Genomic DNA, 57,433 nt, shown 5'->3' with positions numbered 1-57,433 from the left:
CTCACGTCCGTGGTATGTTCCGTCGATAAATTTCTTGCAGTTCCCTATCAGGATGTTGAGCCATTTGAATGTTACATGTGCTTGTTCGTCTTTGGATAGAGTGAACCAGTGCGCTAGTCCAAGGTCTCGAGCACATACCCCGTAACTTGGGTTACCATCACTTATCAGCTTGGTATCGGAATCTAAACGTCTCACAAAAACATCTTTGAATGATTTAGCAGTGGTATCTTTGATTACTTCCATGAAGCAATGAGTAGGAGCACCATTGCTAATCGACACTCCAATTAGGACATTGGTTTGTTTTGTTCCCTTTCCTCTTCTGCCTTCGCCATGGCTCTCACCACCTAAAAAGAACTCATCTACCTGGACGTTTCCTCCAAGTTTATATAAACCATTTCGGTCAGCCATTGCTTTTCGTAGCTTATTTAGCATCAACCAGCCAGTCGAATAAGATACTTGAACGAATTTAGCAATGGTAGTAGCCGAAAGACCACGCTTGTCGTTGGACAATAGATAGATAGCGGAGAACCACTTGGATAAAGAGATATGGCTTCGATGGAAGATGGTTCCGGAGGTAACGCTAGTTTGACGGTGACAAGATTTACATTGAAAAAGTGGAGCTCGAGATGCTGCATTTCTTCGATGGTTTGGCCTGATTAAGGTAAACTGGTCAGAGTCACACTTTGGGCATCTAAATCCCTCTTTCCACCGCAATTTGATCAAATGATCTTCACATGCTTCCTCTGAAGCGAAGCGTACCATAAAGCCTGAGATATCCACCATGCCTCCTTTATCGAACATCTGTTCTACTAAAGATTAGCTCCAATCTGGTCTCGGTGGAGGCGAAACTTACGAAACTTGATAAGTATGTATTAAATTGCCAATCTTCAGTGCGCAGTGAGAATTTTTAGGGCTAAATTATAAGACAAGTGGACTAAGACACAACTTAAGAAGGTAAAGATGCTTGTAACCACCATGAATGATCTGCCTGGATACGAGATCGATGAGGTACTGGGAGAGGTATTTGGTCTGACAGTCCGTTCGCGAAATATTGGTTCACAATTTGGAGCTGGTCTCAAATCAATCGTGGGTGGAGAATTGAAGGGACTCACCAAAAATCTTACCGAAAGCAGAAACGAAGCCATGTCGCGTATGATTGAGGAAGCCGAGGCCAAAGGCGGCAACGCAGTAATTGCATTCCGCTTTGACACCTGTGAAATGGCAAACATGGGAACTGAAATCTGTGCATATGGAACGTCGGTACGAGTTCGCGCCATTTGAAACTTTTAATTCAGAAATAGTCTTTTGCGGAGAGATGGCAAACGGAGCCACCTAGCTCGGCATAAAGCAATTATCAATAAAAATAAGCACTTAAGTCAAGCCATTGCCCAATGGCACACCACGAGGCACGATATTTACGAGCATTGCTACCCAATCGACAATTGGCGATCATTGGAGTGCGCAAAAAGCTTCACTTTTCGGCACACTCCAATGATCTGGGACCACGGGCTCTTACAAGGAACTGGTACTAATTGACAAAACAGCCCTTTGGATTTTGCTTAGAATTGTTGATATAAAAACAACCCGATCCAAAAATCACATTAATTTTGGACCAGTCAATCGAGACCCACGACAGTAGGCTTAAGACCGCTTCATCAACCGCTACGCCTATGGCAAAGCCAATAGTCGGTCTATAACACCATCAAGCGTTGAAGTCTCAACATGAGGCTGAGTAAAGGCCCTGGGCCACGGTCTTTCTGTTCTATTCACCCAACCGGTAACAAGACCAGCCCGCGAAGCACCATTGAGATCCCAAGGATGTGCCGCAACCATGGCGAGTCGCCCCGCTTCAACTCCTACCTCCCTGCTAGCAAAGTGGTATGCCTCTGGCCGTGGCTTCCAGTAACCTACCGAGTCGACCGAGAGCACGTGGGTGACGAGATGGGAGAGGCTCGCCCGCTCGATCAGGCCAGCCGTAACCGAAGCGCTTCCGTTGGTAAGAGCAACTACGGGGATATTGGCTTGGACCAATCGTCTAAAGGCTGGCCCTACGTCAGCGTGAGCCGGTAACTCCCTAAAGGCGTCGAGCAGGCCGGCAGCCACATCCGTGGGAGGATTGCGACCAAATGAGGCGAAGACCTCATCTAAGGCAATCTCAACCAGAGATACGAAGGCTGACGCGTCCCCAGCAGCAGCGAGTGCGAAACCATCACGCAACACGACCGCGAACCACCAATCAAGAGCATAAGAAGGTAGACCCATCGCCTCAAAATTAGGACGGAGCGCGGACAGGTCGAACAGGGTTTCGTTGACATCGAAGACTACGACCGATGGTCGTTGTGCAGGCGCGCTCACGATATACCGAATCGACTGAGGAGAGTCCTATTCATAGCCTCAGCTTCCCGCAGTGTCGCGACGATGTCCTTGGTGCCAATCCTCTTGGGCGCCAACCACTCCCTCTTCGATCCCGAATGCGCGTAGCTGTGGCGTCTCGCGCAGTGACCGCTTCAGCTCTGCAAAACCACCAAAACGTGCAAGTGCAACAACGTGGTCCCATAGCTCCGCGGCTTCATTAGGGTTCATAAGTCGGCTAATAACCGGGCCAAAAAATGCAGGACCCTCAGGAGGCTCAAAATGCAGAATCGGAGTGCCTACATCCCGACCGGTCAAGGCTAGCGCTCGATCGGTCTCTTCTTGGATCTCAGGGTCAAAGGTGGTGTCAAACACCGCACTCGCCAGCCCAACGCGAAGTCCGAGTCCTTCGAGGATCGGCGCCGCAAAACCCTCCGGGTCTCGATGCAGGTCAGCCTGACGACCGGGGGGCGAATCGAAGATCTCCGCCCCATAGGCCGCGTACAGTGATCCAATCGCTTCACTCCCATATTCCTTGCGAACTGCTGCGGCGACTCGTAACAACTCTAGACCAGCTGAGTGGCCTCGCTCATAGCCAGCTGGAAAATGGCTCGCGTAGTCGATCTTGGCATTCACGAGACGCAACGAGATGAACTTCCACTCAACGCTATAATCGCGTTGCCCCGAAACCTCGCGAACCCATTTGCTCGTCATCCACGCGAATGGACAAACAGGGTCAAAATAAAAGTCAAGTTCTGCCATTATGCTTCTCCTCTAAGTAAGTGGCCCTCTTCAACTAAGAACTGGGCGGCCCCGACCAAATCTTCAACATAAGGTCGGAAATAGAACATTGAATTGATCAAAGACAAATGGATGATATCATCCCCTCGAATCAAGAACACGCCGGCCTAGCCGACGAGTTCTTGATTCGAGATCCTTATTGCTGGGCTCATAGTGCTTTCAGAGCAGCGATAACTTCATCGGGCTCGGCGCGCTTGGTATAGTCAGCGTCCGCGTAGCGCCATGCAATGGTCCCGTCAGTACGGAGAACATAGGTTGCCGGCAGAGGCAGCTGGAAAGTATCGTCACCGTTGGCTTTAGGAAGATCGAGGCCGAAACCGGCATAGACCTCTCGCAAATCCTCGGAGAGTGTGAAGACAAGCCCGTAGGAATCGGCGACACGGTTGCCCTCATCGGAGAGGACCGGAAAAGCGAGCTCAAGTTTTTCCGCCGTCGACAACGAATTGTCCGGGGTCTGAGGCGATATCGCCACTAAAGTACCGTTTGCTGCAGTAATCTCAGGTAGCTTGGCCTGCAACGCTCTCAACTCAGTTGAGCAATATGGACACCAACCACCCCGATAGAAGGCAAGCACCACCGGACCCTTCGCAAGAAGGGAAGATAGCTCTACTTTAGATCCATTAGCATCCGCCAGGCTAAAGTCAGGAGCTATAGCACCCACCCCAAGGCTTGATCCCACGATTCCCGAGGCGGCCACATCTGCCGTTGCCCGGTCCATCACTGCTAGTTTCTCGGTGGGAATCCTTGCCCTGCCTGCTTGGTTCTGCGCCTTAAGCTGCTCCGCAAGACTTATAGTCATATTGTCTCCCCTGTTGTTGATCTGTGTTCACACACGTCGATCCATCGTACAGACGAAAAAACAGACCGATCTGTCTATTTATTTCCTCAAGATAAGATTAAAAAGATGGTTGTAAAAATATTAAGCGCTCACGATCGGCTTCTCGATGTTGCTAGCCGCCTTTTCTACGCCGAAGGCATTCATGCAATCGGAGTCGACCGGGTCATCGCCGAAGCCGGCGTCGCCAAAGCCACCCTGTACGCCCACTTCGCAAGCAAGGACGAACTCGTCGCTGCCTACCTCGCCCGCCGAAGCCTCGCTTGGACCACTGCAGTGAGCGAGCGAGTAGATCGATTCCGAATGAAGCCATCTTCCTCCTCCACCCCGATGGTGATCGCGGCCTTCGATCTCCTCGCCGATCGAGCCGCAAGCCCTGGTTACCGCGGATGCCCATTCATCAACGCAGCTGCAGAGTTCCCTCATCAAGGTCCAGTCGCCGAGCAGGTCGCTGCCCATCGTCAACGTGTCAGAGAGACCTTCTCCGAACTCATTGGTGAAACCAACCGGGACCCCGGTCTCCTTGCCATGATCGTTTCCTTATACGACGGCGCTATGGCTGCCGCATACCTTGACCACGACGCCACCGTCGTGGGTCATGCCCGCCGGGGTGCCCTCGAACTCCTACATCGCCATGGTGGCTCCCAACCTTAATCGACCACCGCAACTCTAGGCTGAGACCCAATTGTAGACATGCGAATAAAGACATGCAAAGCTTCAAGCTACTAGAAAACCGCCAGCCAAAGACATTGGCGATCTATCCTTCATGGCCTAAATGTAATGATGAGATTCATCATCCCTGGACTACGAACGCTATTAGATTTTCACTGTCCGGTGTTACAATTTCCCATAGGGCCGAGAAGGCTGAGGCGGCTTGCCCTCCCCTAGCGGAAAGAGACTGCGATCGCGTTGGTTGCATTCTCCACGTAAGAGCATTGTTTAATTTATACGGTATTTTTTATCGTTGGAGGTGGGTCACTTTAGTTCCATTGTTTACGATTCTCAATTTCCAGCAGCCCGACACAGCAAATCTCACGCAGAAATCGTGCGCCTTCACAGAGCTCTCGCACTGTACCGTCCAATAGCGGGCCTTAGAGGTTACGCCAAACGCGTTTCGTTTCTGGCCCACGGTTAACCGCCATGGACCAAACCAGCCCACTTGGAGAGGAAGTGCGAGAAGGTGACTACCTCCCGAGAGGCAAAGTTAACCCAGACGCTAGTAGAACTAGCAGATACACTAATGGTAGGATTCGACTTCGTCGAGCTGTTGACTGTCTTGGCACATCGTTGTGTCGATGTTATCGAAGTCGCAGCTGCTGGGCTAATGCAAATGGTCCCGACCGTACCCTAAGGATGATGGCGTCCTAATCGGAATCCATTCACTGTTGGAGCTGCAGTCAGAGGAAGGTACCCGCCTAGACTGCCTTTGAACTGCTTTACCGGTCGTAAACCAGGACTGGCACTCACCGGCAAGCGGTGGCCCCAATTCTCGAACCAAGCTCTTAATGCCGGTTGCCTCCGTGCACGCGTTGCCAATGCGACTCAGAGGCACCGTCATCGGCGTTCTGACCCTTTTAAATGCGGAACCTGCGAGTTTAAGGAGAGCCAAGGTTTGTATCCGCAGCACATGACCTGGCAGGCGTTGGAAGGCAAGTACTACTCACTAACAGCACTCTTTAGAGAATCATTGCCAATCTCCCACTTTCTATGCTAAAATAAATATGGAAGGTGGCCCAGACCCTGCTTCCTTCGACCCAGCCAACGGCTAGGCACGTCGAAGTGGAGGCAAAATGGATTCAGCATCAAAGTCTTTCCCAAGAGCGTAAGTGAGGGTGCCAATGCGACCCCTCCCAAAAGGCTAACTTTTCCAAGCAATGGTCTCAGATCTTGTGCGGCCAGTATCATCCTTCACCGCCGACCTACCTGACCCACAATAGATCGACACGCTCGGTCTCAAAACTCAACGTCAATCCCTCAAACCCATATCTAAGGAGCACGCTTTGAGCACCAAAAACAAAATCAAAAACAAGGTTCAGCAGTTGATCGGCAAAGTAAAGGCAAAGATCGGTAAAATCACCGGTAACAGAAGCCTACAGGCGCATGGAAAGTCCCAACAGGCGCGAGCCAACCTCAAACGAATAGCCGAAAAGGCAAAAGATGTCTTCAAGACCTGACCAAGTTGATGATTGCACCCTAAGGTCAAATCCTTTCATTCAAAGAAGAAAGGAGGACGAGTCGTGATCCGCAGACTAATTGGCATTGCAATTTTAATTATCCTGATCTTATTCATCGTTTCGTTAGTTCATTAACGTTTTGAATGACCTTTCCCCAGCCACGACAAAAGACCACACATCCCATTTGGCGTAATCTACCCCTCTTTAAATGCCACAATTGCCAATCCAGCCGTCATAACAAATTATCCCTGTCAAATTTCTCAAGCAGGAGCCATTTGAACTCTGATTCTCGAAGTCGAAGTAACGGATGCAAAAAAGCAAAGACACATCTATTGAGAAGTAGCTGGCCAATGAATTTTTAGAGTGCATTCGGTTAAATCGGTATAGAAATTCTGCCAAGCATGAGTTGGGTACGCTCCTCTGTGTCCGTGATAGATCACTTTGATAGATTTCTAGCAATTTCACATTGAGGATCTTGATCCATTTAAATGTTGTATTTTACGTATCGTCCTTTGATAGGGTAATCGAATCCTCTAATCCAAGTTCTTTGGGCACATGCTCCATAACCTGGATTACCGTCTCTCGTAAGCTTCGCATCAGGATATAAGCACTCAACAAAACAATTTGAGTGATTGGGCAAGTTCTCTTTGACTACGGTGAGGATCAGGATGGTTGAGGAAATTGCGCAACTCCGAACGATTCCGAACATTTTTTTGGCAGACCTTTTAAGCTGATTCAATCGCCGATGTATCTGGGTTACCAAAAACTTGTGGTTCTCGTGGACAATTAGCTAGAGACGATTGGCTAGAACGGGATCATTGAATTGCCTCTAAACGCTTCGCGTTCATAAGCAATTCAATGATCTTCAACCACAATCGCTACAGGTGCACTAGAGCCCTTGTATTAGAACCCTTGCGCCAGAGGCTCCCTACTATAAACCCTTATTCATAGCGTCTTCATAATTAGGCCCAGCGAGCTCGACACAGTGCTAGCTCGACACAGTGCTAGCTCGACACAGTGCTACTCCACCTAATACTGCTCCACACAGCACTATGGGCAACTTTGATGGCAAACTATGGCCTCTATTTAGCCCCTAGTTACCGTTGGATCCCATCAGCGCATTTAGTTGATCGATAAGTTGAGCAGGCAACTTATCGCCAAAGGTTGCAAAGTGTGCCGAAATCGCCTCTATTTCACTAGCCAACTCTGTCGAATCAACCTGGTTCAAGAGCTCTAGGCGGGCTTTATCTATAGATAAGCCATCAAAGTTTGGGTCGTCGCTAACTGGAACGTATCCAAATGGAGTTTCACTCGCTTGAGCTCGTCCCTCAAGGCGGTCGACGATCCACGCTAGCACTCTTGAGTTCTCACCGTAACCCGGCCAAAGGAACTTATTGTCAGCGTCCTTTCGGAACCAATTGACAAGGTATATCTTAGGAAGTTTTAGCTCTTTGTTATCCCCAAAACTTAACCAATGTGCAAAGTAGTCACCCATGTGATATCCGCAGAATGGCAACATGGCAAAAGGATCACGACGCAAGTTTCCAACGGCACCAACCGCAGCAGCAGTCGTCTCTGACGCCATAGTGGAACCTAGAAAGACGCCGTGCTCCCAAGACTTCGACTCTGAAACCAGCGGAACTAATGATCGTCGCCTACCGCCAAATAAGATCGCTGAAATCGGAACACCTCTAGGGTCGTTCCACTCTGGCGCAATGTGCGGAGACTGTGCTGCGCCTACGGTAAAACGAGCATTGGGATGAGAGGCCGGCTTAGAGCTAGCAGGATCGTAGCGGTTCCCTTGCCAATCGGTCAGGCTCGAAGGCATCTCACCGTCGATGCCCTCCCACCAGACATCACCATCGGCGGTGAGAGCAGTATTGGTAAAGATCGTATCGCGAACCATAGTGTCCATGGCGTTAGGATTAGTTGCATAGCTTGTTCCAGGAGCGACACCAAAAAACCCAGCTTCAGGATTAAGTCCCCAAAGCCGACCATCTTCTCCGACTCGAATCCAACAAATATCGTCGCCCAATGTCTCAACCGACCAACCCGCAAGTGTTGGCACTAACATCGCTAGATTAGTTTTGCCGCAAGCCGATGGAAAGGCCCCAGTCATGTAATGAACCTCTCCGGCAGGCGAAGTTAACTTCAACAATAACATGTGCTCCGCGAGCCACCCCTCGTCCCGAGCCGCAACTGAGGCGATCCGAAGAGCGAGACATTTCTTGCCCAAAAGAGCGTTTCCGCCATAGCCTGATCCAAATGACCAGATCTCTCTCGTCTCTGGAAAGTGTGAGATATAGATATTTTGCGGATTACATGGCCATGCAACATCCTGCTCGCCTGAAGCTAGAGGTTTTCCAACTGAGTGTAAGCAGTGAATAAAATCACCATCTGCGCCTAGCTCCTCCAAGACCGCGGTGCCCATGGTGGCCATGATCCTCATGTTGGTCACGACATAGGGTGAATCCGTTATCTCTATACCGATCTTTGAAAAAGGCGATCCTAATGGCCCCATAGAGAATGGGATCACATATAGAGTCCGACCCACCATCGAACCGCGATAGAGCTCTGTCATCGTCGATTTCATCGAAAATGGATCCATCCAATTATTGGTAGGACCCGCGTCATCTGCAACGTTAGAGCAGATAAAGGTACGGTTCTCCACCCTAGCCACGTCACTTGCGTCCGAGTGGGCCCAATAGCTATTAGGCCGACGCACATCCGAGAGCTTCTTGAAGGTACCTTTGTTGACTAGTTCGCCTGCAAGGCTATCAAACTCCTCCTTTGAGCCGTCACAAAAATGAATTGCGTCAGGCTCGCATAAATCCGCTATCTCATTCACCCAATCGATAAGCTTCTTGTTCGAAGTAGGATAGTTCACCGGGTATTCCTCTCTCTCGAATCGATTTAGACGATTCGTAATGGTCGAAAACTGATATCTGTTTACCACAATGTTATGAATAATTATTATTACAGAAAATAGGGCACTAGGTGAAATCTGAGGGGATAAGAAAAAATAATAGTTCAAAAGTCAAACTCAGTGAATTCGAGATTCTAAATTCCTTCAACAGGGCACGCCAAGAGACAAATGATGAAATTATCGTTCCGGGCGGCGATGATGCAGCTGTTATCTCATTACCCAATCGGCTTGTAGTATGCGCGGACATAGTAGTCGAGGGGGTGCACTTTAGCCGTGAATATTTCAGCCTTAGTCAGATCGCCAATAAGGCGGTTGTGGTCAACATCTCGGATTTAGCCGCAATGGGTTCAACTCCTAAGTATCTACTCGCCGTAATAACCTCTCCAGGCGACGTAGATCTAAATCAACTCCTTACGGAGCTCGACCTAGCTGCAAAGGGATTCGGTGCTCGGCTAATTGGCGGAGATATCTCCTCTGGTAAAGATTTTTCAATTTCCATCACCGCAATTGGAGAGATCGACTCCAAGCGTCGCGTCATGGTTCGTTCTGGAGCCATAGCTGGAGAGTCAATATTTGTCACAGGACCACTCGGGGGTGCGTCCATGGGCCTTAAACTTCTTCAAAACCAAGCGCTTCCTCAAAGTTCAGATGAAAAAGATGCCATAAGAGCCCATCTTGAGCCAAACACCGCTCTGAAAGCGGGACTTTTGATCTCCGCCTTAGGTATTGGGTGCGCCATTGATATTTCGGATGGCCTCCTAGGCGATCTTGAGCATATAGCAGAGGGATCAAAAGTTGGCATCAACCTCACAGACGTACCGATTGCCAGGGGAGCAAGTTTATCTGACGCCCTCAATGGTGGCGAGGACTACGAGTTGATATTTACAGCCTCAATGCCAGAACAAATCTTAGAGGCCTTTAAAAAAGCGGGTCTTACGGCACCATATCTAATTGGAGAGTGCACGGCCATGCCAGACCAGCGTCACCTCTTTGGAAAAACCTACCAGCCAAAAGGATGGCAGCACTTCAACTAATCCTGCGACCACGGCAAAAGGTAAATTTCGCCCTGTTGCTGGCCAAACTTACCTGACTACCAAAGGATGTCCAAAAACAGCTCCAGAGAGTAAGTTCAAAAGCTTCGACAAAGGTTGTCTATAGCTTGCCGCCTAACTCTGTGTCGTCTGCTCTATGTCATGTGCCCCCTCAAAAGGAAAAACGATCCCTTGCCTCCGAGACCCTCTGTGAGACTTTGAGTATGAAAACCAGCGAATTGACTCGATCTCTTTTATCAAGCAACAAGGATGCTGGATTAAGAGATAAAACTTTTATCGCAAATGCTTTGTCGCAAACGCTAGGCCAACAACCCAAAAAGTCACTTCAAGAGCCCCTCGAATAACCTGCTGGCAAAGTTAAACCATCAGATATCAGGTTCGAGACTCCTTGTGAATCATGGATAAGGAGTCGAAATTCACCTGATCACCAATTTCCTAAAGGAGAATATAGGAAGAGTTCGATGCTGAAACAACTAGAAGTCAATCAGAACTATCCACCACGCTCTGCGTGCCCCATCAACAACTCGAAAATCCACTTAGTATAGAATCTACTTACAGAATCTAAGCACTTGTACGCGGAAATCTTTGCATCCTAGGACTTCATGGCTGCAGTCTTTGTCGAAGTCTTTACTCGGCTTTTTACTGGGGTCTTTGAGGCCAACACCACGCCCTGAAGTGCACATTCAATCAATCCCACTGTCTTGTCGTCATAGACGACCCGCGTCAAAAACGGACAATGCCGACAGACACTCTTACAGCAAAAGCCGCGATTCATATGAAACAATGGCGTCATCGTATGGTACTTAGAAAAAGGATCTCTATAGAGGCCAGATCCATTAGAGACCGCCTCGATAAATGCCCTTAGGACCACATATGCATCCTTGCGGCGATAGTTGAATCGCGACGGGTCGGGCAATATCCACCCATCTTTACCGTTCAAGAAGCTCTTTAGATCACTATTTTGAGCTATCTCAACACAGTCATCGGCCAGATGAGAGTCACCTGGAACGCTATAACCCATGCCTACCATTATCGACATCAGCGAAGTGACTGCATCTGGGATATTCTCATTAGAAGTATTGCCCATTAACCACCATCACCCCTAAATCACCTTTGAAAAGATGAACCTCAACATTGTCATCATTAACATTCTTTGCACAAAGCTCCACCGACTCGCCCTCAAAGACCGGAGCATGAGCTCGAAAGTCAAAGCTACGCAACTGCCGACTTGGATCCATCCGTGAAATTACCTCCAAAGCCGCCATCGCTAAGAGCGGACCGTGGACAACTAACCCCGGATAATGGTCAACCTCTTGACAATATTGACGATCTAAGTGTATTCTGTGCGAGTTGTAAGTAAGCGCCGAAAAGCGAAATAGAGCTGAAGCTGACGCTATCATATGTGCACGCAGATCTCCTTGTTCAGAGACCTCCCCATAGTCAATTAGAGCCCTAGGTAAATAGTGCGCACCGATATTTACAATTTCGGGATAAGTAGCATTGCTCGGACCTTCCAAGTAGACAAGACGTTGAGATTCCGTTCGACATAGCCTCTCAGATTGAAAGATCTCGTGTCTAATAGTCACAAAGACCATGGCCCCGGAACGTCCATTCTTATTGACGACTTCCTCAATCTTCGATACCATCCTGGTCTGGGTATTGAACTCTAGCTTTTCGAGCGATCTGATCTCACCACCGGCATACATACGACGAGGGTTAGCGAAGTTATATTCCCGAAGAAAATCGCCCACCACTTCATGTCCGTCATCACCAATTAGAGAGGTGGGAAAATCGTTCCAGAAATAGACCCAATGATCGAGAATGCAAAGGCCACCGTCGAGGTCGAAGTCATCGTCGCTTCGGTCAAAGAGACGATGGAGAGCGCGAACCCGACTCGGATCTAAGATCTCCAAATCACTTTGGTCTCGGGTCGGATATGATTGGCTAATTTCAAACGATATCGTCATCAACTGCTCCATCTTTGCGAATCTTGGGCCAAAGTGACCAACAGCCTTTGGTTAACCCAAATGATAACTGCTCGCCTCTTCAACTCAAGAACGCTAGTTCGTAGCTATTCGCTCAGATCTTGATTCGTTGAGTTCAAACCACAGAGCGGCTTCAAAACTAAGATATCAAATACCTTTGAATAATTGAGACTATTTTAGCCTTTAGAAATTACCACATCAAGAATATTTCAAAAATATCAAAGGTTATCCACCAACAAGTACTGATTCAAAGAAGCAAGATCCACGAAAGAAATTTAGCTAAGTTTTACCTTTCGACACCTAGGGTTATCAACTTTTGCAAAAAACGCAAAATCAACCAAAACAGGAAAATAATATCCTATTACTTCCAAAGTCGAATCCAATACGCTAATGGGAGGCCCAAGATAACGCTCTAAATATTACGCCATGAACTCACCCTCTAACGTCTTGGAGACAAAAGGCCAATTTGGAGTACCGATATCTCTGATACGATACCGAGCACAAATCAACCTTAACGGAGCAAAATTTCTAGTCCGCCGCCGACAATCGCTCTCCGAACAACGATAACCCGAGAAATAATTCGCACAAACTAATCTGCCTCTGAGCTAGGCTCAAATTCGAACCCGCTTACTATGGGGTGTTGGCCTTACCTTTCACCAGGTTGTTAGGAATCTCTGAGAGTTAACTAAAGGCAGGCAGATGAGATCCATGCCTTAGATTACAATCTGGCCATTACATTAATGGATCAGCAAAAACTAGGAAGAAGCAACCTTGATAGCAGCATTTGTGTTGATACAGACAGAAATCGGACGGGTAGCCGAAGTAGGAAAAGCCCTTAGGGACGCACCTGGAGTAGAGTCAGCAGATGAAGTTACGGGACCCTATGACATCATTGCTAAAGTGCACGCTAGCGACCTGCTGACCTTAGGACGTTCAGTAACAGGAGCAATCCAAAAGATCCCAGGTGTGACGCGAACCCTCACGTGTCCGACTACACGTCATCTAAATCTTCCTGAAGACCCTTCACCCCACCGAGAAAATGATCTTTAGAACCCTGCAACCCTCGAAGAGACACTAGGGTTGTACGCCTAAAGCATTGTCATGCCGGGACCTTTATAAGACTCCATAAACCTTGAACGTCTCCTAGATCTAGGTTTTTATCAGACCTTGGTGACCTCAGACAGGTTCGATTCGAATTTCCACCAAATGACTTCGACCACTTTAAAAAATAAAACCTAAAGAGCCAAGCCTTCGCCATTTAGATGGACAATGTTCCCCAGGGCGAAGAAACCCTATCGCCATCGACGAGGCGTTGATTAAACAAATTGCGGCACCAACTATATTAAACGAAATCACAATTGATCCTTCGGTCAAGAAACGGTCTAGGGTTCTATGGAAACCTAGGTAAGCCTTTAATCGAGGTCTAACCTACAAATTTATCCAGTACAGGAGCTAAACGATGGCCCTATCTTCACCATTTCTAGTGATGGCAAAGCCTGTTGGTCCGGTCTGTAACCTTTCGTGCGACTATTGCTACTATCTTGACAAACGCTCACTCTTTCCAAAACGAGAACCTTTTAGAATGTCCGACGAGGTTCTTTCGCATTACATAGAGTCAACTATCGCAGCAAGTAGCGGCCCCGTGGTACCCTTTGCCTTCCATGGAGGAGAACCTACCCTTGCCGGTAAAGGGTTCTTTGAGCGTGTCATCGAACTTCAAAAGCGCCATCTTCCGAAGGGGTGGTCAGCTTGGAACAATCTTCAAACGAACGGCACCCGCCTCGACGATGCTCTGTGTAAACTTCTAAAGAAGAATAAATTCAGTGTCGGCATTAGCATCGATGGACCCGAACATCTCCACGATATAAATCGGAAAGACCGCCTTGATAGACCAACCCACAAAAAGGTGCTCCAAGGGTTAAACCAGCTTCGCACCAATGGAATTGAACCTGACGTCCTATGCACCCTTAATTCCACTAATGTAAATCACCCTCAAGAGGTATATCACTTCTTCCTAGATCTGAAAGTGAGCTGGCTACAGTTCCTACCGGTAGTCGCTAGGGACGAAACCGGAACGCTCCTACCGTTATCAGTCGAACCAAGAAAGATGGGCGACTTTCTAAATGAGGTCTTTGATGAATGGGTTCGATACGACCTAAAACGAATCGGAATCCAAAACTTTCTCGAATGTCTCCTTGTCGTTGACGATAAGCCCGCAAATCTTTGCGTTATGGCCCCAAAGTGCGGAAATGTCTTAGCCATGGAACACGACGGCAGCATCTACAGTTGCGACCACTTCGTAAATAACGACCATTACTTAGGAAATATCCAAAGAGATAGTCTTGAACTACTCCTGACCTCGGACCGACAAGTCGAATTTGGAGCCACTAAATCAACGGGACTACCAGACCAATGTAAGAGTTGCCCAGTGCGAAAACTTTGCAACGGCGGATGCCCAAAGGATCGATTCGCAACCAGTAAAGATGGCCAAAGCGGCCTCAACTACCTCTGCGAAGGATATCTCTCCTCCTATAGCCATATCCTGCCTTACATTAGCGAAATGGTAGTACTAAAGAGAAGGTCGCAACCGATTCACCAAATAATGGATCAAATCGCACAGCGAGAAAAGGAGTTTCGCACAGCGATCAAACATGCTCAAAGAAACGACCAATGTCCATGCGGAAGTCGCAAGAAGCTCAAAAGTTGCTGCATCAATAAAAGAATAAATTGACAGATTACCTAAGGCATTAATGAAACAAAATACCCCACTTAAAGATCTAGCCTAGACGAAGATCTGACCAAGATACCAATCAGACGCAATCGTGATAGCCAAGAAGAAGGCTACTAAATTATTTTGCCAACCTTGCTTTATGTTGAATCACAACTGACTGAATCACAAAAAAGTCACATGTTAAATATGTGCACTTTAACAATTCACACCGAGTAATTGCGCTTATACCCTAGCCAAAGCGACCGCGATAAAAATACGCCAGAAACTCCGACTCACTGGTAACTATAGCGGCTATTCATCGCAATATCTCGTATTATTATGCAATCCCCAGAATGCGACTTGATATAGAGGTGGTGTCCAATTGCTTTAACCTGCTTACTTTGGAGTCGCCTAAATCCCAAAGATTCGCATTTGAAGAGCGAGAGTCGAGTAGTAACCAATCAAGGTTGTGAGTTCGAAGATCCCTTTCTCACCAAGATCTCTAACGCAGCGTTCAAAATCCAAATCGTCCAAATCTGCAGCTCCCAAAAGCAAACTTGCTGCCCAAAATGCTGTTGCCTCTGAAGGAGTCTTCGCCGATGGCAAGCCACCTTGAGAGATCGCCGAGAGGTCTTCGTCGGTGAGACCGACCTCTAGCGCCAAAGGTTCATGGGAGCTCCGTTCGAAGTCGCACTCCCACTTTTTGGCAACCATTAATATTACGGCCTCTCGAATTCGACCAGAGAGTTCACCAAAATAGCGAATTGTCGTGCCCAACTGAGAAAGAGCATGACCTAGCTTAGGCGCCAGTAACATTGCATTAAACGGTCCCCTTAGAGCTCCGTCGCTATCGACAAGGGACGATTGCTGGGATCCTTTTGACCTTGGGCCAAATACAATCTCATCGTAGAGCACCGCCTGATCTTGAGATAAATCGTCGGGTTTTAATTTTACGAGGCGACTGGCTCGCTCTTTCACCATATTATTTACTCTTTCTCGGAGGCTAGCTGCTATAAACTTAAAGATCCCTTAGTCCGGTCCCCTATCGTATCGCAAAACCACTCTGGGCCTGTGATCTGGGCCTGTGATCTGGGCCTGTGATCTGGGCCTGTGATCTTGTTATATCAATTTATCGAGTTACGAGCCCCTAAGCGCAAGGCACATTGCCTCCAGTAGCCCTAATGGAAGTCAAACTTGAGAGATATTCCCAAACTAGCTATTCCTAAATTTTGGGCTCGCCAGACATTAGGAGTCGTCAAAGTTCAACGTTGCCGTAGACAAGGCCCTTAATTCTTCTTTTTCTAACAATATGAGGCATTCTCTATCGGTCATTGCGCATGTATTTTACGTGGCACTATTCATGCTAAATGGCGATATTCATGCATTTTCTAATTGCCGTTGATACCTAGCGGTGCCAGCCTCTAATATCTAGATCAGATCCTTTGTTCTAGATGCGAATTTGCGGCACCTATCCACGCTAAAAGAGCTATTGGTATGTGCATAAACAAAAGCTCCGTCGCCACACATTATTGTATCTTGTCTCTAAAAGGCGGCTTGGGCGCATTCAAATTGAAATACATTCCAAGAATACGAATTATAAAACAACTCAAAGCAGCGATGACAATTGCCGAGGTTCCATAAATGCCAAGGCGAATCGAGGCGACAGTCAAGATCGAACCAACTATTGCGGGCACCGCATATAGACCTTTGGTGAGTACGGTAGGAACCTGACGGATGATCACATCTCTAATCATCCCCCCTCCAACCGCAGTGATCGCACCAAGAATAACCGACTGAGAGAGTCCAAGGCCAAAGGCCATAGCCTTGTCCGCACCGGCCACACAAAAGAGGCTCAATCCAATAGCATCAGCTACGTCAATGACGGAGATAAAGCGCTCCAAATGATGGCCCACGAGGAAGGCAATAAGGGCTCCCGCTGCAGCGACAGCCAAATATCTCCAGTCGGCGAAGGTCGCCGGTGGAAGTGAATTGATCAAGACGTCCCTAATGGTACCCCCGCCGAGGGCAGTCACCATTCCAACAACCACGACACCAATAAGGTCAAGGCTGGTCTGGCGCAACGCAATCAGTGAACCGTTGAGACCAAAGAAAAAAACTCCTGCTAGATTCAGAACAAGAAGCAACATTGATTCAGTCATAAATATCCATAGTCTCCGTCAAATCTTCTACTGTACCATGAGCAAACAAACTTCTGAATCAGCTCTAGCTGGCCAAAGAACCGCCTATCAGACCCCTTCAATGTAGTCTCCTCAAAAAGATGAAATTCATAGCTCCAAGAGACGCTATGACCAACCCACGCTATAGAGACATTGTCCTAGACACCTATCGAAAATAAATGAAAGGTTGAAGTTTTCGCCAGATCAATATTGCCATCCACATTTGCGATTAGAGTTTCGCCGAAACACTCCGCCAAGACTTTAACTAACTCTGCAGTCACAAATAGTTACGGCTTGACGTTAATCAAAATGAAATAGGATTGCTCTCCGCCATCATCTGATACTGGAGAGATCTCTTTGACCTCACCAGCCTAACATAGTAGTCATTCGACACGAGCGAAAGGAAAGTTGGATATGTAGAACCAAAAATAGTCAGCGCACAAAAGTTAGTTGATCGAGAACATTACGACCATAAAGTGCCAGTTGGAAAAACGTTCCTGTAATGCCACCTCAGAAAGAGAAAATCCATCAACGACAATTCAGGAAAAGATAATTCCTAGACGAAAAGAAATAAATGGGGCTCTTATTTGGTAAGTGTCAGCGATAAGCAGTTCAAAAACCCTGGCAATCGTTCGAACCAAGCGCAACGTCAAAGTCACCCGACCACTCAATAAAGCGGAAAATGAACTAGGCACCAAGCTAATGGAAACTTTGGGCAACGAGATATGCGCGTATCCCAAGACCTGAGACAAAGAGGCCGCCGATGCCATATAGCCAGTAGAGTCGATGGCGCATTGAATCGCGATATGCAAATAAAAAACCCGATGCAATTATCGCCACGAATCCATAAAAAGGATGAAAAGCAATCATCTTCTTGTGCTCCGAAGCCACCAAGTAGATCCCTGTAAGGACTTGAACATATATCGCGCCTTGGACAAAGATAGTAAACCACCACAACGCACGCGTTCGTAGCGCTGGGTAACGAATCGCCAAAAGCGTCCAAATCCCCGCCAATGCGTTTCCTATAATGACTATCCAAGCCCATGCCGCGTGAAAGCTAGTTACTGATCCAACTATCATGATTTACTCTTGCTACCTCCTAGCATCCACGCTAGCGATATTCATCGACGTAAGGGTCGTAAGAGCAAACCACCATATTGTCGACAGACCAAAGAGACCTCAAAGAATATAAGGAAAAATGAAATACCAAAAGGTTCGTCGATCTCTTAAAGCCACCAAAAACTCTGTTTTCTCATAGAGGCTACCACACCCCCGGAATGCAAGAAAATAGGCCTGGCCGCCAAAGGGCAATCGTCTCAGCAACACAAGCTAACACCGATCCTCACTAAGCCGACTCCAGAAATCTAAATAAGTTCCACAAAATCACTTCCAGTCGCGTCGATCCATGCTCAAAAGGCGACTTCGGCCAAGGTCGAGTGCCCCCATAAATTCGAGTGTTCTCCTAACTCCAAAATACCTCTCTAGCTTGCCTAACCAACCAAGCATCCACCACAGCGCTTAGCTTTATTATCTATTGGGTTCGCCAGTATCGCAAAAATTCAAGCGCTGAGGCTCTAGGATCCCTCGGCATCTTATTTACCAGGGTGGCCCTTTGGATATGTGAAATTGAAAAACTCAGATCGAAAGGCCGTCATCCCTCTTCTTGTCCTTGTAATTGCCCTGGGAGAGTCGACGAGAAAATGACGCTCGGATCTCTCTTTTTCTCGTCGTATCACCAAATCCCCTTTTTCGAAATGAGAAGCTCGGACTGTCACGGTTGTCAACTAGGACTCTCGAAAAGCCACTCCTCGTCACATAGAGTAGGAGTTCGCCCTTTATCCCAGTCGAGATCTCGTGAGGGGCCAAAAGGGGCTTGAAGGAAGATGTGAGCGATTCTTGGCGATATCCTCTGGTAGATTTAGACTTCGTAGGGAGCTCTACAATTCGCTCACCAGAGAGAATAGATAGATCCGAAAGGGTGCGAACATCGGCTATCCCAGGAAAGATTGCTGTGTTACCAAAGAGAGTAAGAAAGCCATCGCTCAAACCTGGCCATCTAGATCGGGCTTGACTGAGATCCTGCAAAATTCCCATCACCAAAATCCCCTGCGATGCGCCCTCAGAGAGAATAGAAGAAAGATCTCTAATCGGCGCAATATTGGCCATCTCATCTAAAAGCAGAGCTACTGAGGGTCGAGGTCGAGAAGACTTGGCCATTCGTTGGTCTAAAGCAGCCTGGCTATAGGCAGCCTCTCTGATCGATTGAAGAAGACCCAGTACAATCGGTGCCAAAATAGCCTGATGCGTTGAGGGTGCGACAATATATACGGTGTCTTTGGAGCTAACGAAGTCACTTGGAGAAAAGTTAGCCATCTTTGCCGATCGTAGAACCTTCGGCGTCCTATATCCCGACAATATCCCCGCTGCAGTTGAAGTAATTCCCGAGAGTTCCTTGGGTGCCGAAAGTGATATTGAGGCCAAGGTCCGAGCCGCCTCTGGATGCGAATTAGCCTCCAAAATCGATATAGCGGACTCTAATTCCTTATTTTCAATAGAATCCATCACCTCGACCATGGACCAACCTGCCACATTGGCAGCCAAGAGCAGCGGAGCAATTACCGCCTCGGCTCTCTCTTCCCAAAAAGATAGCGAGCCGCCCCTTGCACCAGTTACGCTCGCACCCAACATCGCACGTGCCATAAGTACTGCTCTCTCAAAGTCACAAGTAGAAGTAACGGGCGAAAAGTTGAGACGAATCGTCTGCGAGTCGTCCAGCGGCACACTTTCTAGTGGGTCAAAGATCCAAATCCGCCCAAGTTTCTGGCGTATGCGAAAGGTCTCGTTGAAGATATCCTCCTTGGTCGAGGTGACCACTACAGCACAATCGAGCTCATTCAAGTTAGGCATGACGATATTTCTAGTCTTTCCACAGCGAGGAGGACCCAAAACCAATAGATGGGATTCACTCGAGAGGCGAACTTCACCGCGCTTACCTTTACCTACGTAAAACAATTGCCGCACCAATCATCACAATTTAGTTTTATCTTATATAAAAATTAATGAAAATCAAAAGATCTGCTCAACAGAAGAGAATTAAGGCCTTCCACGCGACAATTAAATTTAGATTCATTCGATTAAAACCCTCTAAAAAATCAAAGTAGCCTTGGCCAATAAAGACTTTTAGGTCAATCTCGATCAACAACTTGAAACCTCACATAGATAAATCCAAACGATTCCCATCTCGATCGGCCTGGCTCCCGATTCGATACCGCCCAACTAACGCCGCTGCTAATGCACCCATAAAACCCCATTAACGAAATTGGAATAGCTCCAGCACCACTACATCGGTGAGGGGTGGAGCCACCCATTTATTCTAAAGCACCATTTATTGATAGCCATTGAAGATTAGTTCATGCAAAAGATATCCCACTACTACCTTGTATTGACGCTCTTTGTATTTCCGCAACCACCTGCAATTGATCAATCGACGCCATTGACTATTTCTTTCTATTAAAGAGCTCAAGCTCATCGAAGGTAAAAATATCAAAGAATGCTTTGACGCTGCTTTACTATTGCTGCATCGAAATTGCCAAGCCCCTTCAAGGTCAATTGCTGGAAACGAATTGCTCGAAACTAATCACTAGAGTCGCATTGCTAAAAATACAGGGGTGGGTATAGCTCTATCCAGATCTAACTCATTGGCATAACAGTCCAAATAATGTAGATCTACGCTATCTTCAAGCACCTATCGGCGGTCCCTGATAAAAAAATCCCTTTAGATCCTTTGAACATCAAAGGATCCAAAGGGATCATATCTTTAGATCATCAAGTCATATCGGGGCTATAAGCCCAACAGATTAATCTTAAATCTCTGGCACTAGTTTGGATTGATATTTGCAATAGCCAACTCGTCAATTTCTAGAGGTTGCTCTAGAGCTTCCTTGGTTACCTGATTTCGCGCCAACAGCCAGTAAGAGATACCGCCTACAAAAAATCCTACGAACACCGAGATATCCGCACCGTTGGTCGCGTTCGAAAAGATCGAGACGTAATGGGGGTAAACGTCAATTGTCAACATAGCTCCCGCCATACCCAATACCTGGGCGATGATACCCACCCAGTGAACACCACCATTACGGTAATAGATGCCTCCCTTTGATCGCTGCAGATCCAAAGCGGAATAACGGCGCTTTCGAAGCAGCCAATCAACCAGATAGACAGCAGTCCAAGGGGCAACCCAAACGATTATAAAGAGGATAAACTCCTGCAATAGGGTGTTAAAGGAGGAAGAAAAGATAGCATAAGCCGTCAGCGAAGTACAGATTATAGTATCTAAGATAACAGCCTGCCAACGAGAGATCTTCAACCCCAACGCCTGCAAGGTAACTCCAGAGGAGTAAAGGTCCAAGCTATTGATCGCGAACAACTGAATGATGGAGACGATCAAATACGGCCATATAAACCAAGGAGTGAACTTCTCAGCAATACCGGTGATGCTCCCCGATGCGCTGCCAACATAAGTAGCGACGGCCGCGCCAAGAATCATAAGTGCAACCGATGGAATGTAAGTTCCAAGAAAGACCCAGCCGACTGTCTTTTTGTGCGAGCTCTCGCGAGGCAAATAACGAGAGAAATCGTTACCATTTTCAGTCCAACCCAAGCCAGATGCGGCAAGGATAAAGGCAAGTCCTTCGGTCATAGTCTGCCAGTTAGCTCCATGTGCCACCGAGTGAAGATTGACTTTGCCAAGTCCTAAGATCGCAAATACGATAAACAATAGGACAAAGGGCAAAAACAGCATCTTCATCGCCTTCAAAATGGCCTGGTGGCCAAAGAGCGGCAGAAGCAACTGAATCGCAGCAGCTACCAGCAAGATAGCAACTTTAACTCCAGTCGATGTATGAATTCCGGCCTTCGACAAGAGGGCAATGCCCGCTATTACGATCAGAGCCAGCCCTTCTGTCTCAAAGCCAACTTGCGTCAGCCAGTTGAAGAAGGCTATTAACTTAGAACCGTTTTGTCCAAAGCTTGCCCGATTGATCGTAAAGGTCGTCGTCCCGGCTTCGGGTCCTTGAAGAGAGGTAAGTCCCAAAAGAAAGTAAGAGAGGTTGCCAACCAGAATGATTATTACAGATTGAGCGAACGACAGGCCAAAGCTCATCAAGACAGCGCCATAGACCAATATCTCTACATTGAATATCGCGCCTCCCCACATCCAAAAGAGGTTTACCGGCTTAGCCCAGCGCTCACGGGCAGGTATATAGTCAATACCGCGCCGCTCAATACCAACGGGACCAGACTCCGCGATAGGTATTTCAAAAGCTTCTTTTACCAATTAATTTTCTCCTAAACAGACTAATTATGGGGTGCATTCCTATGAAATATGTGACTTACATTCAAAGCTAGTTGTAGCCATGAGGCCTAGAGGTTACATCGCATCCTCACTCAATCTGCGTCGAAGTTCATTCCTAAGAGCGACCGTAATACGATCGGCTTTGGTATGGACTTCAAAGCGTAAATCCAGCGGGAAACCATCTGTCTTATACTGCTCATGAAGTAGTAGATCTTCTTGAAGAACACGCTCCTCGAAAGCGACCGCTTCATCCATCTCGGCTTGCGTACCATTCATATCATTTCGCCAGAGAATGCAAAACAGGCGAGAGACACCATCTCTTACCGGCGATATGAAAAATCCGATCATATTGACGCCATCTGCTTCCAAAAATGATATACGCAAGCTCAAGCTAAAAGGCGCCACATAGGTGTAGATCAGTTCACGTCGCTGAATCAACTCTCGCTCCCCCAAAGCAACGCCTGGATCTTCACGATTGGCAAATTGATGTGCATAACGCGCAGTAAAACCACCCAACTTGGAGATAATCTCATAATTGTCAACCAGCCTCGTCGCCTCGTCGCCAAAAGTTTGAGTGTGAACGAAGGGGAAATGCGCCATATCAAGAAAGTTGTCAGCCAAATAACCACAGTGCTGGCGGACATTCTTTGGAACCAGATACCCTGCCATAAAGGCACTATCTGTCGCCTCAGAGATCTCAATTATCGGTGCGTTAGGCTCCTTGGGGGCGAGAAAGATTATTCCATACCGGCAGATAACTCCATATGCGACCTCTAGACGGGCTGTGGGTGGAATATGAGCTTGATCTTGTATGGCTGGGATCTCTATGCATCTGCCGCTATCATCAAAGCGGTGCCCATGATAGCCACAACTGATTATGCCATCACAAACAGTGCCCGTAGACAATGGCGCGCTTCGATGAGGGCACCTATCTCGATATGCCACCAGGGAACCATCAAACGTCTTGACGATCAGCCAATCGACATCCAGAAGTGTTGCCTTCAACCATCCATCGGTGATTTCCGTCTCAAGAGCGACAGGGTGATAAAAATAGCCTAGCCGTGGATCATCGTTCTTCAAAACGTCGAGACTTTGCGACGTCACAGCATTCTCCCTGATGGTTCCATTAGCTTGACTATTCATTCATCACTATTTGGGTCTTTCACCCACAATTGAATACGATGAATCTAGTTGATACAAGAACTAGACCCGATCAGTTTTTCGATTACGGATATGTTACACAATTTTATCTCCTACGGCCCCGATACAACTTCTGTAGCGGTCACGCTACCTTTGAATTTGAAAGATCTCCATGATCTTTTCCCGATCACGTCCAGGATAAGGAGGCAACCCTGGCACACTAGGACGTGTCGCATTAAAGATTGGCCCTGGAGAGGGTTGAGACACTCCTCCAACTTCACTAAATGAGCCACGAAAACGGCTATGGGGGTGGTCAATCGCTTCACTAGGAGTGAAAACCCCAAAGGTGCAAGCATCTATGTCGCCCAAGAGCTCTTCAAAGTAGGACCGATTCTGACCAAGGAAGATCTCGCTAAAGGCACTTCGCATCGCCGGCCAAGTTGCCTTATCGTACTGCTTTGAGAAAAGTTCGTTCTCACTTTGTCCCAAACGATCAATCAAAGTCGCATAGAACTGAGGCTCCAAAGCTCCAACCCCCACATATCCTCCGTCCTTGCACCTATAGATTGAATAAAATGGCGCTCCGCCATCTAACAGGTTGCTATCGCGTTCATCGATCCAAGAGCCATTCGAGCGCATACCAAAGATCATCGATGCAAGCGTCGCCGCCCCTTCAAACATAGCGGTGTCAATCACCATGAATCGCTCCTCTGAAGCACGCCCAGCTAGAGCTGCAGCGATCGAAAACGCCATAAACATGCCACCGCCGCCAAAGTCACCAACGAGGTTTAGAGGGATCACAGGTTCGGCTTCAAACGGACCAATCATCGACAAGATACCGGCAAGGGAGATGTAGTTCATATCATGACCAGCACGTGCCGACAATGGTCCACTTTGGCCCCAACCAGTCATTCTGGCATATATCATCGTGGGATTTATCTTCTCGACATCCAATGGGCCAAGCTCTAGACGCTCCATCACTCCGGGTCTGTATCCCTCTAAGAGCACATCACTCTTGGCAATCAACTCCTCCAGGACTCCACGGGAGGCAGGGTCCTTTAGATTGAGGTCGATCGACAACTTAGAGCGGCCCATCACATCTGATAGGTATCGCTCTTGAAGTTCGCGGTCATCTTTTTTATCACCATCTATGGCTCGATCGACTCTAACGACTGTCGCCCCTAAGTCTGCTAAGAGCATCCCACAGAATGGACCAGGACCAATTCCGGCAAACTCCAGCACTCTAAAACCTAAAAGCGGCGCAGAGTTACTTATCATCGCCTGGCCACCGCTACCCGAGGCGATCAAAGCGTCATTAGGCACAGCGACATTAGATACATTCTGGCCGTCACCCTTTCCAACCATGGTATTTAGTCCTCTCTAATAAGCCTAATAAAATGTTTTCGGGGTCAAAAGTCAATCTCTAGAGGCTCCTACCTTGGAGTAAATGGCTTGCCGGCGCCCCAGGGTTGATTCAACAGTATCAAAACGTTACCTCACGTTTGATTCAAAAGGTTACTAGTATCAAAGTTGCAATCGCCCTAATCTCAATTGTTCTAAACAATCTTGCCCTCGAAAGCGTTTCATCCTTTGGACTTTAGATCGAGGTCGTAGATGCAAAAGAAAAAGCGCGCACTCCCTTGGTGACGGCTAAAACTAACTATGACGAGAAGGCCACCCTAGGTCAAACCTAAATGGCGCCGTTTGAATTGCGGCTTTATCCTATGGTCCAAGTTTCACTCCCAATTGCGAGTGAAACGATTGGCCTATTACCTAAGGTGAAATTAGTCGATCGATGCAAGCAAAATATGATCTTGTTGTCGCCTTGGAGTGGCTCGGAATAGTTTTTGGGGCTATTGTCTTGATATAAAGATCCAATTGCTTGAACGAAAAGTCTATGAAGTCACGATTAGAGAAGCTAAATTCATTTTGGTCAACGTCCTTAGAGAGATGGGCGATTCCAGATTCCTTCACCAAGGCAAAGGGCCTTGAACCCTTCCGCTTGGATCCTTTGCTCTTCTATCCGGACTTCTCACGAGCCCAAACACCAACAGTTCGCGAAGTCAGAGAGGCTCTCGAGCGACTTGACCCAAGCGACCGTAGCTTGCTTGACGTAGGGGCCGGAGCAGGTGGCATTTCACTCTTGCTGAACCAGACATTTTCCCATCTAACAGCTCTCGATGCGAGCCAAGAGATGCTTGCCCATCTGAAAATAGCCGCTGACACCCTTCAGATACCGCACCAAAAACTCACGACCTTGACGAGCAAGTGGCCGACTTCGCAACCAGTCAGTGCCGCTGTTGTGGTCTGTGCGAACGTCCTTTATAACATTGCATCGCCTGTAGAGTTCATATCAGCATTGGTCGACTCTTCTGCAGCTCAGGTGGTAATAGAAGTCACTGCTATGCATCCACACTTCAGCACGCGTGAAATCTGGACCAAATTTCATCACTATGAACGACCCATCGACCCCAACTACGAAATTATCGTCGAAATCGTTCGTGCATTGGGTTTCGAACCAAAGATCGACCGATGGGAGCGTCCTCGTGGAGACTTTCGCGATCCGACAGAGCTAAGTAGGATAGCTGCTCGAGCATGTATAACCAAGGATCACTACGAGGAGCTTTCTCACTTTCTGAGCCTAAACCCGCCAGCGCCTACTGCTGTGGTATCTATCAGTTTTAAGAGTCACCGCTCATAGGAGCACCATGGTCTCGTTCGAAGCGTGCAAACAATATCGCTTTATAGCGCTCGAACTCATTTCGAGTTATTAGACCTTTATCAAAAAGATCTCCCAATTTTACTATCTCATCGAGTGCCGAAAAGAGAGCCGCTGGCGCTGCAGCACCTGTCCCTTTGGTGTTACGTGCCTCTCTGGCTCTATTAATAGCAGCCTTTAGCTTGGCCGGTTGTGGGATAAAGTGCAGGTTAATATCTGAATCCTCGCCAAGGGAGGCGACTCTCAGATTACCGACTCCGATCAATCTCTCAAAGAGAGGCGAATTGAGTGTTATCTCACCGATTCTCTCAAGTGGAACCTCCGAACTTCGGATCGTAAAAACTCCCGACGCCGTAATCAGCCTCCTTGGAGTAACTACGCACTCAATTCGCCTCCATTGAAGATATTTAAAGACAAAGTAGCAAACCGCTACAATCAAAAGACAGCCAAGCAAAAACTTAATCAGGATCGGCAGCCAAGGCAAGATAAATATCGAAGTGAAAAAGAGTACCGCCATGATAAAGGCCGACGCTATAGCTCGAAATAGGTATAGAAAGTGCGGATTGGTCACATAAAGGACCTCTTCACCCGCATCGGTGAAGCGCTGTTCGGCTTTGTCTTCGAAATGATCTTGCACTGATAGGAAAGTGTAGCCTTTTGAGGGAACCCTTCGAGTTCGTTTTGATGCCAATATGATCAAAGTCAGATCATAAAATCACCAAAGATCGAATATTTGATGGTCAAATTGATATATCCCCAGGATGCATCCGTGAAAGGCTTTGATACCAATCGATGGTCCGAGTGAATTTCCCTACTTTCCTTCCAAATAATAAAGACCTTAAATTACTTAGGCGGCAAAAATTTCAGATGGGCTCTAAAGAGATCTTCGGGTAGGCTAGACATCTTGAAGTAGCGCAAATCTAAAAAATGCCCCAGTGGGTTCATTTGCGCACTAATTACAATTTATGACTAAATACGAAGTAGGAGAAAAGATATGGCAAACGTCGCTGTTCTCTTTGGAGGCATATCACCAGAGCACGACATCTCCATCCTGACAGGCCTCCAAGCGGAACGGGGTCTTTTGAACTCCATCCACAAGGTGTCTAGTATTTATTGGTCAAAAGGTGGGGACTTTTTTCTACTTCCAAATGGCTGTGAGGCCTCCTCTTTCGCAAGCGGATTACCAGCAAAGGTAGAAAAACTTACAATTCACCTCGGGGATTCTCCTGGGTTCTATCAGGGCGGCAAGAGCTTCTCTAAGCCAAAAAAACTTGAGATTGACGTGGTTTTGAATGCCTTACATGGCGGACCCGGCGAAGATGGTAGCTTACAAGCCCTTCTAAATCTTGCGGGAATCAAATACAGCGGCCCGGGCGCCTTAGGTGCTAGTTTAGGAATGGACAAGCTCGCATTCGCTGGCCTATGCGCAAACTTGGGAATAGCCCACTTAGACCGGCACCTCCTGAGCCATACGACCCAACCACAAACAATCACCTTCGGTTCACCATTTATCCTAAAACCTAGGTACGGGGGCTCATCCATCGGAATTGACGTGGTTAGCGATCTCGAAACCGCTAAGGCTAGATTGCGAACTAATGTTCATCTAAAACTGGGCGCAGTAATCGAACCATTTAGAAGCGATCTTTTCGATCTACAAATTGCGGTAAAAACATTCCCTAAATTAGTTCTGTCGGCCATTGAACGACCGCTACGAGACAAGTCTGGCGGGGAATTTTTAACTTACAAGGACAAGTACGTAGGCGGCACAGGCATGGTGGAGGCTCCTCGTGAACTTCCAGCAAAACTATCGGATGTCATCAGGGAGTCAATCTACAACTACGCCAACCGCCTTGTAGATGCGGTGCCGCTGAGAGGAATAACCCGAATTGACTTCCTCTCAAACGGAGTCGATGAACTCTATGTCAATGAGATAAATACCATACCTGGAAGTCTCTCTAAGTATCTATTCATAGAACCTATGATTCCATTTGAAAATCTACTCCTAGACCTAATTGCTGAAGCAACCGAAGTTAGCACCTTCGCACCTACCACCGCAGGAGCTGATGGATCGGCGCTCTCATCCGCTGGCACTATCGCATCTAAATTAGGATAGATTTCACTGCTGGTTGATTTGCCACGTTGCCTTTTGAAATAAGAGATGAACGATACGGCCCCCATCGTTTCAAAGTGGCCGTATCATTCATCTCAATAGATTTACTACCACGCTCACTTAGCGTCTTAGTAATATTGGACATGACAAAGTCGCCAAAATCCTTTAGTGACTTTGGCGCCTGTTCTAGGCACCAAAGGAGTTCTCCACAACCCTGCGGAAAGACGAAAGTGACTTTCTAATCCAATAAAGGGAGGTTTATCCATAATAAATCTCGAAAAACGAGACATCTAGTATCGAATTTCAGATACGTTGATGGTGGTAGCAAGCTCCACTTATGCGTGGTCGCAAGTTGTGGAATAGTCAGTTGTATAGATGACTTGTTGAACACCTCTGGCCGCGAGGTGGTCGAAGTCGAAGAAAGTCACGCTATCGAGATAGATAGCGACCGCCTCAACCCTAAAGCCACCCAGTGAGTGAACCGCAACACCCCACGGAGATTTACTGGTCAGCCGACAGTAAGAGAAACAATGGTCAAGCTCTCTTTCGTGATGGCACGGGGCACACTTGGCTCGTAAGCCAGATGGTGCACATCTCTCCTTGGGCGCCGAAGGAGCCCTCAGAAGGCAGGGCGGGCACGTTATGGAATAGAATTTGGGTCCAGTAAAATAGCCTGTACCATTGTTCGGGCGTTCTATTATAGGCACTCATAGATCTGTGAAGGGGCGGCCAAAGACGCCATAGGCTGCGCCCAAGAAATACCATTGTTTACCTATAGCCGATAGGCATTTCAAGGCCTGTTTTTATCTAACCAAAGAGGCATTTAGGCGTCTGGGTATTTAGGCATAGTGGTCAGGCATAGTGGTCAGGCAAGTCATTCTCATACAAAACAACATCACCGGAGGTTGAGTTAGCTTTGATCCATTTGACCGCTGCATCTCTGGTGGGTTGATATGTGATTCGCACCTTAGAACGTCCCGATTGGACTTCGCCAAGTGCTCCTCGATGTAGAGCTCGTTTATTGGTTAGTCCCACGATAACCAAATCGGTCGCGACTGAGGCGATCTCTTCGCCGAAAAGTCGATTCTCATCGTACTGACGATCTCCTAGCTCTACCATTCCTGGGGTAACCACGATCAGCTTAGAACCGGCAAATAACATCGTTGCCGCCTGCGAAAGAGCCATTCGCGCACCAGAAGGATTTGAGTTGTAGGTATCGTCAACTACCGATGCCCCACTCTCAAGTTTGGCTATGTTCATACGGTTCTTGGCAGGCTCTAGAGATGTAAGAGCGCTCCCAATTGCAGCTTCAGTGACTCCAAGCTCTAAAGCCATAGCCACCGCGACTGCCAAATTGGTCTTGGCAACGGGTGTCATAGTCGAACCTATGCGCCTTTGATCGTGGTAGACGACGTTACGACCGTCGTCATCTGTCAATACTGCGACACTGCGTGCAAGTTCCACGCCAGAAACCCGCCAGATCTTCTTGCCTTGACGCTCAAGCTCGCTCGCCAAAACCATCAAGCGGGGGTCATCGACATTCAACACCACGACCTCTGCATACTTGGCTATCTCTGTCTTTGCCTTGAGTATGTTCTCCTCAGAGCCAAAACGCTCAAGATGAACAGGGCCAATGGCAGTAATCGCGACCACAGTTGGGCGCACCCATTCAACAAGAGCGGCAATCTCACCAGGCCCAAAAGTGCCCATTTCAGCTATAAAGAGGTCAGTACCTGGAAGGAGATTCTCATTAACTGTACGAGCCAATCCAGCTCGGTTGTTGTAGCTAGCAGGAGAAGCCAGAGTTGATATCGACTCCCGACACAATTGAGCCAAATAGACCTTGGTCGAAGTCTTTCCGAAGGAGCCAGTGATTGCAACCCTCTTTGGATTGATCGAATTAAGTTTCGAAGTTGCCGACGCTACAAAAGGGGCTATCGAACGCTCCTCTAGAGGGGCGGTAATCCAGGTACCTAACTCTACTACCAAAGATGCAATTGCCATCTCAACAGCACCAACTGAAGATGCCAAACCAAAAAAGTAAGAGGCAACCGATATGACGAAATTTATAGCGAGAGTCACGCCAAAGAGCAATCGCGCACGACGGGTCCACTTTAAAGGCGAAGTTCGACCTTTGATACCCAGTCCCAAAGGCAAAACCAATGTCAAGATGCCGATCGAAATGAAACAAAAGACCGACGAAGAGACAACTGCCGGTCTTGATGTGGTTGCAAAGAGCAAAAGTATCATGACAAACGAAAGAGAGAAATTCCAAGCGTTGTCGCGAGCAAAGTACCACCGAAGCATGAATCGAAAGACATATCCTGGCACATAGTGCTCGCGTTGAGCCACACGTATCCATCGAATTGCCGATGCTCCAGAGATAGCAAATGCCACCACGAGGAAGATCGGCGAAGTTGCGACATTAATTTGCGACAGAATCATATTTGGCCCTCGCCGATTCCTTTCAAAGGGTTCCTAAGCGATTATTGCTTATTTCGTCAATCGTTTTCGAGAGGCTAGAGCGATCACTAAAGATGGCAAAATGGTCACCATCAGCTATCACATCCAACTTTCCACGCGGCAAGATCTCAAGCGCCCTCCGTGCCATATCTATTGGGGCAGCACTATCTAGGGCGCCCCAGATCAAAAATGTATCCACTTCGATCATACTTAGAGCATCGGAGTAGTCTTCATTGACCGACTTGACAAGGATATCTCGGATCACTCCTTGAGCATTTCGATAGTCCAACGAGCCGTGTTTTGACTTGATCTTATCCAGCCGAGGCGCTCCAATTATCCCCTTCGATGCTAGGAATTTGGCGATCGATAGAGAAAGAGGCACAGAGCGAGACGAGCCACCTCGAAAGAGAGGAACTCCAGATACAACCAGCGACCCAAGCCACTTCGGACGAGCGGCCCCGATTCGAATCGCGATCCGGCCACCAAAAGAATGGCCCACTAAGATAACCCTGGAATCCTCTCCAAAGGCGTCATCGCCACTAAGGAGTTCACAGATCGCGCGATCTATAGCACTCGCATAATATTGTGTTCCCACCGGCTCGTCCGGAGGGGCAGATTCGCCAAAACCTGGTAGATCAAAACGAACTAACCTGAAACGATTCATGTCCAAAGTTGACACCAACTTCAAAAAATCATTTGAAGTTCTTGACCAACCATGAAGCGCTACAACAAGTTGAGGGCCATGGCCATCAATCTTTGCGAATATCTTTCCATCATCAAAAGCTCGGAGCAATTCTACGCTTTCATAAACCAATCAAAATACAAATCTCAGCGACCATCATCCAATTGGGCAAGACTAATTGAAAGTGAGCCCATTTGAATCTAGTCCGAAAGAGGCAACAAAGATCACCTCAGGGCCGTCCATGGGAAGACCTATAAAAGCGACTAAGCACCCATATAAGCCAACCCGTCAAGTCTGGCGCTCGATAAGATACTGCACTGTATAAGATACTGCAGCATCAAATCTCAACTAATGACGTCCGTCAATAATGCGATGAACACCCTTGACGTCTCTGTCATATTCATCATCATCGTCGTCTTCATCTTCTTCATCTTCTTCATCTTCGTCATCATCATCATCGTCGTCCAGGGCACCGCTGGAATACAGTTCCCCTTCTTCGAGCAATTGTTCTTCCTCTGAGGCGGCCATGCACCAATCTGCATGCCCGCGCACCGAGTCACCATTACATTCAACACAACGAACGACAGGTTTGACAAAGGCTCGCTTGGCCATCCGTGCCTCTTCGTAACGCCTATGTCGTCCTTTTTTCACCTATTACTCCCCTTAATACTTCGAGCGAAGGAGCCAAACTTCCAGTCGCGGAAGGCGATGCACATCGCCGATAACTCAAAACCGCAACAATCCCAAATCCGCTACCTTCGCCGTCACCGACGGGTACAAGCTTGTCGTGACCATCTGTCTATTCAAGATGCCAATTTTACCCAAAACAGCCTAGTAGCGCATCGTTAACGGTGCTTGCAATACTTTGCATTCAAGATAACTTATTAACTATGAGTAACACTGAGTTTAGTCCCGAAGAGATGATTAAAAGATTCCAAGCCCGCGCTCGCGCCGTTAAAGCTCGAGGAATTCCCCCAGTAGAGGGACCCGAAAGACAGAGATTTATCCAACAAGCCAAAGACGACTATATGGACTTTGCTATGCTCGGTGACGCTAACGCGTCATTAGAGGACGGAATCCTAGTCTTTCGCATCGACCTTAGACCTAACTAATCACCAACTATGTTCATTGTCGACCTCAAAATCGACACTCAATCTACCATGAAACCTCTGGAGAAGAAATTTATCTTCCGCTCTGAGAATTTAATGTATTACTTCTCCAGAGTTCTCTACCATTTCAATTTCACCGTTCGCCCCAAGGGCTAGCGCTATCTCACCCTTCATCAGTCGGTCAACGTAATCACCAACAACCAACTTTCTCCACCCCTTGGACAACCTACCTTGAGGAACACTACCAAATAGCTCAATGATGTCGCTGCGACTCCCCAAAAGATTGGCGTCGATCTTGAGCTGCTTAGCTCTGCTCGTCAACCAAGTGTTCAAAAATACCGCAGCGCCACCGGGAAGCTCAATCGGATCTGGCATAGACATCTCCTCATCGGACAGTCCTTGTGCCTCTAGCGCCTTTGCAACTACAGAGATTATCTCGATATCCGCCCCATTTAATAAACTTCGAGAATCCACTCCTCGAAGGGCTTTGAGCTCGGAGACCCTTTTGGGTAAGTTTTGAGCGATGGTAGCAATTGCTAGGTCAGCCAAGATAAACCTAGGCGGGCGGTCCTCTTCGATAGCTCTTGTCTCTCTCCAGGCCGCTACCGCTATAGCTACTTGTTTACTTCTACCCTTTAGGCCCCGTATCTCCCGAATTTTTTGCCAGGCACGATTTGGCTCCATCATCCCCGAAAAGTCCTGTGAAATGTAGTCACCCAACTCCTCGACTAACCAATCCAAACGATCCAAATTTACAACGGCATCCACTATGGCATCGCGCAAATCAGCTAAATAAAGTACGTCTTGAGCCGCATATTTGAGCTGATTCTCCTCGAGTGGCCGAACTAACCAGTCACTCAAACGATCAGATTTATCCAACTCAATTCCTAAGAATTGTTCCACCAGTGATCCAAGCGAAGGCGTTGAATAACCAAGAAAACCGGATGCGATTTGCGTGTCGAAAAACTTATTTGGAACAGTTCCAACCTTACGATTTAAAATCTCCAAATCTTGATTAGCGGCATGGAAAACCGCCTCAGCATCGGATTCAAACACCTCTGCCAGTGGAGCCAAGTCTACTCGCAACGGATCGATTAAAAATACCTCGTCGTCAGCTGCAATTTGTACAAGCGCCAATTTGGCAAAGTAGCTTCGTTCTCTGTGAAACTCCGTATCGATAGCGACCAATTCAGCGCGCGAAAGGAACCTAACAGCCTCCTCCAGTGTTCTAACGTGTTCAATATAGCGATGTGCCACCTAATTCAAACCTTCCTAAGAAACCTAGCTTCTCACTTAGCGCTAGCAAAGGAGTTGTCTTTCCTTTGCTAACCTCCATAATTCATCTTTGTATCGGCCATGGATAATACATCGCACTCACTGTCAAAGAGCGCCATATTAGTGACCTCGCCAAAAAACACGAAATGACTCTCGAAAGTTACCTTCGATTGAATCTTTCCCTCTATCATTCCAACGCCATCTGGAACAAATGGATCGAAATTAGAGGTTAGAGAAAAAGTATTCCCCTCAATCTCCAAAAGATCTTCTGTAAAATTAACGACTTGGTCGCCTTTTACGTATCGCCTAATCAATGAACGTTGAGCGGTCTTTAATATTGAAAGCGCAAATGTCTTTGTATGGTCCAGATTTCGAGCCGTCTTCGAAGAGGCCTCTACCGAAAACATCAAAATCTTTGGAGAAGTCGCCACCTGGCTAACCCATGAGGTCGTCATCAAATGAGGTGCTTTGTCGTAATTGGTTCCCAACAGATACAGCCCGGTGGGCAAGGACCACAGAAGGCGCCTTTGGTCACGCAAATATGTCAACTCCTCTTGATCTCTCGAGGTCTCTTTCGATGGCTCACTTTGTTCCATCGGTGACTCAAATTTCAATGCGTATCCAATACCTCTGGTGCAACCTTAACTAAGTCGCAAAACTTTCCCTATTTGTCGAGCCTAATTGATAGTATCAACAAAGTGACCTGCACATTTTGCGATATCATCGAGGAACACTCGATGGGATATATCATCTACCAAGATTTAGAGACTACCGCCTTTCTGGATCGATCACCTGTCGTAAAAGGTCACGTCCTAGTAGTCCCAAATGCTCACATCTTAGAGAAAACCAAGTGCGACCCACAAACCCTTGGTTCGTTGGTGGTGGTAGTAAAAAAAGTTGCCCAATGTCAACGTGCAGCTCTAAAAGCAAGCGGCAATCTGATATTCAACAACAACGTTATTGGCCAGAGCGTTGCACATCTACACTTTCACGTAGTGCCAAGAAGCAACCACGATGGCTATCGGGCGTCGTCTAGTCCCTCGTTGAAGTACGAGTCGCAGCAGCAGATGCAATACTATCGCGAGATTCTAGGGGCCTCAATCTAACCTCAACTGCTTGATTAACTATTTGGCATCCACCAGAAGATAGTCTCGCTTTCCCTTTCGAAGTAGAACCGCTCCAATTCCGAGCAAATCATCCAGAGTAACGACTCTCTGATCATCTTCAATTCGACGATTATTGAGATAGAGTCCGCCCTGTTGAATCAATTTCCTTGCCTCTGATTTGGATGTCACCAATCCAGCACCAAGGATAAATTCGACGATATTAGCCGTCTGAATCAAGAGATCTCGAGCAATTACACTTCGAGGCGCACCTGCCAAGGCCATCGATAACGCCCTGTCATCCACCGAGTAGAGGTCGTCGCTAAAGAGAGCCTCGGAGGCATTGACAGCCATCGCTAGACCATCGCTTCCGTGGACCAATTCGGTCATAGAGCTAGCCAATGCCCGCTGAGCTTCGCGTTCTTCTGGTCGCTGAATGGAACTATCGATTAGGTCTTGAGTCTCATCACGGCTAAAAAAGGTAAAGAACTTTAGGAGTTGGCTCATCTCTTGATCTGGAGAACGAAGAAAGAACTGATAGAACTCATATTCAGAAGTGCGTTCTGGGTCTAAGTAGACACCTCCGTTTACGCTCTTTCCAAACTTTGTCCCATCGGCCTTCAGTAACAAAGGCGAAGTTACTCCATAGACGCTACGTTGCCGGGTCTTTCGAATCAGTTCAATTCCAGTGACCACGTTTCCCCACTGATCAGAGGCGCCCATTTGGAGATTACATCCATAGGTATCACTCAAATGAGCAAAGTCGGCAGCCTGCAAGAGCATATAGCTAAATTCAGTAAAGGAAAGGCCGCTATCGCGTTCGTCTAGACGAACTCGTACTGAATCTTTCATCATCATCTGATTTACAGTAATATGCTTGCCAACATCCCTGAGAAAGTTCAAGATGCTGTAGTTTGATAGCCAATCAGCGTTATTTAGGAGATGTGCCTTAGCCGATTTGGATTCAAAGTCTAAAAATTTGCCGAGTTGCACTCTAATCTTGGCCACATTGGACTCCAAGACATCTTGATCAAGCAAATTGCGCTCTTGGGAGCGCCCCGATGGATCGCCGACCATACCTGTGGCCCCACCAGCTAACGCGATAACTGAATTACCAGCCAGTTGAAGACGACGCAGATTCAGCAGTTGGATCAAGTTGCCAACGTGCAAAGAGTCCCCAGATGGATCAAAACCTATATAAGCTACCGCTTCGCCGTTATCAATTAGATCTATAACTTGGTCGTGACTTACTTGATAGATAAGACCACGCCATCTAAGATCTTCCGAAACCCTGAAATTTGAAGCGCTCATAGCAATCATCCTAGTGGCACTAGCGATGTGAATTTGTTCCTTCGAGGACCATCACTCACCTTGGATTGCATGGATCCTCTATTTTTTGTTTGACGTTTCCATCTAAATCTATCCCTGGTCAATATCGTCAATATGTAAAGAGCAAATCGATCGGAACTAAAACCTCCCAAAACCGCAGATAGCCAGCACTGCAGATAGCCAGCACTACCCTAAAACCTCCCACCTGGGGATCTTTCCTCGCCGACTCTGCCTCTTTGACTCTTCGTCGCCCATGTAGCTACCCACTCAATGGCCCCATAATTGATGAACCCCAAACCAAGGTGACGACAGCCGCTACTAAAGCGTTCTAAACAGGCAGAGATCTCTCAAAGTCTTGGTCACTATTTGATGGCGATTTCTAATGGGTTTTGGCTCATCTTCGGTGCTGAATGATAAATCAATCGATGGAAAACTCTTTTGCGATCGCCTCATTTATCTTTTTATGAGCCGCCAGATTTTCGTCTCGGTCGCTTTTGATCACCAGGAGCGAGGTCTTTCTGCTTCCTCTGACCTCCTCAATTGCGCTTTGAATTCGTGATGAATCTTTTGATGTTTCTACATCAATCCCAAACCCTCTAGCAATGCGGTCTAGGTCACTATTATGTGGAGTTCCAAAGAGTGTTTCAAACGACTTCTCATCGACGATATCTTTTTGTGAAAGAAACGAGAAGATGCCTCCACCATTGTTGTCAAGAACGACGATTAGAGCTGCTAAATCAAGACGGGAGAGCTCCCTTAAAAATGAGACGTCGTATAGAAACGAGAGGTCACCCAAGATCAAAACCGCTATCGTATCGGGACAGAGCGCACTTAGATGGCTAGCACTTCCAGAAAAAGTCGCGATAATCCCATCGATCCCATTGGTGCCTCGGTTCTCCAGGATCACCGGAAAGCTATTCTCATTTGAGGCAAAACTCTCAAGGTCGCGAATTGGCATCGATGCTGATACAAACAAGAGGTCACTTGGGAGCAAATGTCGAACTACCTCACGAATCGAACGAGTCTCTACGCCAAGGTCCAAAGAGCCCTCGATAACCTTTTCAATTCGGCCATCAGCGTCCAAAAAGGCGTTGGTAAAGGCTTCGATATGTTTAGAGGGCTCTTCGATTGCTTGGCCAGAAAGTTGCGCTACCAATCGTTCAAGGTTGCCAACTATGAACCCCGAAGCCGTGCCCTCTGGATCCCATGCTCTACGCCCAGATCGAAAGACCTTGGTCAGTGGGCCATTGTCATTCGACGAGACCCTCGCTATAAATTGCGAAAGCACCTTAGAGGCAGATGGCATTCCAAAATATAGTATGACCGCTGGAGTCAAGGCCTCCGTTAGGGTTCCTTGTCGTAAAATTGAATCAAAGTGGGTAATGGCAAAACGAGAACGCCTCACGATTCCAGCACGAGGATCGACTAGCGTCGGCCAACCAAGTAGTTCAGAGATCGCGAATATAGCTTCTAATTGACGATCTTCTCCAACCACTATGAGACCACGTCTGACCGAGCATAGAGTGCGCGCGAACTCGTAAGTCTTGTCGTGCGAGGCGAGATCTATCTTTTCGTACCAAGGCTCCTCGTTTCCCCTACCCTGAAACTGCCCGTTTGGTTCGTATTGGGGTGAAATCAACGGCTCCCTAAACGAGACGTTCAAATGAAACGGTCCTCCAGGTCCAAATAGACCCTTGGCCTCTAGGACAGCCCTTGAGATCGATGATCGAATACTGCTCCAAGCTCCTTTAGCGCCAGCATCAATCAAGATCCTCCCCACCACGAAACCAGAATACAGCTCAGTCTGATTTATCGTCTGTGAAGATCCCGTTCCATAGAGCTCAAGCGGCCTATCGCTACTAAGTACGATCAGAGGTAGACCCGAGTAGTAAGCCTCGGTTATGGCGGGGCTCAACTCCACAGATGCCGTACCTGAGGTAGTCAAAATAGCAACGGGAGCATTAGAAGCCTTCGCTAGCCCGAGCGCGAAAAAGGATGAACTGCGTTCATCTAAAATGACTCGAGCAGAGATACCATGGTGAGCAAGGAACGCCAAAGCTAGCGGAGTAGATCTCGATCCAGGAGAGATGGCGACATAGCGAACTCCATTTCGATAGAGCTCATCCACTATTGTCATAGCCACGAACTGATTACCAACTGCCTCGTCGATTTCGAAAGTCAACTTACACCCAATTTACAAAACATCTTCCAACCAAGAACGAAGAAAGAGAACTTAACCGCCACTTCTTAGTCGCCAAAACCTCAAATTAGATTCAACCTTCTAAGATAAGGAAAAAGTTCCCTAAATTTATCCTTACATATCTAGGCTATCATCCATCACCAAGAATGACTTTAACGAAGGTCCCGGGAAATGGCTAAGATACTCTTCCACACAATAGCGCCAAGCGCGATTCCAACAAAGTTACAAGACGAAAACAAAATCGTGCTAATCCACGGTTTTACCCAAAATGCAAAAACCCTTACTCCCTTTGCGCGCCTCCTCGCAAAGCTAACAAATCGACCCCTGCACTTAGTCGATTTACCAGGCCACAATAGCCAAAACCCTCCAAACCTAAATCTCAGAGAGATCGCGGAGATGCTAGGCGACACCTTCGGCTCCGCGGTTTTCATCGGATACTCCCTAGGAGGTAGAATCGCCTACCACATAGCGATCCATCGACCCGAAGCCGCAGCCGGCCTCATAGCGATAGGGGCAAATCCGGGCTTGATCGATTCAAGTGCTCTCCAAAGTCGCAGAGAAAGCGATGAGAAGCTAGCACTATCACTATCGCAAATCACTAACGAAGCAGAGCTCAGGAAGTTCTTGATGAAATGGCTCTCTGCGCCAATCTTTGGAGGAATTCATCCAGATCAAGCTCAAATTGGATCACGCCTTGTGAATGAACCCATAAAGCTGGCACAGTCTTTAAAATCAACGGGTTTAGCCGAACAAAGCTACCTTCTTGAAGAACTAGCATCGCTAAAGGTGCCCTTTGCTTATCTTTATGGCCAAAACGACGCAAAATTCGGCCAAATCGGCCACCTCATGAAAGAGCGCCTCAGAGACAACCTAGATCTCATTGAGGTCGCCTCTAGCGGGCACTATCTCTTGGGCGAACGCCCATACGAATGCGCCATCGCCATATCCCAGTTTCTCACCGTATCCAACATATAAAGACAACTACCGCTGCGAGTTCTTTTCGTCATAGTCGAAGTCGTAATGGGTATAAGAGTTGAGATAGACAAAGTTATAGGAATCCTGCAGGAGGGTCGATTATTTTCGTGCGCACCAAGCAGCCCTAAAGAAGTAATACAAGCAACCTTAAATAAACAAGTAACAATCAGAGCGCTCTGATTCCATTTCTACCACCAAAATCCCCCTCGGGCATAATGACCATCCTCTAAGTTTGTATAGGTCGGCCTAGCTTGCCAAGAATCAAACTTTCGATCTTGATTCACCGCGCCATCTCTATTGACGCCCCAATCCGATTCATCTCAAAGGTGTCGAAATCGAACTTCGGGAGTTGCCAGCAAGAAAATAACGACCAAAGTGGAAATACCTTCGCGACTTTGGAATCAAAGCCGGCGCATAGGTAAACTCCGGCTTAACAGTAATCTAATTCTTAACAACCTAAACGCTAATAATGAAGTAAAACACATTGATCAACTGTTAGAATATGCATTCAGCTTTACAGTTGTACCAATCAATATGACCTGTAATAAACCGAAACAAAAAGCTTTTATACTTTATTATTATAATTCTAAATTACTATAGTTAGAAGATTTTAAATCACCAATAGACTACATCAAGCATATTCCTACTACAATAAAATATTTCCCTAACCACTCATATTCAAAAATTATCGATGTATAAACGAGGTACACAAAGTGAGCAGTCAATACTCAATTCAATCAAATAGCCTCATTTTCTAGCGACATATGAATCCTATCCGAACAAAATCATAATTTCGACATTGCCAACTATTATCACAAAAAACTCCCGCTATATCATCGTAAATAAGGAAAGGCCAGGGTTCGGTAATATTGTCTGTCATAAACCTTGCTAGAGTCCGATCCTTATCACAACCCGCAAACGATAGAGATCGCCAAAGGACAATCCACGACTACAACGACGGCTTGCGCAAGCTGAGAGTGCATAAAGAATCCAGGTTTTGGGATTCACTAAATATCAGGACTACCCACTAGATGTGATAGATCTGCAGATTTCCACCTTTTTAGCCGTGGCTAATTAACAATAATGATCTGAGAGATTTATCTTCATCTGATCAATTATTTCTTAGAAGACCAAGTCAGGATATTTCAAATTATCCTCCCCTTAGTCATATCTAATTTGAAATTTATCTGTGACTGTGTGGCTCGTATAATAGGTCAAACTTCGAACATCTCAAGCCATCATCTTGATGAGCTACCACCAAATCAGCAATCGTTAGATTCGGTTCCAAATAGATGAACCATCGCGAAAGATATGTCATTTGTCGAATCTCATCGGAACTGCAATTGCCATATTCCAAGATGGATATCTAGGATAAGCATTGAAATATACCGAATGGTACTTTTAGATCTATCTCATCGGAGCTGCAATTTCACGCGAGCGCGCCCATCAACAAAACCGATATAAACTAGAAATTAGTTCATATCGGTTTTGGCATCGACAAAAATCGCTCGAAAGCACAATCAAAATGAGGCATCTGTCTTGAGTTCACAGGATATTTCATCACAAGACGATTCTGTCCCACTATTAGCATATGGTCCCCAAAAAAAAGGTAGTGCTGGACCTGAGGGTCCATCGAGAATCCTACTAATTGAAGACGACATCGAATTGGCATCTTCGGTAAGTCAATTTTTATCTGAGAATAACTTTATCGTCGAAGTAAAGACAACTCTAGTTCAGGCCAAAGAGTCGCTATCGCGCTTTAGCTACGATGCTGTCATTCTTGATCTGATGCTTCCCGATGGAAGCGGGATTGAAATATGCCAGTACGTCAGAGAACATTACGACTGGACACCGATAATTATGGTGACGGCTCTTTCCACCCTCAATGATCGAATTTTAGGGTTTGATGCGGGCACCGATGACTACCTGGTAAAACCTTACTCGCTAGTGGAACTCGCAGCTAGGCTCAAAGCTCTATGCCGTAGAGGCTTAACTCTTCGTCCCCCAATGGTATATTTTGGCTCATTGACGTTAGATCCGCTCTCTCGTAGTCTGCGTCGCAACGGAATTGAAATCGCACTAACCCCCCGCGAGCTTCAGCTACTTGAAACCCTTATCCAAAGGGCTGGTTTTGTGGTCTCAAGAAAGAGTTTAATAAATTCGATATGGCACGAATCGACAGAGGTTGCTCCAAATATTGTCGATCAATATATGCGACGACTAAGAAAAAAGATCTGCGGAGTAAACAGTGACATCGAGATCGAGACCTTGCACGGCTTAGGCTATCGTCTCAAACTCATCACCTCTAAAAATGTCAATTAGATTGAGAATGGCGATAGTCTTCGCCATCGCCACGCTTATTTTAACGACGCTTGGCGGTTGGTACCTATACGTCAGCAACGCCAATACCATCAAATCAACGATCAAGGCAAATCTAAATGCACGCATTGCAATCTTGGAGTCACAAACCAGCCAATTTATCTTCCCCCAGACGGCTACCGCTCTCAAGGCGAAATTGAATAGCGATCCCGAATTTCTCCAGATCTACAACGCCAAATTCCAATTGCTCTATTCAACCATCGAAGCCGGAAGTTCAAGTCAACTCTCAAAAAGTCAATTGTCCAAGGTTGATGCATCGCCGACATATCTACTTCTAGGCCAAAGAAGCGACGGCAAAAGGTACCTCGCCCAGGCAATCCAATACGAAAGAACCAAACAGATCTTCCTCATCGGACTTGGAACCGATCAGCTAACAGATTCAGAGGGAACTATCTTCTCTAGAATCATCTTTGGGATACCCCTGCTCGTCCTATTGGCTGCCTTTGGGGGATTTTGGCTAGCTACCAGAGCTCTAAAGCCAGTTGAGCGTCTTCGATTGGAGGCGGAACGACTACGAAATGAGGGATCCACAAAGTCGCTAGCCATCCCAGCGACCAAAGACGAACTGTCCTCTCTGGCGATCACACTCAATCACTTTCTATCCGACGTAGGAGAGTCTATAGAGCGGCAGAAAGTCTTTGTTGCCTCTGCTAGTCACGAACTTCGAACGCCTCTGTCGAGAATAATGGCCGATCTGGAATTGGCTTTAACTCCTAATCGAGACCCCAAAGAGGTTACGAGGTTGATCGCTCACACATCTAATTCAATCATGAACTTGAATCTGCTCTGTAATAGCCTGTTGATGTTAGCCAATGGCGAACGACACGAGATAGAACTTCAAAAGCGACTGCTTCCAATTGGAGATGTCATCATTGAGAGCATTACCCCATATCAAAGTGCTGCCCTAGAAAAAGAGGTGCTGCTCGTTTTGGATCTAGATGAGCAAATTAGGGTTGAAGTCGATCCGGCCCACTTTGGACGAGTCATCGAAAATATGATGGAAAATGCTCTGCGTTTCGCACCTCATGACTCAGTCATCACCATCTCAAGTGCAATCACAAACGATCAAATATCAATCTCAATCAGCGACATGGGGCCTGGATTTCCACCGGAATTCATCTCTGAAGCATTCAAGCCATTCTCCCGCGCCGTTAGCAAAGATTACAACACCAGAGGAGTCAACACTGCAGGTCTGGGCCTTTCCATCGCCGAGATGATCGTAAAGCTACATAACGGATCTATAGTTGCAAGCAACCAACTCTCAGGTGGGGCCGTGCTGACAATATATCTTCCGTATGGCAACAAGAAAATGTGAAGATTTATTTGAATCCACAGAGCAAACTATCCCAAAAAATAGATAGCATTCCGCCCGGAAACAATACAGAACTCTCCTAATCTAGGCATTGACTGCATTTTCCCGTTTCGATTTCCTGCTGTGATTTCACAAAGAGGGCGTTGTCTTGAATCTATGAATCAAGGCCAGCAAAGTTCTAATGATCTGCTTAGCCAAGATCATTCTGATTATGAGGAAAGTGACAAAGCAAGCCCTGTAGTCTCGAACTACAAACAACCTCATTTGGTTGTCTTTTACTAAAGATTACAAAACCTATCGCCAATAGATTATACACAAGTTAAGCAATAGCCGATTCAAGGCAATCACGCTTCCAAAAGATGGTCCATGTTGCGGCGAACTCTTCGCTTCTATGCAGTTGGACAGGTGGGCGCTGTGGCTAAATGATTAGTTTCGCGACGAAAAGTTAAAACAGATGTAATGCCAACTACAAAGCTACCTAAGTAGGTATTGGCAAGCTGGCGGGGACTGTGGTGGGGCCTTAACTAGCGGAGTCCGTCGAATAGGATAACCAATCAGATAGAAGCCGAAGCGCCACTATTGAAACAGACTTAAAATACCAGCCACCACCAATGCCCCACCCGCGAATATTTCAAGCCTTCTCTCTGGTATCCGATCCAATACAACCGAGGCCCCTAAGGCAACCGACAATGCAAGAAGTAGCCCACTAACTGCACCAAGGCCGACCATAAGTGTCGAATTGAATCGAGCTGTCAAACTTATGGTGGCAAGTTGAGTGATGTCGCCAAATTCAGCGATAAAAACAATCAAAAAGGCCGCTACTAGTTGCGATTGGCCTCGCACCTTTTCTCTAACCCATGCGGTTGAAGTTGCATCCTCTTCTTTATTTCTGATCGCGCGATACAATACGACTCCGCCAAGAATAAAAAAGCATGCAGTCGAGACGTCGACAACTAGTGTGCGAGCCAACGTTCCCACCAATCGGCCAGCAACGATCGAAATTATTGTTTGTGAGATAAAGGCTAGACCTGCGCCTATAAATAGCTTGGTGCGCGAAAAAGATCGAGCAAGAATAATCGTCGAGATCATCGTCTTATCTGGAAGTTCTCCAACGAAGATCACTACCAGACTTGTGAGATAGATACCCAGATAAGACACAAAAACAGCCTAACCCTACTATTGAAGAGTTGTGACAATCGACCAAAACTTCGTTTGGATGCGATAGTTAATAATACATTGCAGGACTTTATGGCTTTAGCCGGCAATTAGGCTACCAGGACACAAAAATCTCATCGAAGAGGTTAGGCAGACCAGCAAAGATACCGTTCTAAGCGCTCAATAAGTTGACGTCGATCGAATGGTCTACAACTTTATAACGGGCCTTCCATAAGCACTCTCGAGAACTCGCGATAAAGAGCTGGCATCATTACACGAAAGTCTGCGACCACTGAAAAATCGCAATGGTCAAAGATCGGCGCTGAAGGATTGGGATTAATTCCAACTATCGTATCAGCTCCGACAACCCCTATCATATGGTTCAATTTACCCGAAATACCAATTGCCATATATAGATCAGGGCTAACAAAAGATCCCGTTATTCCGATCTGGCGGGTTCTGGGCATCAGGCCCTTGTCAGTTACGCGTCTACTCGCACCAATTGATGCCCCCAATAGGTCAATTACTGGATCCAAGCTAAGGTAGTCTCCACCTTCAACACCGGCACCAACGCCAATGATAATGGGGGCATTTTCCAAAACCCCGTAGTCATCAAGATGGCTACGTACGCCAAACACAATCGACGATAGCCCTTTACTCTCCACAACATGTCGTTTGGCTATCCGTCTTGGAGCGGTCCCCAAGGCCCTTAGAGCCGGACGCAATGTTGCAAGAGTTGTGGGTGACAGCGCTTCAATCAATGCGATTGTGGATCCACCAAAGGCGGGCTTATGGCCAATTATTCGGCCGTTTGTTACTTCAAGATCTATACAGTCACCAATCATCCCATACGAGCCGATAACACCCACCCGGGCTAAAGTTTCGGTAGTAGCAGTGGTCGAAAGGGCCAAAAGTGCGCGCGTTGGATGTTGGCTCATCCATTGACTCAGATACTGTGCGCATTCCAAGGGAGCGAAGCCGCCTTTTAACAAAAAGACTTCATCTGCGTTTATCTGGCTGATCTCTCTAGGAGTCACATTACCCACGACAAAGGCGACCAATGAAGCACCAAAGGAAGTCGCAACCTCACCCGCACGCGCAGTGAGCGCACGTGATTGCTCGACAAAACCACCGGGGATCAATACCGCCACGTAATCCTGAGACTGCTGCGTATCCAAATTCATATCATCGAAGGCAAAAGAAAATTCGTCCCAATCATCTTCACAAGAATCATCCTGGGAAGATTCGCTAACAAGAGAATTCTTAACGAGATCCGGTGACCCCGAACGAGCAACGATAGAGCGAAATGCGCCTCTTTCGTATAGTTCGCTTGCGAGTTCCATGGAAATTTCATCGACAGATCCGATCAAGCGCTTCCGCATGCGAATCGAACTATGAACCTTGGTCCCCACTACCGCTGTCATTGACGATGGAACTTCTTTCTCAAAAAAGCCAAGTTCCTCAGCGCCAAGCACAGTCACCTTGGAGTGGCTAGTTGGATCGAACAACTCTTTTGGAACCTTGGTGGGTTCGCATAATCTTTCTGCAGCACTTATAACTACCGGCAAATCAACCGAGACCTCGCTATATCCCTCGTCGTCCTCTAGGTATGCAAATACCTGGTTGCCTCGAAGGGTTAGCTCCTTGGCAGACATTAAAAAAGGAAGCTTCAGATCTTGGGCAATCTGAGGGGGCACCTGGGAGGTATCTGAATCGATCGAGTTTCTCCCAGTAAGAACGATATCGAATGGACCGAGCTTCTCTAGGGCCCGGCCAATGATCTTCGATGTCGCCAATGTATCGCTGCCCCTAAAGGAAGGATCGGTTATATGGTAGCCCCAATTTGCCCCGGCTGAAAGCGCCTCAAGAAGCACTTCGAGTGCACTTGTAGGTCCAAAGGTAAAGACTAAACAGGTGCCACCATATTCTTCAACCATGCTTAGCCCTTTGGAGAGGGCTCGGCGGCAATATGGGTTCATCTCTGAGGCGATACCATCACGAAGAATACGACCGTCCTCACCCATAGCCAGTTCAGAAACTGCTGGGACTTGCTTTATCAAAACGGCTATCTTCATCTCGCTAAAAGATCTCCCTGTAATATTGGGTACACATCTTTGCCTGCACTTTCTGCCCAATTCTCCAACCGTCACGATTACCCGAGACAACTAGCCAATCTCCCAATCCCAGTAAGATAGAAAGATCTAGATCGACCATCCATGAAGGCGAAACAGGTCACAAAAGCACAAGTGATACCATTAGCCAAGATGGTATAGATCGCAGTTGAATGTCGGTGGATCAATGAGACAACTTCATCCAGCGATCTGGTGAACAACTTCATAAATTTAAATTTATTAATAGTCATGAGGAACCTGACAATTGGTCTATCCCGATCGTTATCTGGATAACCGAGAGTTAATCCCCTCCAAAATACCTACGTATTTATAGGTACTCTTTGTCTCATCAGTCATCGCTAAATCGCAGCTTCAGTGCTTGAGCTCCTATCCATAGAGATGCAATCTAAATAGGTCGATGGTTGCCCATCGCCTCCATCCAACATGGGTTGGTCGTGCTTTGCTTGGAGTCCTCCCCGAAGCGCCACATCTCTGGCTTGCATTTAGGGTAGAAACCTCGCCTCAGGGATCTTTCTCACTTTCGCGTAGTGAGTGAATCTGGTGATCTAGGGATCATCAATTTGAAGTTCATGACGACCATGTGAGCTACACCGTCAAACATTCAAGTTTGTGTAAAAGCCACCTGGTGAGCGAGAGTTTCAAAACTTTTTCATTCGAGACCCTCGCCCACCGATTGGCGCTAGCCATCGGATGTTAGCCAAGCCCTGTTAGTCAAAGGGCAATAGAGCCAACTCGACAGCAGATCTCGGCCTTAAATGCAACCTATGAAATCATGACCTTCAGCGCGTCGTGTTGCGAAGCGTTCGCAAAGACGTCATAGGCCTCTAACATCTGATCGAACGAGAATTCATGGGTAATGAACTTATCGATCGGCAAGATGTGCTGGCTTACGAGCTTTAACAACATACCAAGGGTGTTCGTATTCACAAGGCCCATCGAAATATCAATATTCTTGATCCACAAATCTTGAAGCGCAAACTCGACCGCCTTGCCATGCACACCAATATTAGCAACACTACCACCAGGGCGAACGATCTCCGTGGCCATGGTAAATGTGCCAGGAAGCCCAACGGCTTCGATGGCGACATCGACTCCCGCTCCATCGGTCAACGCTAAGACTTGTTCCTTCCAATCAGCATCGGTTGAGTTCACCGTCTCAGTCGCGCCGAACTCCAATGCACGCTTTAGGCGAGATTCATCTAGATCAATAGCGATAATCTTTGAGGGGCCATAAAGACGAGCGGTGATAACCCCAGCTAATCCGACAGGTCCAGATCCGATCACAGCAATTACATCGCCAGGGCTCACATGGCCGTACTGAACTCCAATCTCAAATCCCGTTGGCAAAATATCCGACAATAAGATGCCCTCAGCTACCGATACGCCCTCTGGAAGTTTATAGAGCGAATTCTCAGCAAAGGGAACTCGAACATACTCGGCTTGAGTCCCGTCGATCATATACCCAAAGATCCAGCCAATCCCCGCGAGTCCCTCTGTATCAAGACAGTGGCTATAAAGACCCTGTCGACAGTTGGAGCACTTGCCGCAAGAGCTTACGCACGACAAAATTACTCGATCCCCAACGCTAAATCGCTCAACGTCAGTTCCTACCTCAACGATGTCACCAACTCCCTCGTGTCCAAGAATCCGACCAAGTTTAACTTCAGGGACGTCGCCCTTTAGAATATGAAGATCCGTACCACAAACAGTGGTGGCGACCATCTTTACAATTACATCGGTCGGCTGCAGAATTACAGGGTTTGGAACCGTGTCCCAGCTAACTTTGCCAGGACCTCTATAGATAAGTGCTTTCATGACTGCCTTCCTTTGGAGTCGATGGGTGACACCATTTATCCAGCTCTAGTTGCGTCTTAGCAACAACCAAAAGCGAATCGGCACCGAACGCTCCCTACATAACCCAACCATAATTCCGATGCATTGATTAGGGGCTAGCTTTGGTTTCTCTTGTGACAAAGGCCCCTATTCGAGATCTTTGTGCCTCTCGCATCCGGTTAACTGATCAATCTCTCAACCCTCATAGGGGTCAATAGAGTAGATTCCTATCTAATCAGTCCCGACCAAAGAGCCTATGGCCAACAGTCAAAATAGACACCAGCTCCAAAAGTCCCTGGTACTAAAGATAAAAGGTCCCGTTTGATCATTTAGACCATCGCGACCTTTTGGTTTTTTGATGTGGATCGATCCTAGGATTATCGTCACCAATGAACCTCTATTTCCACTGCGCTTGTGAGCATCGACATCTGGGATAAGACAAAAAAGAACGACACTTTAACCCATAGTCGCCAGATTTATAATTCACTAACCCTTAGGCCACTATGGTGAACTTAGCCATGCTTGGTAAAGAACAGTATTTGCAAATTTAAAAGGCCGAGCCAGAGACGATTAAGCAGTCAACGTGAGGATGCAACCCTTGGTAGATCCTTTCTCCGAGACGAATCAAACTAATCTCAACTATGGCCAAGCGAGATCGAAGCCACAACTTTAAGTTCTCGCTCCAGAGAGAGAATCTCGAGCGCGAGTTGTGCCAAGTCCAATTCTGACTGGACCTCGATACCAAGCCAAAAGTGACTTCATTGGAGGAACTTTTGGCCCATAGCTACAGTTGAATCCGAGGTCACAGCAAAGTCAGGTCATAAAAATCTGCTCCGCCTATAGTGAAACTAGCTAAAAGCCATAGATGCCTACCTGGTAACGAAATGGACGGCAAAATGACCCACGTTCACCTTCATCCCTTGTTTTGCCTCGATCAATGTCGGCTAATCCGTACCATTGGCTGTACTTAAATTACGCTTGATGCACAGTTTAAACAACTGATCCACAGGAAGAAGAACGAAGGAGATAACGCCTGCCATCCCGAAAGCCAGTGCGAAACCAGCAGGGGTTCTTCTCGGCGATACCACAATGGCCACGAAAACCATGACCGCCACAAGCTTCAGAAACTGCCCTGACCGTATTTTATATAACAACTTTTACCCAGCTAACCAAGTCTCCGAATCTAGGTACATTGGCTCACCCGACGTATTCCGAAGAGCTTCACGCACGTAAGGCGCTACTTTTGATGACCGTGGCGCAAACGTATTAGCTTGCATCCACGATCGAAGCCGCGTGCTGAACAAGTACAAACAAAACGCAAAAGGCTCTATGAATTTTCCTTAGAGTCGCTAACATGTAAAAATAACCCGATCCAAAAATCACATTAATTTTGGACCATTAAATGGGGACCCGCCAGTATGATGAGCAATTGCGGGGTAACCGTTATTCGCTCGTAATTATTTACCACAATGCTCTCAATGTGTCGCTCTATCATAAGCTTCTTCTCCGTTCTCAAATTGGGATGACATTTGCTCGTTGCCTAAAGTCACTTTTGTGGTGAACTCCACAAGCCATTTAATATCTCTAGCCAGAACCGCCTAGCACCAACAGCGATGAAAGCTCAAAGCATTGTGCCCCCGAGCCCTAGCCCTCAGAGTGGGTCTGTGTTTATTCGTGTGCTTAGTTCTCTAATGGATATGTTCTCTAATGGATATATTTTGCAATGGATAGGGCCAAGTCATAAAAAAAGCTGCTAACGGTTATACAAAAGCTAGTGCACAACCATGTAGATCGACTTGATGATAAAAGATTAATGAGATGACCCACGTCTATCTCTCTGCTTATCTTTCACCATTAGTGATGGTTAGTCTCTAGAGATGGCACCTTGTTGTCCGTTCAAGATAAAGGGCTGCTGATCTACTGGTTCCGCTAATGTTTAGGTAGTCCGTTATTCGAGAATCAATTTAATATCTCCGAGTGATAGCGTGTTTTCTTGCGATAGACGACTACCGCCCCTATCATGGTGACTATTCCTATCGCCGCCAATGGAAATGCAACAACGTTTAGCCCCTCGTGGCGAAAAGTATAAGCCACCGAGATCTCTACTAATCCGACGCTCAACCACAGTAAGTGGATCTCGCCGCGTGGGGATCCCCAGTAGTAATTAGACAAAAAGACTGAAACGAATATCGGCGAGACAATCATTCCAAGCGGATGGTGCAACCGAATATCATCAACGACACAAGCTACCAACACTAAAAGTATGATAACGGGAATAAAATCACGTAATTTAATTTTCGTAAGTCCCCTTTACGATTACCAACCGCTCCTGAGATCACAAAAAGTAATTCCTCTAAGCTACGGTAAGAACGGCGTATCATTACCGACCAAAGCAAAGATATAGGCCTCGACTGTCAGGTTTTCGTTGGCTGTAATTCTCGAATAGATCCTCTTCCATCGAGTCGGGAGCCATATCCATATTCTCCTATTGTTAGAATCACTAGAGCACCTATGGAGCTAGCTTCACGAACCTAAGTCACACAATTCGTAATCACTCGTTATTGAACCTTGCTTTCCTCGCTAATGTACCAGAAGTTTACTACCAGGCGCCTCTTTTTATGAGATTTATTTAGCCATAATCATCCCATAATAGGATTAGAAAGTCATTGCGGTCTTTGATGAAGGTTATGGCCCATTCGAGCTGGAGGTAGGGCTATCGAGATGATCAGCCAAATAAAGTCCTTACCTCCATCCTTGAAGATTCGTACGTAAAAACCTCTGGTGGTCCGACTCAAAACATTGAGAGCTCAGAGATCTCACAAGACAATCCACTAGTGGACAGCTAAGATAAGTGAATCTGTTTCGGCACCACTCACCCATTACAAGGTCAACGAGATGCTGGTAATGAATCCTTTCTATTGCCGTCTAGCCCAGCGAATTAGACCGAACTTGGTCGTGCGTCATGAACGAAAGAGGTTGTAAATCCCCTACAAGGCGATAGAAATCGCAGTGCAATTTTGATGATAAGCGACGGACCTTCGCCCTCTGGAATCGCCTTTAGGGAGGAAATTGCCGCCACTATATCGATTACAATACGGAACACTAGCCAGAGAGCGTTGTCCAAAACGGTACTAAAAAGTTAGAGAAAAGACTCTTTCAAGTGAGAGTTGAAAGACGAGTGAGAACTAACCGTCTTCATTGACTACACCAAGTGTCTCGAAAGAGATTTTACTGATACCAAAACCGGAGAATCACCAACGCTCAGGACAACTTATCAGACTAAGAGCCGTCACGCACCGTCTTGTAAGGGATATGGAGGCTGAAGCGTCTGTGATCTTGATCCCAACACAGTTGAATCTCACCCCCCATAGCTAGGGTTAACAGCTCGGGGTCAACATTCTTGTTAGATGTAAGAGTCCAAAACAGTTGGAATCGCTACGTCAATACGTGGACGGCCTCTTCCTAGTGATAGGTGGAGTTGGCCTTTGGAGATACGCCAACCGTACCCCCTTAAGCACGATAGAGGTGAGAACCACAGAGCTGAGAACGATAGAGGGCGGTAGTTCTTCTTGTGCCAAGGAGACCGAACTTTCATAGCTCTTTTACTGTTCGTCCTAAAGGTGGTTATGACCTCGTGTAAATCATGTGCGATTATTTCAGTGGCATGGGCGTGTAGTGGACGATCTTGGCGGTCTAGCGAGTTGAGAAACCTTTGGATGTCGTACTTATTCGCAGAGCGCTTGGCTTTTCACTCTCCTTGACACCTAGGGCCATGAACCCAATCGACGCCTTGGTTCCATGACAGTGCTGCGCTATGTCTTGATTATGGCATGACTATGGCATGAGTCGTGAACTAGGCGATCGGATTCGACTATCAAGAAGATGGCCACGATTGCTGTTGTGTATTGTGGGCTTTTACTAACCATTTCTACATCTGAAATATCATTATTTACTAGGTTCTATATTCCATTATATGATCGATGATTGGCGTAACCCAAGGCATGTGGTCTATATCAATTTCATGCCCACATTGTACTGGTTCCTAAATATCGCCGTTATGTAATGACGAACAGAGTAAGTGACGAGATCAAATCCGCTCTCATTGAAGTGTGTACTCGTTTTGATTCCATCTCCGATGCTTTTGAGACAGACGGTGATCATGCTCACCTGTCGATAACCAACGCAGCTAAAGTTGCTCTATCGAGACTGGTGATGTCTATGAACACGCTATCGGCCATGAGAGCAAGCCAAAGAACTGGCCGGAAGCCCAAGATGCTTTGTGGGGGGAACCACTTCTGGTCACCCTCATAGTCGATAGTGTGTTGTAGTGGGGCCCCATTAGAGAAAGTGAAGAAGTACGGTGAGAAAGTACATAAGGTACCAGAAACTCCCAAGGAGACAATTGCAAAAGTGGATTTTTACCCGTTTTGGATTTTAAGCTCCGCACTTAATGTCGAATAAGGCATAGTACCTGCATTCTGAGTCAAAAAATACCACCTGAAAGAGTTGATTTACGAATTGCGCAATTGTCCCCGTGCTCACTGCCCATGAGAACCATAAATTCACCGAAGAACCCATAACGCCAAGAGCCCTTTGGAACATTTATTGAAAAGACCCCGTCAAAATAGACCATATAGATGGGTAAAGGCGTCAGGTCAAACCCTTACTCGACAACTCAGAGGTTGCAAAGAAATTCTCGCTATGGAAACTGGATCTTCGTTCAACAATTTGATCTCAACAGATAGCTATTTGAGAGTAGCTATTTGAGAGCAGCTATTTGAGAGCAAGAGCAAGAGTAGCCAAGAGACCAAAGAGAATTTGAAGCCGACCCGTCTTACCCAAAACTGCAATGAGATCTCTTCCTTTGGCTCCATTTAGTACCGAATTGATAGGATCCCAAAGGGGAATCAAAAGTATCAAAAGTATCAAAAGATAGGGAAAGGTCCCAACGAGCAAAAGAGGAAGCAGTACTGCCATTACCATCAACCCGACGTAGAACTTTCGTGTTCTGGTGTCGCCCATCCGCACGGCCAAGGTCGCCTTGCCAGAAGCTTTGTCTGTTGGGATGTCGCGCAAGTTATTTATCACCAGCAGAGCAACTGCCAAAAACCCCGAAGCGCATCCCAAGACCACTGAAGTCAAATCAACCTTGGATACCTGCACGTAGTAGGTGCCCAGAACAGCAACCAGCCCGAAAAAGACAAAGACAAAGACCTCGCCCAAGCCAAGGTAGCCATAAGGATGTTTGCCACCGGTGTAGTACCACCCAGCCAAAATCGCCAAAGCCCCCACGATCAAAAGCCACCAAGCAGCTATCAGCGCCAAGACGCCGCCCGCAACACCTGCTACGCCAAAAAATACCATCGCTGCCAATAGAACTTGCTTTGGAGTTGCCTTCTTGCTCGCGACAAGACGCATTGGGCCAACCCTAACGTCATCAGTGCCCCGCTTACCGTCGGAATAGTCGTTTGCGTAGTTCGTCGCAATTTGAATCGCCAAAGAAACCACAAGAGCCAAAGCTGCTCTATCCCAAACAAAATGACTGCCACTTGCACCACTTGCAATGGCAACTGGTACCAGAGCAGCGGGTAGAGTCCTGGGACGAGCTCCTGCAACCCATTCCTTAGTAGTAGCCACTTAGCTAACCAACCTGACTTGTGAGTAATCGAAACTAGAAAAAGACACCAATAGCACCATAGCCCGAAGAAAAATTCTCACATTTGATAAATGTACAAAAACCCTGCAATCCACGATGAAAAGTTATGGTCTCCTTGGGAATTGATCAAAGTCCGGCTTTCGCTTCTCTTTAAAGGCGTCCCGTCCCTCTTGGGCTTCTTCGGTCATATAAAAGAGCAAAGTGGCGTCGCCGGCCAACTGTTGAACCCCGGCTAAACCATCGTCAGCTGCGTTGAATGAAGCTTTGAGCATTCTTAGAGCCAAAGGCGAAAGATCCAGCATCTCTCGACACCACTTGACAGTCTCCGCCTCTAGGTTCTCTAGAGGTACAACCGCATTTACAAGGCCCCAATCAAAAGCTGTCTGTGCGTCGTATTGACGACAGAGGAACCAAATCTCCTTGGCACGCTTTAGCCCGATCGTTCGAGCCAGCAATGAAGCGCCATAGCCACCGTCAAAGCTACCGACTCTTGGCCCAGTCTGGCCAAACTTAGCATTCTCAGCTGCAATCGAGAGGTCACATACCAGATGAAGGACGTGGCCACCACCAATGGCATAGCCTGCAACCATGGCAACGACGGGTTTAGGAAGTCTTCGAATCTGAACTTGAAGATCCAAGACGTTTAGCCGTCCGATACCCGCTTTTCCAAGCTCATCACTCCCGATATATCCATCCTCGCCCCGGATCCTCTGATCACCACCTGAACAAAAGGCCAGATCCCCTTCGCCAGTTAGAATTATCGCGCCAACGCTCGGATCGTTTCTTGCATCTTCGAAGGCCTTTGCCAGCTCCACCAATGTCTGAGGTCTAAATGCATTCCGAACCTCAGGGCGATTTATGGTGATCTTAGCGATCCCATCCAAATGTTCATACTTGATGTCTACGAAGTCGCCTGCGCTAACCCAGCCAAACAAAGATGAACCCACGATAACTACCCTTCAAATTCAACAACTGCCAACCCGGCAGCTATCAATAACGCTTTAGGGGCAACTCAGCATTCCGAGCCAGCCCATTTTGGCAACAACATAGCTACTTTATGACTTTGACTCAGGCCTTCTAAGACAAATCTGTTTTGATCCAACTCTAATTGATCCATCTCTTATTTGGAGCAAAGAGGCTTTGAATCGGCCGTCAAAAGCAACTTTTACTTATAACCTTAGTTTTTGTGGCACGTCTTATCACCTTTATAGAGTCGCAATCAAATGCTCTAGTCGATGAAATTCATAGATGCTGGGACAAAGGAGATGCAGTCTGCGTTCTAGATCCGAGGGCACCTGCTCCATTTCTTGATGAATTGATCTCTACAATCGACCCGGATCAGGTCGTGCGGGCTGATGGATCGATTCAAAGGCGGGAAAGAATCCACGATTTAATCGAAAATTGTGCTTTGGTGGCTACAACCTCGGGAACCTCGGGCCATCCAAAAGCCGTTCAACATAGTCATTTGGCAATGGAAGCCTCAGCCCATGCCACTCTCAAGCGAATTGGAGCTCAAATAGGCGATGGCCTTTGGCTCAACGCTTTGCCTATTAGCCACATAGGTGGCTTCTCTACGATCACAAAAGCTCAATACTCACAGATGCCACTTCAAACATTTGAGAGATTTGAATACGATAGATTCACCGAGATTGCCAAGGCAACCAAGGTCTACATGTCTATCGTGCGAGCCAATCTCTCTCAAATCAATCCGGGCGACTTTGAATGTCTAATCCTGGGAGCCGGAATACCTCCTGAAAATGTACCCAGAAACGCCTCTGTTACCTATGGACTGACCGAGACCGGATCAGGATGCGTCTATGACGGAGTCCCCCTCGATGGCGTAGAGGTGAAGATCAAAGAGGACGGAGGAATATTAATAGCCGGCCCGATGCTCGCTAGTTGCTATCGAGACAGTAGTCCTCTAACCGACTCGGATGGATTTTTCCACAGTGGCGACGTAGGGGCAATGATAGATGGAAAACTGACGGTTTGGGGACGAGCGGCCGAGATGATTGTGACCGGAGGCGAAAAGGTTGTGCCATCTCTCCTTGAAGAACGAATTCGAACCCTCGATGCAGTGCTAGACGTTGCGGTTGTAGGCATAGACGACGAGGACTTTGGCCAAATCACGGTTGCCGCACTCATAACAAATGGACCGATCTCCCTATCACAAGTCAAAGATCATGTCCGAGAGGTACTCCCAAGGTATTACGCTCCACGCAAGATTGTAATTTTAGAAAGCCTCCCCAAGACAGCACTTGGCAAGATAAAGAAAAATCAGGTCAGGGAGATAGTCAGCGAAATTCTGGCGAATACCGATTAATTCACCTATTCCAGGAGACTCCACGCCCTTATCTTTGTATCTTTGACCACCTTTACAAAGTTACCCAAAGTTGCGACGCCTAGGGCCAGTGACCACAAGATACTCTTCATCCATAACCGACTGTCAACCATTTTCCGTTACGCTACTAACTAGCGTAACGGTGACTCGCTAGTTTCAATTGGATACTTTAGCGATCCAAATGTCGCCAATATAGGCAAAGACGCGATAGCAGATGAGACCTTCCTTCTTGAACGTCCATTTCGATATGATAAAGCTCAGGTAGTCGAAGCCGAAGAGGACTTGATAAAGGCTTCACCCAAGGCGACAGAGGATTTGATATCTCAGCGCCGAGCGTCTCCTGTCGCCCAAAGAGCTGCATCCTTTCTAAGGAACCCAAAAACCAACACTTACCAAAAGCCAATCAGATGCGATTTATCTGACTTTAATAAATGGGTTGACCCCGTGTGGGGAAGTGAAATTAAAGGATCTACAGATCCGCCAAAATATCTACCTCGAACTAAAAGTTTCCTCAGGAAGCCATCAAGTAATGGCTCTTTAATTTAACAAATCCGCCAACCCATCTTTCCGAAAATCAACCTATTCTCCCAGCTAGTTGAGTATGTGGTCTTACGTTGGGACACTACAAATGCGTCGCAATGGTCTTTATCCGTTTAAGGGGATCACTAACTCCTAAGAGACGGTAGATCTCTTTGTGAACCGGCTCAGAAACACCACTAGTGCGGATGTGATAGACAACGCCTTTATCTGATGTAAGAACTATGGTGGCTCGGCGGTGACTGTTGAGTTGCTCTTTGATGGTTGACCATCTTCTCTTATCGTTATTTTGCCTCAAGGTCAGCTCAATGGCACTAAGGAGGTGATAGGCAAGTACTGAGATGAAGAGGTGAGCAGCAGTTCGGCTAGCTAGTTGATGATAGACCGGTCGAAGTCCAAGATCACTCTTGAGGGATCTAAAGGCATCTTCTACTTTAGTGAGAGTCGTATAGATATTCCAGATCTCACCTGCATCTAGCTCGCTATGGCTGGTGTCTATGACGTAGGCTCCTTGGAGATTATCATCTTTGGCTTTAGTGGGTTTTTTCTGTAATAGTGAGATTGATTACTTTGTCAAAGCGTCTCNTTTTTGATGATCTTGCCATGGTCTTGATGATA

General features: G+C 47.0%; 46 protein-coding genes and 1 pseudogene. 17 read left to right on the top strand and 30 right to left on the bottom strand.

Features of this window, described 5'->3' with window-relative positions:
- A partial coding sequence (locus AXFE_RS10730; protein ID WP_052605858.1) for an IS1595-like element ISAxf1 family transposase occupies positions 1–780 on the bottom strand: 780 nt, incomplete at its 3' end.
- Positions 781–960: 180 nt separating this feature from the next.
- Here AXFE_RS10730 and AXFE_RS10725 point away from each other — a divergent pair.
- Positions 961–1,281, top strand: coding sequence for a YbjQ family protein (locus AXFE_RS10725; protein ID WP_052605857.1), 321 nt, complete (start codon positions 961–963; stop codon positions 1,279–1,281).
- 387 nt (positions 1,282–1,668) lie between these two features.
- On the opposite strand, the gene AXFE_RS10720 is transcribed toward AXFE_RS10725, so the two are convergent.
- The 3 genes from AXFE_RS10720 to AXFE_RS10710 form a co-directional block, all read right to left on the bottom strand.
- Positions 1,669–2,355, bottom strand: coding sequence for a haloacid dehalogenase type II (locus AXFE_RS10720; RefSeq protein ID WP_052605856.1), 687 nt, complete (start codon positions 2,353–2,355; stop codon positions 1,669–1,671).
- A gap of 39 nt (positions 2,356–2,394) precedes the next feature.
- Positions 2,395–3,114 (bottom strand): mycothiol-dependent nitroreductase Rv2466c family protein, encoded by a 720-nt coding sequence (locus tag AXFE_RS10715; protein ID WP_052605855.1) that lies wholly within the window; start codon positions 3,112–3,114, stop codon positions 2,395–2,397.
- Positions 3,115–3,301: 187 nt separating this feature from the next.
- Complete coding sequence (locus tag AXFE_RS10710; protein ID WP_200891259.1) at positions 3,302–3,952, bottom strand: peroxiredoxin-like family protein; 651 nt, start codon at positions 3,950–3,952, stop codon at positions 3,302–3,304.
- A 105-nt stretch (positions 3,953–4,057) separates the two neighbouring features.
- On the opposite strand from AXFE_RS10710, the gene AXFE_RS10705 reads away from it, so the two are divergent.
- The 3 genes from AXFE_RS10705 to AXFE_RS18525 all read left to right on the top strand — a co-directional run bounded on the left by AXFE_RS10705 (position 4,058) and on the right by AXFE_RS18525 (position 6,162).
- The gene (locus AXFE_RS10705; protein WP_052605854.1) at positions 4,058–4,642 is read left to right on the top strand and encodes a TetR/AcrR family transcriptional regulator; all 585 of its coding nucleotides are present in this window, start codon (positions 4,058–4,060) and stop codon (positions 4,640–4,642) included.
- Between the two features lie 526 nt (positions 4,643–5,168).
- Positions 5,169–5,339 (top strand): hypothetical protein, encoded by a 171-nt coding sequence (locus AXFE_RS20025; protein ID WP_160291830.1) that lies wholly within the window; start codon positions 5,169–5,171, stop codon positions 5,337–5,339.
- 649 nt (positions 5,340–5,988) lie between these two features.
- Positions 5,989–6,162, top strand: coding sequence for a CsbD family protein (locus tag AXFE_RS18525; protein ID WP_082058676.1), 174 nt, complete (start codon positions 5,989–5,991; stop codon positions 6,160–6,162).
- A gap of 1,093 nt (positions 6,163–7,255) precedes the next feature.
- Here the strand turns inward: AXFE_RS18525 and AXFE_RS10695 are convergent.
- Positions 7,256–9,049 (bottom strand): phosphoenolpyruvate carboxykinase (GTP), encoded by a 1,794-nt coding sequence (locus AXFE_RS10695; protein WP_052605852.1) that lies wholly within the window; start codon positions 9,047–9,049, stop codon positions 7,256–7,258.
- 110 nt (positions 9,050–9,159) lie between these two features.
- Here AXFE_RS10695 and thiL point away from each other — a divergent pair, with 110 nt between their 5' ends.
- Positions 9,160–10,122, top strand: coding sequence for a thiamine-phosphate kinase (gene thiL / locus AXFE_RS10690; RefSeq protein WP_052605851.1), 963 nt, complete (start codon positions 9,160–9,162; stop codon positions 10,120–10,122).
- Between the two features lie 610 nt (positions 10,123–10,732).
- Here thiL and AXFE_RS10685 read toward each other — a convergent pair.
- On the bottom strand, positions 10,733–11,227 hold the full coding sequence (locus AXFE_RS10685; protein WP_052605850.1) for a DUF5522 domain-containing protein: 495 nt from the start codon (positions 11,225–11,227) through the stop codon (positions 10,733–10,735).
- Positions 11,211–12,107 carry a hypothetical protein gene (locus tag AXFE_RS10680; RefSeq protein ID WP_052605849.1) on the bottom strand — a complete coding sequence of 299 codons (897 nt, stop codon included), beginning with the start codon at positions 12,105–12,107 and terminating at the stop codon, positions 11,211–11,213. Before AXFE_RS10680 ends, AXFE_RS10685 begins: the two co-directional genes overlap by 17 nt.
- Before the next feature lie 804 nt (positions 12,108–12,911).
- Between AXFE_RS10680 and AXFE_RS10675 the strand changes: the two genes are divergently transcribed.
- Positions 12,912–13,175: an Lrp/AsnC family transcriptional regulator gene (locus AXFE_RS10675; protein ID WP_200891258.1), complete on the top strand. Its 264-nt coding sequence runs from the start codon at positions 12,912–12,914 to the stop codon at positions 13,173–13,175.
- 409 nt (positions 13,176–13,584) lie between these two features.
- Entirely contained in the window at positions 13,585–14,856 is a 1,272-nt protein-coding gene (locus tag AXFE_RS10670) for an anaerobic sulfatase maturase (protein WP_052605847.1), read from the top strand.
- A 390-nt stretch (positions 14,857–15,246) separates the two neighbouring features.
- On the opposite strand, the gene AXFE_RS10665 is transcribed toward AXFE_RS10670, so the two are convergent.
- The 7 genes from AXFE_RS10665 to AXFE_RS10635 form a co-directional block, all read right to left on the bottom strand.
- Positions 15,247–15,816 carry a carboxymuconolactone decarboxylase family protein gene (locus AXFE_RS10665; protein ID WP_052605846.1) on the bottom strand — a complete coding sequence of 190 codons (570 nt, stop codon included), beginning with the start codon at positions 15,814–15,816 and terminating at the stop codon, positions 15,247–15,249.
- Between the two features lie 545 nt (positions 15,817–16,361).
- Entirely contained in the window at positions 16,362–16,994 is a 633-nt protein-coding gene (locus AXFE_RS10660) for a trimeric intracellular cation channel family protein (RefSeq protein ID WP_052605845.1), read from the bottom strand.
- A gap of 717 nt (positions 16,995–17,711) precedes the next feature.
- Positions 17,712–18,092: a hypothetical protein gene (locus AXFE_RS10655; protein ID WP_052605844.1), complete on the bottom strand. Its 381-nt coding sequence runs from the start codon at positions 18,090–18,092 to the stop codon at positions 17,712–17,714.
- 555 nt (positions 18,093–18,647) lie between these two features.
- Positions 18,648–20,024 carry a type IV secretory system conjugative DNA transfer family protein gene (locus AXFE_RS10650; RefSeq protein ID WP_052605843.1) on the bottom strand — a complete coding sequence of 459 codons (1,377 nt, stop codon included), beginning with the start codon at positions 20,022–20,024 and terminating at the stop codon, positions 18,648–18,650.
- A gap of 865 nt (positions 20,025–20,889) precedes the next feature.
- Positions 20,890–22,347, bottom strand: coding sequence for a purine-cytosine permease family protein (locus AXFE_RS10645; protein ID WP_052605842.1), 1,458 nt, complete (start codon positions 22,345–22,347; stop codon positions 20,890–20,892).
- Between the two features lie 93 nt (positions 22,348–22,440).
- Positions 22,441–23,469, bottom strand: a complete 1,029-nt coding sequence (locus tag AXFE_RS10640; protein WP_160291829.1) for a Rieske 2Fe-2S domain-containing protein — start codon at positions 23,467–23,469, stop codon at positions 22,441–22,443.
- 183 nt (positions 23,470–23,652) lie between these two features.
- Positions 23,653–24,870 (bottom strand): CaiB/BaiF CoA transferase family protein, encoded by a 1,218-nt coding sequence (locus tag AXFE_RS10635; protein ID WP_052605840.1) that lies wholly within the window; start codon positions 24,868–24,870, stop codon positions 23,653–23,655.
- A gap of 532 nt (positions 24,871–25,402) precedes the next feature.
- On the opposite strand from AXFE_RS10635, the gene AXFE_RS10630 reads away from it, so the two are divergent.
- The gene (locus tag AXFE_RS10630) at positions 25,403–26,206 is read left to right on the top strand and encodes a class I SAM-dependent methyltransferase (RefSeq protein WP_152626033.1); all 804 of its coding nucleotides are present in this window, start codon (positions 25,403–25,405) and stop codon (positions 26,204–26,206) included.
- Here AXFE_RS10630 and AXFE_RS10625 read toward each other — a convergent pair.
- Positions 26,187–26,861, bottom strand: a complete 675-nt coding sequence (locus AXFE_RS10625; protein WP_152626032.1) for a PH domain-containing protein — start codon at positions 26,859–26,861, stop codon at positions 26,187–26,189. The genes AXFE_RS10630 and AXFE_RS10625 overlap by 20 nt on opposite strands.
- A gap of 357 nt (positions 26,862–27,218) precedes the next feature.
- Between AXFE_RS10625 and AXFE_RS10620 the strand changes: the two genes are divergently transcribed.
- On the top strand, positions 27,219–28,337 hold the full coding sequence (locus tag AXFE_RS10620; RefSeq protein WP_052605837.1) for a D-alanine--D-alanine ligase: 1,119 nt from the start codon (positions 27,219–27,221) through the stop codon (positions 28,335–28,337).
- Positions 28,338–29,186: 849 nt separating this feature from the next.
- Here AXFE_RS10620 and AXFE_RS10615 read toward each other — a convergent pair.
- From AXFE_RS10615 to AXFE_RS20020, 3 genes are all read right to left on the bottom strand, one after another.
- Positions 29,187–30,779, bottom strand: a complete 1,593-nt coding sequence (locus AXFE_RS10615; RefSeq protein ID WP_052605836.1) for a Mur ligase family protein — start codon at positions 30,777–30,779, stop codon at positions 29,187–29,189.
- Between the two features lie 22 nt (positions 30,780–30,801).
- Positions 30,802–31,590 (bottom strand): alpha/beta fold hydrolase, encoded by a 789-nt coding sequence (locus tag AXFE_RS10610; RefSeq protein ID WP_160291828.1) that lies wholly within the window; start codon positions 31,588–31,590, stop codon positions 30,802–30,804.
- 237 nt (positions 31,591–31,827) lie between these two features.
- Positions 31,828–32,130: a hypothetical protein gene (locus AXFE_RS20020; protein WP_160291827.1), complete on the bottom strand. Its 303-nt coding sequence runs from the start codon at positions 32,128–32,130 to the stop codon at positions 31,828–31,830.
- A gap of 269 nt (positions 32,131–32,399) precedes the next feature.
- On the opposite strand from AXFE_RS20020, the gene AXFE_RS10600 reads away from it, so the two are divergent.
- Complete coding sequence (locus AXFE_RS10600; protein WP_235347762.1) at positions 32,400–32,591, top strand: hypothetical protein; 192 nt, start codon at positions 32,400–32,402, stop codon at positions 32,589–32,591.
- A 90-nt stretch (positions 32,592–32,681) separates the two neighbouring features.
- On the opposite strand, the gene AXFE_RS10595 is transcribed toward AXFE_RS10600, so the two are convergent.
- Together AXFE_RS10595 and AXFE_RS10590 are read right to left on the bottom strand one after the other, a co-directional pair.
- The gene (locus AXFE_RS10595) at positions 32,682–33,845 is read right to left on the bottom strand and encodes a ribonuclease D (protein WP_052605832.1); all 1,164 of its coding nucleotides are present in this window, start codon (positions 33,843–33,845) and stop codon (positions 32,682–32,684) included.
- A 68-nt stretch (positions 33,846–33,913) separates the two neighbouring features.
- Positions 33,914–34,459 carry a flavin reductase family protein gene (locus AXFE_RS10590; protein ID WP_152626031.1) on the bottom strand — a complete coding sequence of 182 codons (546 nt, stop codon included), beginning with the start codon at positions 34,457–34,459 and terminating at the stop codon, positions 33,914–33,916.
- Positions 34,460–34,561: 102 nt separating this feature from the next.
- Here AXFE_RS10590 and AXFE_RS10585 point away from each other — a divergent pair, with 102 nt between their 5' ends.
- Complete coding sequence (locus AXFE_RS10585) at positions 34,562–34,969, top strand: HIT family protein (RefSeq protein ID WP_235347760.1); 408 nt, start codon at positions 34,562–34,564, stop codon at positions 34,967–34,969.
- An 18-nt stretch (positions 34,970–34,987) separates the two neighbouring features.
- Here AXFE_RS10585 and tyrS read toward each other — a convergent pair whose 3' ends face one another.
- Positions 34,988–36,277 carry a tyrosine--tRNA ligase gene (gene tyrS / locus AXFE_RS10580; protein ID WP_052605829.1) on the bottom strand — a complete coding sequence of 430 codons (1,290 nt, stop codon included), beginning with the start codon at positions 36,275–36,277 and terminating at the stop codon, positions 34,988–34,990.
- A gap of 436 nt (positions 36,278–36,713) precedes the next feature.
- The gene (gene menD, locus AXFE_RS10575) at positions 36,714–38,477 is read right to left on the bottom strand and encodes a 2-succinyl-5-enolpyruvyl-6-hydroxy-3-cyclohexene-1-carboxylic-acid synthase (RefSeq protein WP_052605828.1); all 1,764 of its coding nucleotides are present in this window, start codon (positions 38,475–38,477) and stop codon (positions 36,714–36,716) included.
- Positions 38,478–38,666: 189 nt separating this feature from the next.
- Between menD and AXFE_RS10570 the strand changes: the two genes are divergently transcribed.
- The 3 genes from AXFE_RS10570 to AXFE_RS10560 all read left to right on the top strand — a co-directional run bounded on the left by AXFE_RS10570 (position 38,667) and on the right by AXFE_RS10560 (position 43,164).
- The gene (locus AXFE_RS10570) at positions 38,667–39,470 is read left to right on the top strand and encodes an alpha/beta fold hydrolase (protein ID WP_052605827.1); all 804 of its coding nucleotides are present in this window, start codon (positions 38,667–38,669) and stop codon (positions 39,468–39,470) included.
- Positions 39,471–41,009: 1,539 nt separating this feature from the next.
- Positions 41,010–41,792 (top strand): response regulator transcription factor, encoded by a 783-nt coding sequence (locus AXFE_RS10565; RefSeq protein WP_152626030.1) that lies wholly within the window; start codon positions 41,010–41,012, stop codon positions 41,790–41,792.
- Between the two features lie 7 nt (positions 41,793–41,799).
- A complete protein-coding gene (locus AXFE_RS10560) occupies positions 41,800–43,164 on the top strand; it encodes a sensor histidine kinase (protein WP_160291826.1) in 1,365 nt (454 codons plus the stop codon).
- A gap of 573 nt (positions 43,165–43,737) precedes the next feature.
- On the opposite strand, the gene AXFE_RS10555 is transcribed toward AXFE_RS10560, so the two are convergent.
- The 5 genes from AXFE_RS10555 to AXFE_RS20015 form a co-directional block, all read right to left on the bottom strand.
- Positions 43,738–44,319, bottom strand: a complete 582-nt coding sequence (locus tag AXFE_RS10555; protein WP_052605825.1) for a TMEM165/GDT1 family protein — start codon at positions 44,317–44,319, stop codon at positions 43,738–43,740.
- Positions 44,320–44,531: 212 nt separating this feature from the next.
- The gene (locus AXFE_RS10550) at positions 44,532–46,391 is read right to left on the bottom strand and encodes an FAD-binding protein (protein ID WP_052605824.1); all 1,860 of its coding nucleotides are present in this window, start codon (positions 46,389–46,391) and stop codon (positions 44,532–44,534) included.
- Positions 46,392–47,210: 819 nt separating this feature from the next.
- A complete protein-coding gene (locus AXFE_RS10540) occupies positions 47,211–48,263 on the bottom strand; it encodes a zinc-dependent alcohol dehydrogenase family protein (RefSeq protein ID WP_052605822.1) in 1,053 nt (350 codons plus the stop codon).
- Positions 48,264–50,240: 1,977 nt separating this feature from the next.
- Positions 50,241–50,504, bottom strand: coding sequence for a hypothetical protein (locus AXFE_RS10530; protein ID WP_152626029.1), 264 nt, complete (start codon positions 50,502–50,504; stop codon positions 50,241–50,243).
- A 715-nt stretch (positions 50,505–51,219) separates the two neighbouring features.
- Positions 51,220–51,384: a hypothetical protein gene (locus tag AXFE_RS20015; protein WP_160291825.1), complete on the bottom strand. Its 165-nt coding sequence runs from the start codon at positions 51,382–51,384 to the stop codon at positions 51,220–51,222.
- A gap of 323 nt (positions 51,385–51,707) precedes the next feature.
- Here AXFE_RS20015 and AXFE_RS20010 point away from each other — a divergent pair, with 323 nt between their 5' ends.
- Both AXFE_RS20010 and tnpA read left to right on the top strand, forming a co-directional pair.
- The gene (locus AXFE_RS20010) at positions 51,708–51,878 is read left to right on the top strand and encodes a hypothetical protein (RefSeq protein ID WP_160291824.1); all 171 of its coding nucleotides are present in this window, start codon (positions 51,708–51,710) and stop codon (positions 51,876–51,878) included.
- Positions 51,879–52,301: 423 nt separating this feature from the next.
- Positions 52,302–52,592, top strand: a pseudogene (gene tnpA, locus AXFE_RS18515) (IS200/IS605 family transposase); the annotation flags it as partial.
- 462 nt (positions 52,593–53,054) lie between these two features.
- Here tnpA and AXFE_RS10520 read toward each other — a convergent pair.
- Positions 53,055–53,918 carry a 1,4-dihydroxy-2-naphthoate polyprenyltransferase gene (locus tag AXFE_RS10520; RefSeq protein ID WP_052605818.1) on the bottom strand — a complete coding sequence of 288 codons (864 nt, stop codon included), beginning with the start codon at positions 53,916–53,918 and terminating at the stop codon, positions 53,055–53,057.
- A 123-nt stretch (positions 53,919–54,041) separates the two neighbouring features.
- Positions 54,042–54,884, bottom strand: coding sequence for a 1,4-dihydroxy-2-naphthoyl-CoA synthase (menB, locus tag AXFE_RS10515; RefSeq protein WP_052605817.1), 843 nt, complete (start codon positions 54,882–54,884; stop codon positions 54,042–54,044).
- Positions 54,885–55,123: 239 nt separating this feature from the next.
- Here menB and AXFE_RS10510 point away from each other — a divergent pair, with 239 nt between their 5' ends.
- Positions 55,124–56,260 carry an AMP-binding enzyme gene (locus tag AXFE_RS10510; protein ID WP_052605816.1) on the top strand — a complete coding sequence of 379 codons (1,137 nt, stop codon included), beginning with the start codon at positions 55,124–55,126 and terminating at the stop codon, positions 56,258–56,260.
- Positions 56,261–56,900: 640 nt separating this feature from the next.
- Here the strand turns inward: AXFE_RS10510 and AXFE_RS21810 are convergent.
- The gene (locus AXFE_RS21810) at positions 56,901–57,377 is read right to left on the bottom strand and encodes an IS1634 family transposase (protein ID WP_152626034.1); all 477 of its coding nucleotides are present in this window, start codon (positions 57,375–57,377) and stop codon (positions 56,901–56,903) included.
- Positions 57,378–57,433: the final 56 nt, after the last annotated feature.

Origin of the sequence: Acidithrix ferrooxidans, from assembly GCF_000949295.1 — a bacterium.
Taxonomy (GTDB): Bacteria; Actinomycetota; Acidimicrobiia; order Acidimicrobiales; family Acidimicrobiaceae; genus Acidithrix; species Acidithrix ferrooxidans.
The sequence above is the reverse complement of the archived record's forward strand: the minus strand, read 5'-3'. Positions and strand labels throughout refer to the sequence as shown.

Coding starts and splice junctions, on each gene's coding strand:
- AXFE_RS10725 (WP_052605857.1), top strand. CDS start 961: ATGCTTGTAACCACCATGAATGATCTGCCTGGATACGAGATCGATGAG.
- AXFE_RS10715 (WP_052605855.1), bottom strand. CDS start 3,114: ATGGCAGAACTTGACTTTTATTTTGACCCTGTTTGTCCATTCGCGTGG.
- AXFE_RS10710 (WP_200891259.1), bottom strand. CDS start 3,952: ATGACTATAAGTCTTGCGGAGCAGCTTAAGGCGCAGAACCAAGCAGGC.
- AXFE_RS10705 (WP_052605854.1), top strand. CDS start 4,058: ATGGTTGTAAAAATATTAAGCGCTCACGATCGGCTTCTCGATGTTGCT.
- AXFE_RS10685 (WP_052605850.1), bottom strand. CDS start 11,227: ATGGGCAATACTTCTAATGAGAATATCCCAGATGCAGTCACTTCGCTG.
- AXFE_RS10680 (WP_052605849.1), bottom strand. CDS start 12,107: ATGACGATATCGTTTGAAATTAGCCAATCATATCCGACCCGAGACCAA.
- AXFE_RS10670 (WP_052605847.1), top strand. CDS start 13,585: ATGGCCCTATCTTCACCATTTCTAGTGATGGCAAAGCCTGTTGGTCCG.
- AXFE_RS10665 (WP_052605846.1), bottom strand. CDS start 15,816: ATGGTGAAAGAGCGAGCCAGTCGCCTCGTAAAATTAAAACCCGACGAT.
- AXFE_RS10660 (WP_052605845.1), bottom strand. CDS start 16,994: ATGACTGAATCAATGTTGCTTCTTGTTCTGAATCTAGCAGGAGTTTTT.
- AXFE_RS10655 (WP_052605844.1), bottom strand. CDS start 18,092: ATGATAGTTGGATCAGTAACTAGCTTTCACGCGGCATGGGCTTGGATA.
- AXFE_RS10635 (WP_052605840.1), bottom strand. CDS start 24,870: ATGGTTGGAAAGGGTGACGGCCAGAATGTATCTAATGTCGCTGTGCCT.
- AXFE_RS10630 (WP_152626033.1), top strand. CDS start 25,403: ATGAAGTCACGATTAGAGAAGCTAAATTCATTTTGGTCAACGTCCTTA.
- AXFE_RS10620 (WP_052605837.1), top strand. CDS start 27,219: ATGGCAAACGTCGCTGTTCTCTTTGGAGGCATATCACCAGAGCACGAC.
- AXFE_RS10615 (WP_052605836.1), bottom strand. CDS start 30,779: ATGATTCTGTCGCAAATTAATGTCGCAACTTCGCCGATCTTCCTCGTG.
- AXFE_RS10600 (WP_235347762.1), top strand. CDS start 32,400: ATGATTAAAAGATTCCAAGCCCGCGCTCGCGCCGTTAAAGCTCGAGGA.
- AXFE_RS10590 (WP_152626031.1), bottom strand. CDS start 34,459: ATGGAACAAAGTGAGCCATCGAAAGAGACCTCGAGAGATCAAGAGGAG.
- tyrS (WP_052605829.1), bottom strand. CDS start 36,277: ATGAGCGCTTCAAATTTCAGGGTTTCGGAAGATCTTAGATGGCGTGGT.
- AXFE_RS10570 (WP_052605827.1), top strand. CDS start 38,667: ATGGCTAAGATACTCTTCCACACAATAGCGCCAAGCGCGATTCCAACA.
- AXFE_RS10560 (WP_160291826.1), top strand. CDS start 41,800: ATGGCGATAGTCTTCGCCATCGCCACGCTTATTTTAACGACGCTTGGC.
- AXFE_RS10550 (WP_052605824.1), bottom strand. CDS start 46,391: ATGAAGATAGCCGTTTTGATAAAGCAAGTCCCAGCAGTTTCTGAACTG.
- AXFE_RS10540 (WP_052605822.1), bottom strand. CDS start 48,263: ATGAAAGCACTTATCTATAGAGGTCCTGGCAAAGTTAGCTGGGACACG.